51 protein-coding genes, 1 tRNA gene and 1 pseudogene (1 of these 53 running past the window's edge) are annotated in these 56,543 nt (G+C 60.0%); 26 read left to right on the forward strand and 27 right to left on the reverse strand.

From position 1 onward, the window contains the following. Positions 1-122: 122 nt before the first annotated feature. Positions 123-2,195 carry a TonB-dependent receptor family protein gene (locus tag ACIQUI_RS06610; RefSeq protein ID WP_403196209.1) on the reverse strand — a complete coding sequence of 691 codons (2,073 nt, stop codon included), beginning with the start codon at positions 2,193-2,195 and terminating at the stop codon, positions 123-125. A 220-nt stretch (positions 2,196-2,415) separates the two neighbouring features. Between ACIQUI_RS06610 and ACIQUI_RS06615 the strand changes: the two genes are divergently transcribed. The 3 genes from ACIQUI_RS06615 to ACIQUI_RS06625 are packed head-to-tail and all read left to right on the forward strand — an operon-like array spanning position 2,416 to position 3,377. Next, positions 2,416-2,664 carry a helix-turn-helix transcriptional regulator gene (locus ACIQUI_RS06615; RefSeq protein WP_403196212.1) on the forward strand — a complete coding sequence of 83 codons (249 nt, stop codon included), beginning with the start codon at positions 2,416-2,418 and terminating at the stop codon, positions 2,662-2,664. A 10-nt stretch (positions 2,665-2,674) separates the two neighbouring features. Beyond that, positions 2,675-3,022, forward strand: coding sequence for a head completion/stabilization protein (locus tag ACIQUI_RS06620; protein WP_403196215.1), 348 nt, complete (start codon positions 2,675-2,677; stop codon positions 3,020-3,022). Continuing rightward, the gene (locus ACIQUI_RS06625) at positions 3,015-3,377 is read left to right on the forward strand and encodes a hypothetical protein (protein ID WP_403196217.1); all 363 of its coding nucleotides are present in this window, start codon (positions 3,015-3,017) and stop codon (positions 3,375-3,377) included. The genes ACIQUI_RS06620 and ACIQUI_RS06625 overlap by 8 nt, the downstream gene beginning before the upstream one ends. Here ACIQUI_RS06625 and ACIQUI_RS06630 read toward each other — a convergent pair. Beyond that, positions 3,374-3,766, reverse strand: a complete 393-nt coding sequence (locus ACIQUI_RS06630; RefSeq protein ID WP_403196220.1) for a helix-turn-helix domain-containing protein — start codon at positions 3,764-3,766, stop codon at positions 3,374-3,376. The two genes, ACIQUI_RS06625 and ACIQUI_RS06630, sit on opposite strands and share 4 nt — an antisense overlap. 179 nt (positions 3,767-3,945) lie before the next feature. On the opposite strand from ACIQUI_RS06630, the gene ACIQUI_RS06635 reads away from it, so the two are divergent. Further along, the gene (locus ACIQUI_RS06635) at positions 3,946-4,209 is read left to right on the forward strand and encodes an ogr/Delta-like zinc finger family protein (RefSeq protein ID WP_403196223.1); all 264 of its coding nucleotides are present in this window, start codon (positions 3,946-3,948) and stop codon (positions 4,207-4,209) included. Positions 4,210-4,297: 88 nt separating this feature from the next. Here the strand turns inward: ACIQUI_RS06635 and nuoN are convergent, their stop codons facing one another. The 17 genes from nuoN to ACIQUI_RS06720 form a co-directional block, all read right to left on the reverse strand. Further along, positions 4,298-5,767 carry an NADH-quinone oxidoreductase subunit NuoN gene (nuoN, locus tag ACIQUI_RS06640; RefSeq protein WP_403196225.1) on the reverse strand — a complete coding sequence of 490 codons (1,470 nt, stop codon included), beginning with the start codon at positions 5,765-5,767 and terminating at the stop codon, positions 4,298-4,300. 7 nt (positions 5,768-5,774) lie between these two features. Beyond that, the gene (nuoM, locus tag ACIQUI_RS06645) at positions 5,775-7,307 is read right to left on the reverse strand and encodes an NADH-quinone oxidoreductase subunit M (protein ID WP_403196230.1); all 1,533 of its coding nucleotides are present in this window, start codon (positions 7,305-7,307) and stop codon (positions 5,775-5,777) included. 40 nt (positions 7,308-7,347) lie between these two features. After that, entirely contained in the window at positions 7,348-9,201 is a 1,854-nt protein-coding gene (gene nuoL, locus ACIQUI_RS06650) for an NADH-quinone oxidoreductase subunit L (protein WP_403196232.1), read from the reverse strand. Then, the gene (nuoK, locus tag ACIQUI_RS06655; RefSeq protein WP_003251446.1) at positions 9,198-9,506 is read right to left on the reverse strand and encodes an NADH-quinone oxidoreductase subunit NuoK; all 309 of its coding nucleotides are present in this window, start codon (positions 9,504-9,506) and stop codon (positions 9,198-9,200) included. The genes nuoL and nuoK overlap by 4 nt, the downstream gene beginning before the upstream one ends. A 3-nt stretch (positions 9,507-9,509) precedes the next feature. Further along, positions 9,510-10,010 carry an NADH-quinone oxidoreductase subunit J gene (nuoJ, locus tag ACIQUI_RS06660; protein WP_012273298.1) on the reverse strand — a complete coding sequence of 167 codons (501 nt, stop codon included), beginning with the start codon at positions 10,008-10,010 and terminating at the stop codon, positions 9,510-9,512. Positions 10,011-10,020: 10 nt separating this feature from the next. Next, positions 10,021-10,569 carry an NADH-quinone oxidoreductase subunit NuoI gene (gene nuoI, locus ACIQUI_RS06665; RefSeq protein ID WP_003251442.1) on the reverse strand — a complete coding sequence of 183 codons (549 nt, stop codon included), beginning with the start codon at positions 10,567-10,569 and terminating at the stop codon, positions 10,021-10,023. A gap of 11 nt (positions 10,570-10,580) precedes the next feature. Beyond that, on the reverse strand, positions 10,581-11,588 hold the full coding sequence (nuoH, locus tag ACIQUI_RS06670; RefSeq protein WP_016488222.1) for an NADH-quinone oxidoreductase subunit NuoH: 1,008 nt from the start codon (positions 11,586-11,588) through the stop codon (positions 10,581-10,583). Beyond that, on the reverse strand, positions 11,585-14,299 hold the full coding sequence (gene nuoG, locus ACIQUI_RS06675) for an NADH-quinone oxidoreductase subunit NuoG (RefSeq protein ID WP_403196236.1): 2,715 nt from the start codon (positions 14,297-14,299) through the stop codon (positions 11,585-11,587). The genes nuoH and nuoG overlap by 4 nt, the downstream gene beginning before the upstream one ends. A gap of 132 nt (positions 14,300-14,431) precedes the next feature. After that, positions 14,432-15,793, reverse strand: a complete 1,362-nt coding sequence (gene nuoF / locus ACIQUI_RS06680; protein WP_403196239.1) for an NADH-quinone oxidoreductase subunit NuoF — start codon at positions 15,791-15,793, stop codon at positions 14,432-14,434. Next, positions 15,790-16,287 carry an NADH-quinone oxidoreductase subunit NuoE gene (nuoE, locus tag ACIQUI_RS06685; RefSeq protein ID WP_003251433.1) on the reverse strand — a complete coding sequence of 166 codons (498 nt, stop codon included), beginning with the start codon at positions 16,285-16,287 and terminating at the stop codon, positions 15,790-15,792. Before nuoE ends, nuoF begins: the two co-directional genes overlap by 4 nt. 2 nt (positions 16,288-16,289) lie before the next feature. Next, positions 16,290-18,071 (reverse strand): NADH-quinone oxidoreductase subunit C/D, encoded by a 1,782-nt coding sequence (gene nuoC / locus ACIQUI_RS06690; RefSeq protein ID WP_201199662.1) that lies wholly within the window; start codon positions 18,069-18,071, stop codon positions 16,290-16,292. A gap of 79 nt (positions 18,072-18,150) precedes the next feature. Beyond that, on the reverse strand, positions 18,151-18,828 hold the full coding sequence (locus tag ACIQUI_RS06695) for an NADH-quinone oxidoreductase subunit B family protein (RefSeq protein ID WP_008096180.1): 678 nt from the start codon (positions 18,826-18,828) through the stop codon (positions 18,151-18,153). Positions 18,829-18,838: 10 nt separating this feature from the next. Then, positions 18,839-19,252: an NADH-quinone oxidoreductase subunit A gene (locus ACIQUI_RS06700; RefSeq protein WP_003251427.1), complete on the reverse strand. Its 414-nt coding sequence runs from the start codon at positions 19,250-19,252 to the stop codon at positions 18,839-18,841. A gap of 381 nt (positions 19,253-19,633) precedes the next feature. Then, positions 19,634-20,296, reverse strand: coding sequence for a lysoplasmalogenase (locus tag ACIQUI_RS06705; protein WP_403196244.1), 663 nt, complete (start codon positions 20,294-20,296; stop codon positions 19,634-19,636). Between the two features lie 138 nt (positions 20,297-20,434). Continuing rightward, positions 20,435-21,703: a hypothetical protein gene (locus ACIQUI_RS06710; protein WP_403196247.1), complete on the reverse strand. Its 1,269-nt coding sequence runs from the start codon at positions 21,701-21,703 to the stop codon at positions 20,435-20,437. Positions 21,704-21,982: 279 nt separating this feature from the next. Further along, positions 21,983-23,308, reverse strand: coding sequence for an isocitrate lyase (gene aceA / locus ACIQUI_RS06715; RefSeq protein WP_201199656.1), 1,326 nt, complete (start codon positions 23,306-23,308; stop codon positions 21,983-21,985). A 490-nt stretch (positions 23,309-23,798) separates the two neighbouring features. Beyond that, positions 23,799-24,533: a secretin N-terminal domain-containing protein gene (locus ACIQUI_RS06720; protein ID WP_403196250.1), complete on the reverse strand. Its 735-nt coding sequence runs from the start codon at positions 24,531-24,533 to the stop codon at positions 23,799-23,801. Between the two features lie 158 nt (positions 24,534-24,691). Here ACIQUI_RS06720 and ACIQUI_RS06725 point away from each other — a divergent pair, with 158 nt between their 5' ends. Next, complete coding sequence (locus tag ACIQUI_RS06725; protein WP_403196252.1) at positions 24,692-25,852, forward strand: hypothetical protein; 1,161 nt, start codon at positions 24,692-24,694, stop codon at positions 25,850-25,852. A 92-nt stretch (positions 25,853-25,944) separates the two neighbouring features. Then, positions 25,945-27,387, forward strand: a complete 1,443-nt coding sequence (locus ACIQUI_RS06730; RefSeq protein ID WP_403196255.1) for a SulP family inorganic anion transporter — start codon at positions 25,945-25,947, stop codon at positions 27,385-27,387. Positions 27,388-27,516: 129 nt separating this feature from the next. Here ACIQUI_RS06730 and fusA read toward each other — a convergent pair whose 3' ends face one another. Together fusA and ACIQUI_RS06740 are read right to left on the reverse strand one after the other, a co-directional pair. Continuing rightward, the gene (gene fusA / locus ACIQUI_RS06735; RefSeq protein ID WP_403196257.1) at positions 27,517-29,628 is read right to left on the reverse strand and encodes an elongation factor G; all 2,112 of its coding nucleotides are present in this window, start codon (positions 29,626-29,628) and stop codon (positions 27,517-27,519) included. A gap of 73 nt (positions 29,629-29,701) precedes the next feature. After that, entirely contained in the window at positions 29,702-30,127 is a 426-nt protein-coding gene (locus tag ACIQUI_RS06740; RefSeq protein WP_403196260.1) for a hypothetical protein, read from the reverse strand. A gap of 227 nt (positions 30,128-30,354) precedes the next feature. Between ACIQUI_RS06740 and ACIQUI_RS06745 the strand changes: the two genes are divergently transcribed. Beyond that, positions 30,355-30,657, forward strand: a complete 303-nt coding sequence (locus ACIQUI_RS06745; protein WP_201199645.1) for a hypothetical protein — start codon at positions 30,355-30,357, stop codon at positions 30,655-30,657. 3 nt (positions 30,658-30,660) lie between these two features. Here the strand turns inward: ACIQUI_RS06745 and ACIQUI_RS06750 are convergent, their stop codons facing one another. Next, positions 30,661-31,911, reverse strand: a complete 1,251-nt coding sequence (locus ACIQUI_RS06750; protein ID WP_403196262.1) for an aspartate aminotransferase family protein — start codon at positions 31,909-31,911, stop codon at positions 30,661-30,663. A gap of 234 nt (positions 31,912-32,145) precedes the next feature. Continuing rightward, positions 32,146-33,042: a LysR substrate-binding domain-containing protein gene (locus tag ACIQUI_RS06755; RefSeq protein ID WP_012273282.1), complete on the reverse strand. Its 897-nt coding sequence runs from the start codon at positions 33,040-33,042 to the stop codon at positions 32,146-32,148. Positions 33,043-33,297: 255 nt separating this feature from the next. Between ACIQUI_RS06755 and ACIQUI_RS06760 the strand changes: the two genes are divergently transcribed. The 3 genes from ACIQUI_RS06760 to ACIQUI_RS06770 all read left to right on the forward strand — a co-directional run bounded on the left by ACIQUI_RS06760 (position 33,298) and on the right by ACIQUI_RS06770 (position 36,018). Then, positions 33,298-34,680 carry an amino acid permease gene (locus ACIQUI_RS06760; protein ID WP_403196266.1) on the forward strand — a complete coding sequence of 461 codons (1,383 nt, stop codon included), beginning with the start codon at positions 33,298-33,300 and terminating at the stop codon, positions 34,678-34,680. A 57-nt stretch (positions 34,681-34,737) separates the two neighbouring features. Further along, complete coding sequence (locus tag ACIQUI_RS06765; RefSeq protein ID WP_403196269.1) at positions 34,738-35,235, forward strand: PaaI family thioesterase; 498 nt, start codon at positions 34,738-34,740, stop codon at positions 35,233-35,235. 87 nt (positions 35,236-35,322) lie between these two features. After that, positions 35,323-36,018, forward strand: coding sequence for a glutathione S-transferase N-terminal domain-containing protein (locus ACIQUI_RS06770; RefSeq protein ID WP_403196272.1), 696 nt, complete (start codon positions 35,323-35,325; stop codon positions 36,016-36,018). 158 nt (positions 36,019-36,176) lie between these two features. Here ACIQUI_RS06770 and ACIQUI_RS06775 read toward each other — a convergent pair. Continuing rightward, positions 36,177-36,821, reverse strand: a pseudogene (locus ACIQUI_RS06775) (inorganic phosphate transporter); the annotation flags it as partial. Positions 36,822-36,942: 121 nt separating this feature from the next. Here ACIQUI_RS06775 and ACIQUI_RS06780 point away from each other — a divergent pair. The 16 genes from ACIQUI_RS06780 (at position 36,943) to ACIQUI_RS06855 (ending at position 53,082) form a co-directional block, all read left to right on the forward strand. Then, positions 36,943-37,329, forward strand: a complete 387-nt coding sequence (locus ACIQUI_RS06780; RefSeq protein ID WP_403196275.1) for a DUF488 domain-containing protein — start codon at positions 36,943-36,945, stop codon at positions 37,327-37,329. 139 nt (positions 37,330-37,468) lie between these two features. Next, complete coding sequence (locus ACIQUI_RS06785) at positions 37,469-37,900, forward strand: GNAT family N-acetyltransferase (protein ID WP_403196278.1); 432 nt, start codon at positions 37,469-37,471, stop codon at positions 37,898-37,900. A 120-nt stretch (positions 37,901-38,020) separates the two neighbouring features. After that, positions 38,021-38,410 (forward strand): helix-turn-helix domain-containing protein, encoded by a 390-nt coding sequence (locus tag ACIQUI_RS06790; protein WP_403196281.1) that lies wholly within the window; start codon positions 38,021-38,023, stop codon positions 38,408-38,410. A 63-nt stretch (positions 38,411-38,473) separates the two neighbouring features. Further along, a complete protein-coding gene (gene uvrY / locus ACIQUI_RS06795; RefSeq protein ID WP_003251380.1) occupies positions 38,474-39,112 on the forward strand; it encodes a UvrY/SirA/GacA family response regulator transcription factor in 639 nt (212 codons plus the stop codon). 6 nt (positions 39,113-39,118) lie between these two features. Beyond that, positions 39,119-40,942, forward strand: coding sequence for an excinuclease ABC subunit UvrC (gene uvrC, locus ACIQUI_RS06800; RefSeq protein ID WP_403196284.1), 1,824 nt, complete (start codon positions 39,119-39,121; stop codon positions 40,940-40,942). Positions 40,943-40,975: 33 nt separating this feature from the next. Then, on the forward strand, positions 40,976-41,536 hold the full coding sequence (gene pgsA, locus ACIQUI_RS06805; protein ID WP_403196287.1) for a CDP-diacylglycerol--glycerol-3-phosphate 3-phosphatidyltransferase: 561 nt from the start codon (positions 40,976-40,978) through the stop codon (positions 41,534-41,536). 63 nt (positions 41,537-41,599) lie between these two features. After that, positions 41,600-41,675: transfer RNA gene (locus tag ACIQUI_RS06810), tRNA-Gly, on the forward strand. A 445-nt stretch (positions 41,676-42,120) separates the two neighbouring features. Continuing rightward, the gene (locus ACIQUI_RS06815) at positions 42,121-43,338 is read left to right on the forward strand and encodes an ROK family transcriptional regulator (RefSeq protein ID WP_403196289.1); all 1,218 of its coding nucleotides are present in this window, start codon (positions 42,121-42,123) and stop codon (positions 43,336-43,338) included. A 310-nt stretch (positions 43,339-43,648) separates the two neighbouring features. Next, the gene (locus ACIQUI_RS06820) at positions 43,649-45,331 is read left to right on the forward strand and encodes a GMC oxidoreductase (RefSeq protein WP_403196291.1); all 1,683 of its coding nucleotides are present in this window, start codon (positions 43,649-43,651) and stop codon (positions 45,329-45,331) included. 54 nt (positions 45,332-45,385) lie between these two features. Then, positions 45,386-46,651, forward strand: coding sequence for an MFS transporter (locus ACIQUI_RS06825; RefSeq protein ID WP_403196294.1), 1,266 nt, complete (start codon positions 45,386-45,388; stop codon positions 46,649-46,651). Between the two features lie 34 nt (positions 46,652-46,685). Beyond that, on the forward strand, positions 46,686-47,153 hold the full coding sequence (locus ACIQUI_RS06830; RefSeq protein ID WP_403196297.1) for a DUF6379 domain-containing protein: 468 nt from the start codon (positions 46,686-46,688) through the stop codon (positions 47,151-47,153). Beyond that, entirely contained in the window at positions 47,153-48,277 is a 1,125-nt protein-coding gene (locus ACIQUI_RS06835) for a sugar phosphate isomerase/epimerase family protein (protein ID WP_403196299.1), read from the forward strand. Before ACIQUI_RS06830 ends, ACIQUI_RS06835 begins: the two co-directional genes overlap by 1 nt. Beyond that, positions 48,274-49,488, forward strand: a complete 1,215-nt coding sequence (locus ACIQUI_RS06840) for a lactonase family protein (protein ID WP_403196301.1) — start codon at positions 48,274-48,276, stop codon at positions 49,486-49,488. The genes ACIQUI_RS06835 and ACIQUI_RS06840 overlap by 4 nt, the downstream gene beginning before the upstream one ends. A 4-nt stretch (positions 49,489-49,492) precedes the next feature. Next, entirely contained in the window at positions 49,493-50,629 is a 1,137-nt protein-coding gene (locus ACIQUI_RS06845; protein WP_403196304.1) for a Gfo/Idh/MocA family protein, read from the forward strand. Further along, positions 50,626-51,648: a sugar phosphate isomerase/epimerase family protein gene (locus ACIQUI_RS06850; RefSeq protein WP_403196306.1), complete on the forward strand. Its 1,023-nt coding sequence runs from the start codon at positions 50,626-50,628 to the stop codon at positions 51,646-51,648. Before ACIQUI_RS06845 ends, ACIQUI_RS06850 begins: the two co-directional genes overlap by 4 nt. A 153-nt stretch (positions 51,649-51,801) precedes the next feature. Then, positions 51,802-53,082 carry a carbohydrate porin gene (locus ACIQUI_RS06855; RefSeq protein WP_403196308.1) on the forward strand — a complete coding sequence of 427 codons (1,281 nt, stop codon included), beginning with the start codon at positions 51,802-51,804 and terminating at the stop codon, positions 53,080-53,082. A gap of 360 nt (positions 53,083-53,442) precedes the next feature. On the opposite strand, the gene ACIQUI_RS06860 is transcribed toward ACIQUI_RS06855, so the two are convergent. The 3 genes from ACIQUI_RS06860 to ACIQUI_RS06870 all read right to left on the reverse strand — a co-directional run. Continuing rightward, the gene (locus ACIQUI_RS06860; RefSeq protein WP_403196311.1) at positions 53,443-53,973 is read right to left on the reverse strand and encodes an L-dopachrome tautomerase-related protein; all 531 of its coding nucleotides are present in this window, start codon (positions 53,971-53,973) and stop codon (positions 53,443-53,445) included. A gap of 20 nt (positions 53,974-53,993) precedes the next feature. Beyond that, positions 53,994-55,355 carry an OprD family outer membrane porin gene (locus ACIQUI_RS06865; RefSeq protein WP_403196314.1) on the reverse strand — a complete coding sequence of 454 codons (1,362 nt, stop codon included), beginning with the start codon at positions 55,353-55,355 and terminating at the stop codon, positions 53,994-53,996. Positions 55,356-55,486: 131 nt separating this feature from the next. Then, positions 55,487-56,543: the 3' portion of a lactonase family protein gene (locus ACIQUI_RS06870; protein ID WP_403196316.1), read on the reverse strand. Its footprint extends 158 nt past the window's final position; 1,057 of the gene's 1,215 nt are visible here — the last part of the coding sequence; its start codon lies off the right edge, out of view; it ends in the stop codon at positions 55,487-55,489.

A 56,543-nucleotide genomic window follows, 5' to 3' on the forward strand; every position in this document is an offset into this window, starting at 1 on the left:
TGCTTTTTCATGGTCTCGCCCTCGCTGCCGTTGGCTTCTTTGAACGCCACCGTGGCACTGTGATGCCTCGGCGGGGGCGAGTCCATCGATTACAAAAAACGCGCCCGGCGGCCAGCCGCGTCTTAGCGGAAGCTGTAGGATACCCCGGCATACACGGCAAAGCCTTCGCCCGGCGTAGACCGGGCATTGTCGTTGCCTGCATCGTTGTAGGCCGGCGTCACCGTTGCCGCATAGCGCTTGTTGGTCAGGTTGCGCAGGTCCAGCCAGGTCTGCCAGTCCTGTTTCGGTGAATCCCAGCCAAGGCGCGCACCCAGCAAGGCATATTCGTCGGCGTGGTAGCTGTTGGCATAGTCCACCTGCACCTTGGACGCCATTTGCGTGTTGACCCCGGCGTAGAAGCCGCTCGGCCAGTCATAGCGCAGCTCGGCCTGGTAGTAGTGCATGGGGATGCCGGGCAGGCGGTTGTCGCCAAATTTATCGTCATCACGGTAGTGGAAGTCGCTGAAGGTGTAGGCCTGGCGCAAGCTGAGCTTGCCGGTACCTGCGCGCTCCCACAGGGTGCTGTCGAGGCCCGCCTCGACGCCTTGGTGTACGGTGGCGCTGGCGTTGAATTCCGAGGTGAAGTTCGGCACCACTTCCACGGCCAGCAGTTCGTGGCGGACCTGCGAGTAATACCAGGCCAGGTCCCAACGGCCTAGCACCGAGTCGCCACGCGCACCCAGTTCAAGGGTAGTGGCGGTCTGGTTCTGCATTTCGATCGGCTGAATCTGCTTGCCGCCGGTGCTGGGCGCGCTCCAGATCAGCGACCATGGGTGTGGCGGCTCGACCGAGCGGCTGAGGTTGCCGTACACCTGCAGGTCCGGGCGGATGTCGTAGCGCAGCCCCAGGCGTGGCGCGTAGTCCCAGTCATGCATGCTCACCTTGCCGCCTTCGGCAGGGTAGGTCACGTCACTCTCGCGGCGGGTGTAGATCGCTGCCAGGCCAGTGGTCAGCCACAGGTTGGGGACCAGTTCCAGGTCGTTGCCGACATGCAGCACGGTGTCTGAACCCTGGTAGGTGAAATCGCGAGTACGTGCACCGAACACGTCGCCATTGCGCGCGAACTGCGAAGCACCGCTGTTGGGCAGGTGCTTGGTGGTGCGCCAGCCGACAGTGGTTTTACTTTCGTGGCCGAACAGGGTGTCGCGGCGCAAATAGTTGAGCGTACCGCTGACATCGGTGTAGGCCACCTTCAGGCGCATCGGGCCTTCGCGCAGGTCCATCGGGTAGTCGTGGTAGACCAGGCCGGCTTCCAGGCGCGCATCATCGTCGAGGAAGAACGTGGTCTTGTTGCCAACCCAGGTGCTGCCCGGCTGCGGGCGGCTGTCGTCCCGGGCCAGGTAGGCCGGGTTGGCCGCGCGCGGGTGGTGCTTGATCTGGTCTTTGGTCAGGCGCCCGGCCAGTTCGTTTTCAGTTTCCCGGTAACGCAGGTAGAAGCGGGTTTGCAGGTTGGGGTTGAAGCGGTAGCCAACGTTGGCGGCAATGCCTTTGGCACTACCGCTGCTATGCGCCTGGTAGCCATCGTATTCCGAGTCGGTCAGGGCCACGTAGTAGTCGAGGTTGCCCAGTACTTGCCCAGAACTGACATGTCGGTGCTGGTAACCGCGGCTGCCCACCTCGTAGCGCACCTGCAACGGCGCGGCGTCGTAGCCTGTGTGAGTGACGTAGTTGATGGCACCGCCCAGGGCCAGTGCGCCCTGGTCGAAGCCATTGGCACCGCGCAGCACTTCGGCGCGGCTCAGCCACAGCGGCTCGAACAGCTCATAAGGCGTGCCGCCCGGGCCGGTCAGCGGCAGGCCGTCGAACATCGTGTACACCCCGGAGCCATGGGCGCCTGGCGCGCGGTTGAGGCCTGAACCGCGGATCGACAACTTGATGCCGTCGTTGCCTGCCGACTGGGCAAATACACCTGGCTGGTAGGCCAGCACGTCCTGGTTGCTGGCCACTCGGCCTTGCCCCACGCGCTGCATGTCCACCAGGTTGCTGGCACCGGGTATTTCACGCAGGCGTTCGCCGGCTGCCGTCAAGTCGTTCTGCTCCTCATCGGTGATCAGCACCTGGCCCAGTTCGACCGAGGATGCCCCTACGGCGGGCTGGGCGGCAGCCAGGGCAGCCAGCAGACCGAGGCAGGATGAGAGGGGTAAATCGGAACGCATTGTACGACTCCAGGCGAAAGGCGAATGGACAACGGCGTTGAGACGAGCGAAATGCTGCCCGGAGCACGAAGAAATTCAGCAAATCTTGCGTAACTTTCGTCAGACGGTTTTGTACGAAAGTTCTTTACAAGCCACAGCGGTGGAGAGAAGCGGCATGCGCTTCGTAAGGTGACTGCAGATCGGCAGCGATGCCTCGCTCAATCACCCGTGGAGTAAAAGCATGACTGACAACGCACGACACCCGCAGCAACCCTTGGCGCAGGCCCCGGTTCGCCTGACGCCTCGTGAACAACAAGTGCTGTTGTGGTGTGCCTACGGCAAGAGTTCGTGGGAGATTGGCCAGATCCTTGACTGCAAGGAGTCGACGGTGAACTTCCATATGTCCAACATCCTGCGCAAGTTCGATGTTTCTACCCGAGTGGCAGCGGTGATCAAGGCCATTCGCTACGGCATGCTGGCCGAGCAGTGAGGAGTCAGGCATGAGCAACAACGCTTTACTGCCACGTTATGCCGACAGCCATGACCCCTTCTGGCCACGGGTAGACCTGGGCAACTTGCGCGAACGGTTGAATTTTCAGCGACCGGTCAGTGAAGCCGCGCTGGAGGTAGCCGCACGTTGCGCTGCGATTGATGCTGCACGCGAGTTCGCGGATTGGCGCGCGGTACTGCGAGAGCGGGGCTACAAGCGCCTTGAAGATGTGGCCGGGCATGACCAGGGGCGTGCACTGCGGGTGTGCTACATCCGCTTCGTCGAGGCTGCGGTCATGTACAGCCTGGGGTCCAGGGCATACCTGGCGACTTCCCGTCGGAGTGCTGCCCATGCCTGAGCAATCCTTCATCGACCGTATGGCCCCGGCGCTGATCGAGCTGTGGGGCATGGATGGCAGTGTGTTGTTCGCGGCCTTGCTGGGGGCTTTGTTGGTAAGTGCTGCGCGTGACCGGTTGATCACCAATGCGACCCGGCGCCTGACGCTTGGCAAGAAGTTGCTGCTGGTGTTCGTGACTGTGGGGGTGGGGCACCTTTTCGAGCCGCTGGTTTCTTCGCTGGCACCCTTGCTGACCCGGGGCATGGCGGCATTCGTGGCCGCCGTGGTGGTGATCCCCATCAGCCTCAAGGTCATGGTCTGGCTGGATACGCTCGACCCGCGCGAACTCATTCAGCGCTGGCGCCGCCGGGGTTAGCCGCTGGCGGTGCTGGGCAGGCGATTGTTCAGCTCGCTCAACTGCTGTTCCAGTTGCTGGAGGCGTTGTTTGTCCTTGATCAACAGCAGGATGGCCTGGCGATCGCTTGGTGATAACGAGCGTAGCCGTTCGAGCATGTCGCTCTCCCAGCCAGTTTCACCTTGGCCGGGCGGGCATTGTTGCGGGTCACCCAGCAGTAACCAGTCCAGTGAGCAGGCATGCTGTCTGGCTATATCTACGCAAAGTGAGTAAGGAATGCTGTCGCGAGTCTTCCAACTGCTCAGCGTTTGCGGGCTGATGGACAGTGCGCGGGACAGGTCGGCATCAGACTGGGCGCCGGTTAGATGCTTCAGGCGCGTCAGCACCGCAGTAAGTACGTGAGTACTCATAACAAATATCCATGACTGGTTTAATGATATTCCATGGGCTTAAACTACTCGTTATGAATACAGCCCTGCGTTTTAAGGAGCACTTCTGCAATGAGAACCACCCAATTGAAGAATACACCTACAGTTGTAGCCAATACCTACACACAGGCAAGCCTGGGCAATGCTAGCAGGTACTTGCCGTGAGTACTTACAAGTTGGTTTGCCCCCATTGCCACAGCCGCATGCGCATACGTACCAGCGAGGGGCGCCATATTTTCCTGCGGATCGCTTATTTGCAATGCACTACCGAGGCATGTGGCTGGTCTGTTCGCGCCGAGTTCGAAATGACCCACGAACTTTCCCCCAGCGGTATGCCCAACCCGGAAGTTTACCTGCCTAAAGCCAATGGTGATTTGCGCAAGGCCGCTATGCCAGATGCAAGCCAAGGTAGCCTTGTTGAGTGAGGCGTTATCAACGGCAGGCAATAAAACGTGCAGATAAAAAAACACCCCGCTAGGCGGGGTGTTTTGTTTTACTGAAGCGTTGCCGCGATCAGCCGATCAGTTGCAGGCCCGCTTGCTGAACCAGTTCGAGCAGCGGCTGCGGGTAAACACCAAGCACGAAGGCCAGGATGGCGATGGCCAGCAGCATGACGCCGCCGGTGCGCTGTTCCCACTTCAGCGGGGCATCGTGGCGGCGCAGGTTCGGCTCGACCAGGTACAGGGTGACCATGACGCGCAGGTAGTAGTACACACCGATGGCGCTACCGATCACCAGCGCACCGACCAGCCACCACAGGTGCGACTCGACGCCGGTGGCGATGATGTAGAACTTGCCGATGAAGCCAGCGGTCAGCGGGATACCCGCCAGCGACAGCATCATCACGGTCAGTACTGCGGTCAGGTACGGGCGACGCCAGAACAGGCCGCGGTACTCGTACAGGGCATCGGCGTCACGGCCGCCGTAAGGCGAGGACATCAGGGTGATGACGCCGAACGCGCCCAGGCTGGTGATCACGTAGGTGACCAGGTAAACGCCCATTGCCTCCAGGGCCAGGCCCTTGCTGGCGACCAGGGCAATGACCAGGTAGCCGAAGTGGGCGATGGACGAGTAACCCAGCAGGCGCTTGAGGTTGCTCTGGGTCAGCGCCAGCAGGTTACCGACCAGGATCGAGGCGACGGCGATGACGGCCAGTACGGTGCTCAGCACGCCACTGCTGGCAGCAGGGGAGAGCATGAACAGGCGCACAACCACGGCGAAGACTGCAACCTTGCTGGCGGTGGCCAGGAATGCGGCGACCGGCGCCGGGGCGCCTTCGTACACATCCGGGGTCCACAAGTGGAACGGTACCAGCGACAGCTTGAAGGCCAGGCCGACCAGCATCATGCCCAGGCCCAGCTGGGCCACCAGGCTTGGCATGTTGGTGGCAGCCAGCGCCTTGCCGATCTGGTCGAAGCTCAGGCTGCCGGCGTCGGCGTACAGCAGGGCCATGCCGAACAGCAGGAAAGCGGAGCCTGCTGCCGACAGCACCATGTACTTGATGCCGGCTTCCAGTGACCGCTTGTTGAAGAAGGCATACGCCACCAGGCCGTAGACCGGTACCGACAGCAGCTCCAGGCCAATGAACAGGCCGGCCAGGTGGTTGGCGCTGACCAGCACCAGGCCACCGAGGGCCGACATCAGCAGCAGCAGGTACAGTTCTTCACGGTTGCCCGGGAAGCCCTTGGAGCCTTCGCCAAGGTAGGCGTGGGCCAAGGTGACGCAGGCCAGCGTCGCCACCAGGATGATCGCCATGTACAGGCAGGCGAACTTGTCGATGGTGATCAGCGGGGTGACCGCCAGCGGCGCAACTTTCAGCGCCGGCAGGATCGACAGCAGGGCCAGGTTAAGGCCCACGGTGGACAGCAGGAAGGTCTGCGAGTGGTTGCGCTTCCAGGCGATCGCCAGCATCACCACCACCGTGGTGATGGTGGTGATCAGCATCGGCGCCAATGCGATGAAGTGTTGAGTGGTGAATTCCATAGCGCTCTTACCGGGCCGAAGCGAGTTGAGTGAAAGCGGAACCGAGCCACTGCTGCACACCACTCATGGTGGCGGCAGAGGTGTCGAGGAACGGCTGCGGATACACGCCCAGCAGGATCAGCAGTACCGCCAGGCCCAGCACCATGACCAGTTCGCGACCGTCCATGCCGGCCAGCACGGTGTCGGACTTGGCCGGGCCGAAGTAGGCGCGGTGGATCATGATCAGCGAGTACACCGAACCGAAGACCAGGCCGGTGGTGGCAATCACGGTGATCCACGGTACATGCACGAAGCTGCCGAGCAGGATCAGGAACTCGCCGACGAAGTTGCCGGTGCCTGGCAGGCCCAGCGACGCTGCCGCGAAGAACAGGCTGATGGCCGGCAGGTAGGCGATGCGGTGCCACAGGCCACCCATCTGACGCATGTCGCGGGTGTGCAGGCGCTCGTACAGCTGGCCGGACAGGATGAACAGCGCGGCAGCCGACAGGCCGTGCGCCAGCATCTGGATCACCGCGCCTTGCAGGGCCTGCTGGCTACCGGAGTAGATACCGATCAGCACGAAGCCCATGTGCGAGACGCTGGAGAAGGCGATCAGGCGCTTGATGTCGGTTTGTGCGAAGGCCAGGAAGGCACCGTAGAAGATACCGATCAGGCCCAGGGTCATGGCGATCGGCGCGAACTCGGCCGAGGCGTTCGGGAACAGCGGCAGGGCGAAGCGCAGCAGGCCGTAGGCCGCAGTCTTCAGCAGGATACCGGCCAGGTCCACGGAACCTGCGGTCGGTGCCTGGGCGTGGGCATCAGGCAGCCAGGAGTGGAACGGTACCACTGGCAGCTTCACCGCGAAGGCGATGAAGAAGCCCAGCATCAGCAGGTATTCGACACCGGCTGGCAGCTCGGCCTTGAGCAGGTCGCTGTAGTTGAAGGTGAGCACACCGGTGGTGTTGTAGTTGACCAGCACCAGGCCCAGGATCGCCACCAGCATGATCAGGCCGCTGGCCTGGGTGAAGATGAAGAACTTGGTCGCCGCGTAGATCCGGGTCTTCTTGCCGTCTGCCGAGCTGTGACCCCAGAGCGCGATGAGGAAGTACATCGGCACCAGCATCATTTCCCAGAAGAAGAAGAACAGGAACAGGTCCAGGGCCAGGAACACACCGACCACGCCGCCGAGGATCCACATCAGGTTGAGGTGGAAGAAGCCGACGTGGCGCTGGATCTCTTTCCAGGAACACAGTACCGACAGCACACCGAGCAGGCCGGTGAGCAGGATCATCAGCAGCGACAGGCCGTCGAGGGCCAGGTGGATGCTGATGCCGAAGCGCTGGATCCACTGGATTTTGTATTCCACGGCCCAGGCAGGCTCGGCACCCGGAGCGGGGGCCAGGGTGTAGTCGCCGGTGCCCCACAGCCACAGGCCGATGCCAAGCAGCAGGGACATTGTCAGCAGCGCGATCCAGCGCGGCAAGGTGGCGCCGAAGCGCTCACCCAGCCAGCACAGGAAGCCGCCGATGAAGGGGATCAGGATCAGCCAAGGCAAAATCATGACGGGTTGGTTTCCTTTGGCAAAGTCGCAAGATTCATAGTCATACCGCAGCCACTACCACGGCACCGAGCACCAGCACGGCACCCACGGCGATAGAGGCGGTGTACCAGCGCAGTTGGCCCGTCTCGGTCTTGCTCATGGCGACGTGGCCGCCACGCGCCATCCGAGGGATCAGGCCGATGCTGCGGTCAACCGGGTCCTTGCGCAGGATATGGCTGATCAGCAGGTACGGTTTGACGAAAAGCTTGTCGTAGATCCAGTCGAAGCCCCAGGCGGCGAACCACCAGGCCGACAGGACACGGCCGATGCTGCTGTTGGCGACGGCGCTGACGAAGCTGCGCTTGCCCAGGAACAGCAGGGCCGACAACAGGATACCGGCGATGGCAATGGCACCCGAGGTGATTTCCAGCGCGTGCTTGGCTTCGCCACCAGCGTGGCCGGTGCTTTCAGGCAGTACGCCTGCCAGCGGCGGGTGAATCCAGGCACCCACGAAGGTCGACAGCACGATCAGCACGCCCAGCGGCAGCCAGTGGCTGATGCCGTGGCCGGCGTGGGCTTCGGTCTTGGCTTCGCCGTGGAAGGCGATGAAGATCAGGCGGAAGGTGTACAGCGAGGTCATGAACGCACCCACCAGGCCAGCATACAGCAGGCCGGTGTTGCCGCTGGCGAAGGCTTCCCAGAGGATCTCGTCCTTGGAGTAGAAGCCAACGGTCACGATCGGCAGTGCAGCCAGGGCAGCGCCACCGACCACGAAGCTGGCGTAGGCCAGTGGCAGCTTCTTCCACAGGCCGCCCATCTTGAAGATGTTCTGCTCGTGGTGGCAGGCAACGATCACCGCACCGGAAGCAAGGAACAGCAGGGCCTTGAAGAAGGCGTGGGTCATCAGGTGGAAGATCGCCGCGTCCCAGGCGCCAACGCCCAGGGCCAGGAACATGTAGCCGATCTGGCTCATGGTCGAGTAGGCGAGGATACGCTTGATGTCGGTTTGTACCAGCGCGGCGAAGCCGGCCAGTACCAGGGTCACGCCACCGACTACGCCTACCAGGTGCAGGATGTCCGGCGCCAGCAGGAAGAGGCCGTTGGTACGGGCGATCAGGTACACGCCCGCGGTCACCATGGTAGCGGCGTGGATCAGTGCCGAAACCGGGGTCGGGCCCGCCATCGCGTCGGCCAGCCAGGTCTGCAGTGGCAGCTGGGCCGATTTACCGACCGCACCGCCCAGCAGCATCAGGGTTGCCAGCACCATCCAGGTGTCGCCCGCCTGGAACTTCTGCGGTGCCAGCACCAGCAGTTCCTGCACGTTCAGGGTACCCAGCTGGGCGAACAGGATGAACAGGCCGATGGCCATGAACACGTCGCCGATACGGGTGACGATGAACGCCTTGAGCGCTGCGTTACCGTTGTTGCGGTTGCTGTAGTAGAAACCGATCAACAGGTACGAGCACAGGCCCACGCCTTCCCAGCCAAAGTAGATGAACAGCAGGTTATCGCCCAGGATCAGGAACAGCATGCTGGCGATGAACAGGTTGGTGTACGAGAAGAAGCGCGAGTAGCCGGCTTCGCCACGCATGTACCAGGAGGCGAACAGGTGGATCAGGAAGCCGACGCCGGTGACCACGCCGAGCATGGTGACGGACAGGCCGTCGACATACAGGGTGAAGTTGGGCGCAAAGCCATCTACCGACATCCACTGCCACAGCAGCTGGCTGTACGCGCCGCCCTCAGGCGGGGCGACGTTGAATTGCCAGATGACGTAGGCGGCAACGGCGGCCGAAAGGCCTACCGAACCGACGCCGATCAGCGCGGACAGGTTCTCCGAGAACCGCCCACGCGAGAACGACAGCAGCAGGAAGCCGATGAGGGGGAAGACGAAAGTCAGGAAGATAAGGTTCATCCGCGCATCTCACTGGCAGCATCGATGTCGAGAGTGTGGAAGCGGCGATACAGCTGCAGCAGGATGGCCAGGCCAATGCTGGCCTCGGCGGCTGCCAGGCTGATCACCAGAATGAACATCACCTGGCCGTCGGGCTGGACCCAACGGGCACCGGCGACGACGAACGCCAGGGCAGAGGCGTTCATCATGACTTCCAGGCTCATGAGCACGAAGAGGATGTTGCGGCGGACCATCAGGCCAACCAGACCTAAGCAGAACAGGATGCCGGCAACTGCCAGACCATGCTCGAGAGGGATAGCACCCATGATTTACTCCTTCGCCTCGTTGCGGCCCAGGTGGAAGGCGGTGACGGCTGCAGCCAGCAGCAGCATCGACGCCAGTTCGACCACCAGCAGGTACGGGCCGAACAGGCTGATACCTACCTCTTTCGGGCCCACGGTGGTACCGCTGATGCCAGCGCCGCTCGGGGTGACGAACAGCACGTACAGCAGCTCTGCCAGCAGCAGGGTGCCGAGGATTACCGGCCCGGCCCAGATGCCGGGCTTGAGCCAGCCGCGTTCCTGGGCGACCGAGGCCGGCCCCAGGTTGAGCATCATCACCACGAACACGAACAGCACCATGATGGCGCCGGCGTAGGCGATCACTTCCAGGGCACCGGCGAACGGCGCACCCAGGGAGAAAAAGATCATGGCCACGGAAATCAGCGAAATGATCAGGTAAAGCAAGGCGTGCACGGGGTTGGTACCGGTCACCACCCGAAGGGTGGAGACCACGGCGATCCCGGATGCGAAGTAGAAAGCGAATTCCATCTTTCTGTCCTTATGGGAGCAAGCTCTTCACGTTGATCGGTTCGGCTTCGTTCTGCGCAGAGCCTTTCGGCTTGCCAGCGATGGCCATACCCGCAACACGGTAGAAGTTGTAGTCAGGGTTCTTGCCGGGGCCGGAGATCAGCAGATCTTCTTTCTCGTATACCAGGTCCTGACGCTTGAACTCGGCCATTTCGAAATCCGGAGTCAGCTGGATCGCGGTGGTCGGGCACGCTTCTTCACACAGGCCGCAGAAAATGCAACGCGAGAAGTTGATGCGGAAGAATTCCGGGTACCAGCGGCCGTCCTCGGTCTCGGCCTTCTGCAGCGAGATGCAGCCAACCGGGCAGGCCACCGCGCAGAGGTTGCACGCTACGCAGCGTTCCTCGCCGTCGGGGTCGCGGGTAAGGACGATGCGGCCGCGGTAGCGCGGCGGCAGGTACACGGGTTCTTCGGGGTACTGCAGGGTGTCGCGCTTGCGGAACCCGTGGGAGAACACCATGGCCAGGCTGCGCAGCTGGGTGCCGGTGCCCTTAACGATGTCGCCGATATACTTGAACATGGGTCAAATCCTCACTGGGCCGCGACGGCTGGCGTGTTGTAGAGCACGATCGCAGCGGTCACCAGCAAATTGATCAGGGTCAGCGGCAGGCAGAACTTCCAGCTGAAGTCCATCACCTGGTCATAGCGCGGGCGCGGGATCGAGGCGCGCAGCAGGATGAACAGCATGATGAAGAACGCGGTCTTCAATGCGAACCACAGGAACGGCAGTTGCGGCAGGATGCCGAACGGGCCGTGCCAGCCGCCGAAGAACAGGGTTACCAGCAGCGCCGAGATGAGGATGATGCCGATGTACTCACCGACGAAGAACATGCCCCACTTCATGCCGGCATACTCGATGTGGTAGCCGTCGGCCAGTTCCTGTTCCGCTTCTGGCTGGTCGAACGGGTGACGGTGAGTCACGGCGACGCCAGCGATGAAGAAGGTGCAGAAGCCGAAGAACTGCGGAATGATGAACCACAGGTTCTGTGCCTGGTATTCAACGATGTCGCGCATGTTGAACGAGCCCACCTGTACCACCACGCCCATCAGCGCCAGGCCCAGGAACACTTCGTACGACACGGTCTGCGCCGAGGCCCGCAAGCTGCCCAGCAGGGCGTACTTGTTGTTCGACGACCAGCCGGCGAACAGCACCGCGTAGACCGACAGGCCGGCCATGGCGAAGAAGAACAGCAGGCCGATGTTCAGGTCGGCAACGCCCCAGCCCGGTGTGATCGGGATGATCGAGAAGCCGATCAGCAGGGCGCTCATGGCCACGACTGGCGCCAGGGTGAAGATCATCTTGTCGACGAAGGGCGGGTTCCAGTCTTCCTTGAAGAACATCTTCAGCATGTCGGCGGCGATCTGGAACATGCCGAACGGGCCGACACGGTTCGGACCGTAGCGGTCCTGCCACCAGCCCAGCAGGCGGCGCTCGACGAAGCTGAGCAGGGCGCCGCAGACCACCACGGCTAGCAGCACCACGATAGCCTTGACGACCTGGATGATCACATCGATCACTTCGGGGGTGAACCAGCTCATTGTGCTGCCTCCTGCAGACCTTCGACGGATGCACCGAAGATGGCAGGCGGGATACCGGCCAGGCCTTTCGGCAACGCGACCAGGCCAGCGCCCAGCTCTTCATTGATACGCAGCGGCAGGCGCAGGGCCACACCGGCGACGTTCAGGCTCAGCAGGGCACCGTCGTTGACACCCAGGCGGTCGGCTTCGGACTTGGCCAGGGCCACGTAGGCAGCCGGGATGCGCTGCTGCACCGGGGCGGCGCGCGAGGAGCTTTCTTCGCTGCCGAACAGGTGGAAGAACGGCACGGCAGTCCAGGTGCCACGGGCCGGGTTGAAGGCACCCGGAATGGCGTTGAACCAGTTCAGGCGGTCGCCTTGCGATTCGATCAGGCGCACGCCCGGGTCACCGGCACGCAGGTGGCCACCGACCTCGTCCTGGAACTTGTTCCAGGCTTGCGGCGAGTTCCAGCCCGGCGACCAGGCGAACGGCACCTGCTGGCGCGGTTCGGCCGAACCCGAGTAGCCTTCCATGGAGAAGGCGAACGCGGTGTCCTTGTCTTGCGGGGTGCGCGGTTCGTGCACGCTGATGTTGGCGCGCATGGCAGTGCGGCCGGAGTAGCGCAGCGGCTCACGGGCCAGCTTCATGCCCTTGATGCGGAACGCGGCGCTTGGTGCGGCGTTGACGATGCCGGCCAGTTGCGGGGCGGCTGCGGCGCAGGCGCTGGTGACGTGGTCCAGCTGGGTCCAGTCGACCGGCTTGTTCAGCAGGGTGGCACGCAGGGCGTGCATCCAGCGCCAGCCTTCGTGGACCTGGATGCTGCTGTCCAGGTACTGCGGGTCGAACACCTGGAAGAAGCGCTGGGCGCGGCCTTCCTGGCTGACCAGGGTACCGTCGCCTTCGGCGAACGAGGCAGCCGGCAGTACCAGGTGGGCGCGGTCGACAGTCGGCGTTTTCGAGTGGTCGGCAACGATCACCACCTTGGCCGCAGCCAGGGCTGCGTCGACCTTGGCGGCCGGTACGCGAGCGTACAGGTCGTTTTCCAGCACGACAATGGCGTCGGCCTTGCCGCTGATGACCGCGTCCAGCGCGGCATCGACGGATTCGCCACCGAGCATGGCCAGGCCGATGCTGTTGGCTTCAGGTACCACCAGGCTCAGCGAGCCGTTCTTCTCGCGCAGCTTCAGGGCCTTGGCGATGTTGGCGGCGGCTTCGATCAGCGCCGGGTCGGCCAGCGAGGTACCGGCAACCACCAGTGGCCGCTTGGCGGCGACCAGGGCGTCGGCGATGCGCTGGGCCAGGGCCTTGGCTTCATCGTCCAGGCCGGCGACTGCTGGTGCGCTCGGGTCGATGGCGTGGGCCACGGCGAAACCGATGCGGGCCAGGTCGGCAGGCGCGGCGTGTACACATTCTTCGGCAACGTCGTCCAGCTTGGTTTCAGCCAGCGAGGCGATGAACAGCGGGTACAGCGCGTGCTGGCCGATGTTTTTCACCGCGGCGTCGAGCCACGGCTGCACTTTCATCGCTTCGGCCATGGCCTCGGCCTTGCCCTTGGTGGCCTGGCGCACGGCCAGGGCAACGCGGGCAGCGGTCTGGGTCAGGTCTTCGCCGAGTACGAACACGGCGTCGTGGTCTTCGATGTCGCGCAGGGTTGGCACTGGCAGCGGGCTGTTGTTCAGCACGTCCAGGGCCAGGCGCACGCGGGCCAGTTCGCCAGCTTCCATACCGGAGTAGAAGTACTCGGCACCGACCAGCTCACGCAGGCCGTAGTTGCTTTCGAGGCTGGCGCGTGGCGAGCCGATACCGACGATGGTACGGCCACGCAGCAGGTCGGCGGCCTTGTCCAGGGCGGCGTCCAGGCCCAGCTTGGTGCCGTCGGCCAGGTGTGGCTGGCGTGGGCGGTCCTTGCGGTTGACGTAGCCGTAGCCGAAGCGGCCGCGGTCGCACAGGAAGTACTGGTTGACCGAACCGTTGAAGCGGTTCTCGATGCGACGCAGCTCGCCGTAGCGCTCACCCGGGCTGATGTTGCAGCCGCTGGAGCAGCCATGGCAGATGCTTGGGGCGAACTGCATGTCCCACTTGCGGTTGTAGCGCTCGGAGTGGGTCTTGTCGGTGAACACGCCGGTCGGGCAGACCTCGGTCAGGTTGCCGGAGAATTCGCTTTCCAGCACGCCGTCTTCGACGCGGCCGAAGTACACGTTGTCGTGGGCGCCGTACACGCCCAGGTCGGTACCACCGGCGTAGTCCTTGTAGTAGCGCACGCAGCGGTAGCAGGCGATGCAGCGGTTCATCTCATGGGCGATGAACGGGCCGAGGTCCTGGTTCTGGTGGGTACGCTTGGTGAAACGGTAGCGGCGCTCGTTGTGGCCGGTCATTACCGTCATGTCTTGCAGGTGGCAGTGACCGCCTTCCTCGCACACCGGGCAGTCGTGCGGGTGGTTGGTCATCAGCCATTCGACGACGCTGGCGCGGAACGCCTTGGACTCTTCGTCTTCGATGGAGATCCAGGTGCCGTCGGAGGCAGGGGTCATGCAGGACATGACGATACGACCACGGGTGTCGTTCTCGTCGGTGTACTGCTTGACCGCGCACTGCCGGCAGGCGCCAACGCTACCAAGCGCCGGGTGCCAGCAGAAATAAGGGATGTCGAGGCCGAGTGACAGACACGCCTGTAACAGGTTGTCTGCACCGTTGACTTCGAGCGCTTTGCCGTCTACGTGGATAGTGGCCATTGTTCAAAGTTCTTCGTTGGCCCGCGTGAGCGGGCGTGGCTAATGGAAATCGGTGGGCTTGCGACACGCCTCGATCGCTCGGGCCTGGCGGCAAGCTGGCGAGTGGCACGGACCACCCGCCTAATCATCTTGTTATGCGCCGACCACGATCGGCTTCGCCAGATTCGGGCCCAGCGTGCCAGCGCTTTCAGGCGCCACACCGGCCTCGAACTCCGAGCGGAAGTATTTGATGGCACTGCCCAATGGCTCGACGGCACCCGGTGCGTGAGCACAGAAGGTACGGCCTGGGCCGAGGAAGTTGACCAGCCCCAGCAGCGTCTCGATGTCTTCGGCGCGGCCCTGGCCTTTTTCCAGTGCGCGCAGCATCTTCACGCTCCATGGCAGGCCGTCACGGCATGGGGTGCACCAGCCGCACGACTCGCGGGCAAAGAACTCTTCCATGTTGCGCAGCAGCGAAACCATGCTGATGCTGTCGTCGACCGCCATGGCCAGGCCGGTACCCATACGGGTGCCAACCTTGGCGATGCCACCGGCGTACATCTGTGCGTCGAGGTGCTCGGGCAGCAGGAAGCCGGTACCGGCGCCGCCTGGCTGCCAGCACTTGAGCTTGAAGCCGTCGCGCATGCCACCGGCGTAGTCTTCGAACAGCTCGCGGGCGGTAACGCCGAACGGCAGTTCCCACAGGCCCGGGTTCTTCACCTTGCCGGAGAAGCCCATCAGCTTGGTGCCGTGGTCTTCGCTGCCTTCACGGGCCAGCGACTTGTACCAGTCGTTGCCGTTGGCGACGATGGCAGGCACGTTGCACAGCGTTTCGACGTTGTTTACGCATGTCGGCTTGCCCCACACGCCAACCGCGGCAGGGAAGGGCGGCTTGGAGCGCGGGTTGGCGCGGCGGCCTTCCAGCGAGTTGATCAGTGCGGTTTCTTCACCGCAGATGTAGCGGCCGGCACCGGTGTGCACGAACAGCTCGAAATCGAAACCGCTGCCCAGGATGTTCTTGCCCAACAGGCCTGCGGCCTTGGCTTCGTCGATGGCGCGGTTGAGGTTTTTCGCTGCGGTGGTGTATTCGCCACGCAGGAAGATGTAGCCACGGTAGGCCTTCAGGGCGCGGGCGCTGATCAGCATGCCCTCGACCAGCAGATGGGGCTGTTGCTCCATCAGCATGCGGTCCTTCCAGGTGTTCGGCTCCATTTCGTCCGCGTTGCACAGCAGGTAGCGGATGTTCATGGATTCGTCTTTGGGCATCAGGCCCCACTTCACGCCAGTGGGGAAGCCTGCGCCGCCCCGGCCCTTGAGGCCGGAATCCTTGACCGCTTGCACGATATCGTCCTGCGACATCTGCGCCAGCGCCTTGCGGGCGGCGGCGTAGCCGTTTTTCGATTCGTACTCGGCCAGCCATACCGGCTCGCCATCGTCACGCAGGCGCCAGGTCAGCGGGTGGGTTTCGGCCGTGCGCGCGATGCGGTTGGCCGGGCCGAAGGAAGTAATGGTCATACGTAACCCTCCAGCAGTTTGGAGACGCCAGCCGGTTGCACGTCGCCAAAGGTGTCGTCGTCGATCATCAGCGCCGGGGCCTTGTCGCAGTTGCCCAGGCAGCAGACGGGCAGCAGGGTGAAACGGCCGTCGGCGGTGGTCTGGCCAAGGCCGATGCCCAACTCGCTCTGGATCTGGCTGACGACCGATTCGTGGCCGCCGATGTAGCAGACCATGCTGTCGCACACGCGGATGATGTGGCGGCCGACCGGCTGACGGAAGATCTGGCTGTAGAAGGTGGCGACACCCTCGACGTCGCTGGCCGGGATGCCCAGCACTTCGCCGATGGCGTGGATGGCGCCATCCGGCACCCAGCCACGTTCCTTCTGGACGATCTTCAGGGCTTCGATGGACGCCGCGCGCGGGTCCTCGTAGTGATGCATTTCGTGCTCGATGGCCGAGCGCTCGGTTTCGCTCAGGGCGAAACGGTCTGTCTGGATAAGCGTGCTGTTCATGCTTAGCGGTCCACGTCAGCCATAACGAAGTCGATACTGCCCAGGTACGCAATGAGGTCGGCGACCATGCTGCCTTTGATCACCGAAGGGATCTGCTGCAGGTGCGGGTAGCTCGGGGTACGGATCCGGGTGCGGTAGCTCATGGTGCCGCCATCGCTCGTCAGGTAGTAACTGTTGATGCCCTTGGTCGCCTCGATCATCTGGAACGACTCGTTGGCCGGCATGACCGGGCCCCACGAGACTTGCAGGAAGTGCGTGATGAGGGTTTCGATGTGCTGCAGGGTGCGCTCTTTCGGCGGCGGCGTGGTCAGCGGGTGATCCGCCTTGTACGGGCCTTCCGGCATGTTGCGCAGGCACTGGTCGATGATGCGGATACTCTGGCGCATCTCCTCGACACGGACCATGCAGCGATCGTAGGCATCGCCGTTGTGGGCCAGCGGTACTTCGAACTCGAAGTTCTCGTAGCCGGAGTAAGGGCGGGCTTTACGCAGGTCGAAGTCGCAACCGGTGGAGCGCAGGCCGGCACCGGTGGTACCCCACTCCAGCGCTTCCTTGGTGTTGTAGGCGGCAACGCCGATGGTACGGCCCTTGAGGATGCTGTTCTGCAGGGCAGCCTTGGTGTATTCGTCGAGGCGCTTGGGCAGCCATTCGACGAAGTCCTTGACCAGCTTGTCCCAGCCACGCGGCAGGTCGTGGGCAACGCCACCGATGCGGTACCAGGCCGGGTGCAGGCGGAAACCGGTGATCGCTTCGATCACGGTGTAGGCGCGCTGGCGGTCGGTGAAGGTGAAGAACACCGGGGTCATGGCGCCGACGTCCTGGATGTAGGTACCCAGGAACAGCAAGTGGCTGGTGATGCGGAAGAACTCGGCCAGCATGATGCGGATCACGTCGACCTTCTGCGGCACCTGAATACCGGCCAGCTTCTCGACCGCGAGCACGTACGGCAGGTTGTTCATCACCCCGCCGAGGTAGTCGATACGGTCGGTGTAGGGGATGAAGCTGTGCCAGGATTGGCGCTCGGCCATTTTTTCGGCACCACGGTGGTGGTAGCCGATGTCCGGTACGCAGTCGACGATCTCTTCACCGTCCAGTTGCAGGACGATACGGAACGCACCGTGCGCCGAAGGGTGGTTGGGGCCGAGGTTGAGGAACATGTAGTCCTCGTTGGCGCCCTGGCGCTTCATGCCCCAGGCTTCCGGGTTGAAGCGCGCCGATTCCTCTTCAAGCTGTTGCTTGGCCAGGGTCAGGCTGTACGGGTCGAACTCGGTGGCGCGGGCAGGGTAGTCCTTGCGCAGCGGGTGGCCTTCCCAGGTGGGTGGCATCATGATGCGGCTGAGGTGCGGGTGGCCGGCAAAGTCGATGCCGAACATGTCCCAGACTTCACGCTCGTACCAGTTGGCGTTTGGCCAGATACCGGTCACGGTCGGCAGGTTCAGGTCGCCTTCGCTGAGCGACACCTTGATCATCACGTCGCTGTTACGCTCGACCGACAGCAGGTGGTAGAACACGCTGAAGTCGGCGGCAGGCAGGCCGCGGCGCTGGGTGCGCAGGCGTTCGTCTACGCCGTGCAGGTCGTACAGCATGCTGTATGGCTTGGCCACGCCGCGCAGGAAGCTGAGCACCTCTTTGAGCTGGGCGCGCTTGACCCACAGCACGGGCATGCCGGTGCGGGTTTCCTGGGCGACGAATGCTTCGGCGCCAAAACGGTTGTGCAGTTCGACGACCACATCCTGGTCGTCAGCCTTGTAGGGCGGAATGAAAATAGCGTTGTCCGCTGTCATGGTCTCGGTCGCTTTGGGTCAACGTTAAGAATGAAGCCAGGCCGCCGGCTCCTTCGAGAGCGGGCGGCAGGTCGCTGGATCAGACTTCGTCGGGGCTGCGCAGGTTGGTCACTGCAATGCGCTGCTCACGACGCAGGTCTTTCTGGGCTGGCATCTCGGCACGGTAAATACCTTGATCACCAACAACCCAGGAAAGCGGGCGTCGTTCTTGGCCGATCGACTCCTGCAACAGCATCAAGCCTTGCAGGAAAGCCTCAGGGCGTGGCGGGCAGCCAGGCACATAGACGTCCACGGGGAGGAACTTGTCGACCCCCTGAACGACCGAGTAAATGTCGTACATGCCGCCGGAGTTGGCGCACGACCCCATGGAGATGACCCATTTGGGCTCGAGCATCTGCTCGTACAGGCGCTGGATGATCGGCGCCATTTTCACGAAGCAGGTACCGGCGATGACCATGAAGTCGGCCTGACGCGGCGAGGCCCGGATGACTTCGGCGCCGAAGCGGGCGATGTCGTGGGGTGCCGTGAAGGCCGTGGTCATTTCCACGTAGCAGCAGGACAGGCCGAAGTTGTACGGCCAGAGGGAGTTCTTGCGACCCCAGTTGACCGCGCCACGCAGCACATCTTCGAGTTTCCCCATGTAGATGTTCTTGTGGACCTGGTCCTCCAGCAGCTGGTCGGTGACGGTTTCCCGTTCACCTACCGGGTACTGCTCGTTGGGCGCATCCGGATCGATTCTGGTGAGATTGTATTGCATTGCCAAAGCCTCATTGTTTCAGCTTCGCTTGCCGCTTGCGGCGACCTTCGGGAGCCCAATCAAGAGCACCGACGCGCCATAGGTAGACAAGACCTGCCAACAGAATTGCTATGAAAACGAGAGCTTCGACGAACCCGGTCCAGCCGCTTTCGCGGACGGACACAGACCATGCAAAGAGAAAGAGGGCTTCGATATCGAAGATCACGAACAGCATCGCGACCAGATAGAATTTGGCGGACAGGCGCAGGCGGGCGCTACCGACGGGCAGCATGCCGGATTCGAAGGGTTCGTTCTTGGCGCGGCCCCAGGCCTTGCTACCAAGCAGGCTGGACAGGCCGAGCATGAAGGCACACAGGCCGACGACACCCAGGAGGAAGATGGCAAAGCCCCAGTTGTGGGCGATGAGTCCTGCCGAATCGGACATGCTAAAGATCCTTATACAGAGACCCAGCTCTGCAGTCTGAAATAAGTAAAGCGGCGACGTGGTGTCGCAGGTGCAGTGACCAAATGTCGCAGCTGAGTCAATCGCGCTGATTTTATGGGTAAACCCGGTGCAAGTAAAATTTCTGTAGCAAATTTATTCGTAGCATTAAGTACAAAAACCACTCCTAACTGGCTGAAAGCCTTGAAATTCGGGCATTGCGTGCGCTTTTGTTAATTATGTTTCTTGCGAGTGGTAACGAATTACAAGTTGCGGAATGATAATTAATATCATTTGACCTGATGCCATGTAATTGGGCTGTTCTGCACCTTGTAAAGTTCATCTGGCGATTCCCCCTACTTGCAAATGCGAAAGGCTCGTGTTCTAGCAGCTTCCAGCGCCGCTTGCACCGCTCTGGGTCAATACTTTATCGGTTGAGCGATGACCGACTGATGAAGCGATGGCCCACTGGCCGAGCCAGTAGGCGAGGATGATCAGGTAGGGGGCGGCGGCAAACGGGCTGACGAAACGGTCGATGCCGATCAGGCTGTCGGAGAATACGAACAGGCCGGCGCCGAGTGCAGCGAGGCCGCCACAGGCCAGGGCGCGCCAGAGCATGGCGCTGATGGCCAGGGCGTAGAGTGCGACCGGGATCAGCAGCGGGCCTAGGCCGTGGCTGGCGAGTACGCTGAACAGGGTGATGCCGGTGAGGGCGCTGAACGCCAGCGCGGGCAGGGCAGGGCGAAGGGTTTGGCCGCAATAGGCGCGCAGGTAGGCCAGGTGGGCACAAAGGAATGCGACCAGGCCGAACACGAACAGGTCGGCAGGGATGGCCAGCAGGATGTCGCCGAGTACCGAGAAGGCCAGGCCGATCGAGATCCACATGCGGTAGGTCGAGGCGGCGGCGCTGCGCAGCCAGGCGATCAGGGCCAGCACCGGGATGGGTTTGGCCAGCAGGGCGAGCAGGGTGTTGTCGCTGGCCAGTGCATATAGAAAGAGGGCAGCGGCGGCCAGGGCGATTGTGGTCAGGTGGCTTGGACGGGGCATGGGCGGTCCTTGCTACTGCTGTGCTGCCTCAAGCATAGACCTGATCCTGGATTTTGCTGTGGTCGGTCTCGACCCGTTCGCGGGCAGGCAAAACCCCTGGATCACGTACGGGCCCCGACCGAGCAGGTCACGCCTGTTTCAGGTGAGCAGGCGTGCCAGGTAGATCCTGGTTCTAGGATCGGCTGGAAGCTTGAGGCTGCAGGCCACTAGCGGTTGGCCATTGGGTTGGCAAGTGATGCTCGAGGCAAGTCCGGTTTCCTCTATAAAGGCCCAGCCATCGGCACCATAGGTGGTGTCCAGTTTGCCGTCGCTGTTGAAGCGCAGGGTCGTAAAAGGAGAGTGACCGTTATCATCTTCATAAAGCACGGTAAGGTAGATCTTTTCCGCTTCGCCATGGCTCGCGTCGAAGGTCAGGTCATTTGGGGTGGCAATGATCCACGGGTTCTTTTCGATGATCACCGGCTCCCCGTTGTTGAAGCTGTAGTTCAAGGTGCCGTCGCGGTTGAAACCCATCAATGCAGTTCCCTCGTCATAGGTATTGATGTCGATGGCGCAGGCCAGAACAAAGTGCTGGTTGGAGGTGGATTGCTTGAGTAGCGCCGGAAGCACTGTGTGGTCAGGGGTGGTCAGCTTCAGATAACCATCGTCGGCAAATCCTTTATCGACCTTGCCTTGCTTATCAAGGCGGGTGACGAAGACATGGTCCTGGAAGACGTCTGTAGGCAGGGGGGCGAACGCTGCATAAATACTGCCCTCACTCTCGGTCATTGCCTTCAGTAATACGGGGTTGTTGTCGTGCGTGGCTCGCCAATAGCCTGTTCCATTGAACTCAGTTGCCAGGTCGCCTTGCAGCGTTACTGCCACGATATGGTCGCGCGAGTGGAAGTAGAGGATGCCCTTGTCTATGCCGACGGAGCCCGTTGTGTTCGTGGATTGGATTTTGCTCCTGGCCTTCGATGGCGCGCTGATAGCCTTATCCTTCGATGTGGAACTGATCGATCGGTAGACGCGATAAGCTTTGTTGTCTTCTCCAAAGCCGGTGTCGGGCTCTCCATTGGCCAGCAAGCGAACGATCATGGGGTGATACGAATCAGGGGCGTAGTTGTAATCGGCGACCACGAAAATTCGCCCGGTTTCGTCCGTAACGATCCCAGTCAGGAACACACGCGAAGCACCGTCATACGCCACCGTTGTGACACCTTGCACACCGAATCCGGTATCAAGCGCACCGTCAGGCTCTAGGCGCAGCAGCTTGAGGGTGGATAGGGCCCTTGGTGCCGAAGAAATAAGGGTTTTTTGGGTTGAATCGAGGATGATCGGGCCAGCGTGGTCGTAAGCGCTGTGCGAAAAGCGACCCTTTGAAGCGAATTCAGGGTCTAGCTGTCCTGCATTGATGGTGTCCGACATGATGTAACTCCTTTTAGGGGGAGTCACAATGCTCAGCGAAACGGTGAGCTGGAGAAACTGGCAGAAATGCTAGGCTTCGAATGCAAAATGTGCACGGCTTTGGCCGCTGCTCGCGTTTGTTTATCGAGGGCGTTCAGCGGGCATGCGAAGTCACCGGCCCGATGGATGACGCCGAGCTGGGCATGCTGCAGGTCCCGCGCAATTCTGTAAGGTTCGGTGCAGGCAAAAATAAAGGCCCGGGGCTTGCGCAAGCCCCGGGCCTCTGTCAGCCAACCACTATCAGTGGAACTGCTCTTCCTCGGTCGAACCGGTCAGTGCAGTCACCGACGAAGCCCCGCCCTGAATCACGGTAGTCATGTCGTCGAAGTAGCCAGTGCCCACTTCCTGCTGGTGCGCCACGAAGGTGTAGCCTTTGCTGGCGTCCGCGAATTCCTGCTCTTGCAGCTTGACGTAGGCGGTCATGTCGTTGCGGGCGTAGTCGTGCGCCAGGTTGAACATGCCGTGCCACATGTTGTGGATGCCGGCCAGGGTGATGAACTGGTGCTTGTAGCCCATGGCCGACAGTTCGCGCTGGAACTTGGCGATGGTGGCGTCATCCAGGTTCTTCTTCCAGTTGAAGGACGGCGAGCAGTTGTACGACAGGATCTGGTCCGGGTACTCCTTCTTGATCGCTTCGGCGAAGCGGCGGGCTTCGTCCAGGTCCGGCTTGGCAGTTTCACACCAGATCAGGTCGGCGTACGGGGCGTAGGCCAGGCCACGGGCGATGGCCTGGTCGAGGCCGGCACGTACCTTGTAGAAGCCTTCACGGGTACGCTCGCCAATCACGAACGGCTGGTCGTACGGGTCGCAGTCGCTGGTCAGCAGGTCGGCGGCGTTGGCGTCGGTACGGGCCAGGATGATGGTCGGTACGCCCGATACGTCAGCAGCCAGGCGGGCAGCCACCAGCTTCTGTACGGCTTCCTGGGTCGGTACCAGTACCTTGCCACCCATGTGGCCGCATTTTTTCACCGAGGCCAGCTGGTCTTCGAAGTGCACGCCGGCGGCGCCTGCCTCGATCATGTTCTTCATCAGCTCGTAGGCGTTCAGCACGCCGCCGAAACCGGCTTCGGCGTCGGCCACGATCGGTGCGAAGTAGTCGATGTAGCCTTCGTCGCCCGGGTTCTTGCCAGCTTTCCACTGGATCTGGTCGGCACGGCGGAACGAGTTATTGATGCGCTTGACCACGGTCGGTACCGAGTCGACCGGGTACAGCGACTGGTCGGGGTACATGGACTCGGCCGAGTTGTTGTCGGCGGCAACCTGCCAGCCGGACAGGTAGATGGCCTGGATGCCGGCTTTTACCTGCTGCACTGCCTGGCCGCCGGTCAGGGCACCCATGCAGTTGACGAAATCTTTTTCTGGGCGGAAGGACGGGTGGGCACCTTCGGTGACCAGCTTCCACAGTTTTTCTGCACCCTGGCGGGCAAAGGTGTGCTCGGGTTGCACGGAGCCACGCAGGCGAACGACATCAGCGGCGGTGTAGGTACGGGTCACGCCTTTCCAGCGCGGGTTCTCGGCCCAGTCTTTCTCGAGGGCTGCAATTTGCTGTTCGCGTGTCAGTGCCATGGAAATAAACCTCGTCGCATCGATCTTGGGTTAATTGTGCTGATGCTCGGAGCAGATCAGGTGCCTGGCGGCTGTCCTGTTCGCAGGAGTGCGGCGGCGAACGCGAAGGCTCGAAGGGGAAGGGTGGGCAGGCCAGGCGAAGGTGTGCTCCGGCAGGTCGGCTCGTGGTTGCCTTGCTGCGGTGCGACGCGATTGCCAGTACTGCGGTGATGCGCTTCCGTCCCTCGGGACAACTTCTTCGTTGCAGTCACAATCCCGTCGAACCGCCTTGTGGGCCGTATAGACACGAGGCGCCTCCAGAGGTGGGAGGAGCACGCCTCGAAGGCCCTTGCCAGGGCCCCTGATTAGCGGGAGCGAGGCCATCATGCCCTTGGGAAAAAGACCCTGTCAAATGTTTTGTAGTGAGTTTTTTCACTTACTACATCTTTGGTCTAATGCGACTTGGCAGTCAGTTTCAAGGCCTTTGGTCGAGGCCTTGAATTGCCTGGGATCAGTCGAGAAGGTCGACTTTGACACGTAAAGTCATGTTTTCACCCCGCTGGGTGCTGTAACTGCGGCTTGACGTGCTGCGGTCGGCTTGGCTCTGCTGGTTGTAGCCTGCCAGGGTGATCCATTCGCCGAGCTTGCCGGTGACTGTCGTGTCGGTGCTTTGAACTTTCACTACATCTGCACGTTCCTGGCTGATGCGGTCATTATTGCTGCTGATTTGCAGACGAACCGTTTCACCGCTCAGGCTTGGGGTGACGTAGAAACCCTGGGTCACGTTGCGGTATTCGGTGTTGCTCTGGATACGCCCGTAGCCGTCGGTGCTGGTGCTGGTAATCGGGATGCTCTGGCCCACCTGAATGAGCGCTGGCTGGCCTTCGCTGGCCTGGATCTGCTGCATGCCACCGTCCCGGTTGCTGGTGCCATAGTGAATCACGTGTGCATTGCCGCGGTTGTCCTGGAAGTTGCTGTCGTTGTTGTCGACGCTGATCAGCAGGCGCTTGGGGGCGGTGTCCAGCTGTTGCAGCAAGGCGCGCAGATCGTCGATGCGCTCTGGGCTGGCGTTGACGATCAGCTTGTTCTCGAAGGCGCTGACCGTGCCGTCCTTGCCGATGAAGGCCTGCGCCGCAGGCAGCAGTTCGGCGCTGGCGCGGTGCTGCAGCGGCACGACCTCGGTGGCGGCCTGGGCGCCCAGGCAGGCGACCAGCAGCAGGGAGGCGAAAAGGGGGCGTAGCGGCATGTCCATGATCTCCGCAGGTTGGAACCAACATGATGGCAAATTTGCGGCCTTTCTGCCGGATTTGGATCATGTCGGCATTGCGCACTGACAGGGTGATTTATCGGATTTTATCTTGTAGGCTATAAATTATAGTTTCTGAGATAATTGAGGATAATTGTATGTCACCCGTTCGCCCGCTGCTGCGTCGTGATCAGTTGGCCAAGGCCTTGGCCCAGGACCTGGCCGGCGAGTCGCTGGTCGACTACAGCTCGGGCATGTTCCTCGCTGCGCCCCGACGTACGGGCAAGAGTACCTTCCTCAATAATGACTTCATTCCGGAATGCGTACGCCGCGGCTGGCTACCGGTTTACGTAGACCTGTGGTCGGACCGTGACGCCGCGCCGGCAGAGCTCATCAGTGGCGCCATCGGTGCTGCGCTGGGCAGCTTCGAAGGGGCGCTGGCCAAGGCGGTGAAAAAGGCCGGTATCGACAAGGTCAACCTGCTGCGTACCCTCAGCTGGGATTTCACTCGACCGCAACTGCCTGAGGGTACGACCTTGGCCCAGGCGCTTGCCGTGCTGCATCAAGTGTCGGGGCAGATGGTGGTACTGATCATCGACGAAGCCCAGCATGCCCTCAACAGTGAAGATGGCCTGAACGCAATGTTCGCGCTAAAAGCTGCGCGTGACCATCTCAACCGTGGTGACCGTCCGGATGGCTTGCGCCTGGTGTTCACCGGTTCCAGTCGCGACAAGCTGGCCAACCTGGTGTTGAAGAGCAAGCAGCCGTTCTTTGGTGCCAGTATCACGCCATTCCCCTTGCTGGGGCGTGAATACGTCGAGTTCATCACGGCCTTGTGGAACCAGCGCCTGGCCGACAGCAACCAGTTCAAGGTCGAGGACCTGACGTACGCGTTCGAACTGGTGGGCCGTCGCCCTGAAATGCTCAACAAGCTGTTGGCCGAGGTCAGCGTCGGCCTGGGTGAGGCGGGCAACCTGGGTGAACTGCTGCGCAACGGGGCACTCAATCATCAGGCCGGCGTGTGGAGTGACTACGAAAGTGCCTGGAACGAGCTCTCGCCCTTGCAACAGGCAGTGCTTGGGGTAATGGCCGAGCGCACGCTGGGCCAGCAGCCGTTTTCGCCGTTTACCGAGCAAACCCTGGCCGATGTCAGCCGCAAGCTGGAACTGGCCCAGGCCGAGGCCAATGCCACTACGCCCAATGTGCAGAAGGCCCTTGATGCTTTGCGCGACAAGGAGCTGGTATGGAAGGCCAACCGTGGCGAGTATGCACTCGAAGACGCCTCCATGGCCGAATGGCTGACCTCTGCCGGGCGATAGGCGCCGTTGCGGTGGCCGCTGCCAGACAAATTACGTAACATCGCGCCCCTTGTTTTTTGTACCGTCCACCCGGACCGCCTCTCAGGATGCCCATGAAACCCGCCCGTCTACGCGCCGACCTGCTCGCAGGCCTGACCACCTCGTTTGCCCTGGTGCCCGAGTGCATCGCCTTTGCCCTGGTGGCTCACCTCAACCCGCTGATGGGCCTGTATGGCGCGTTCATCATCTGTACCCTGACGGCACTGTTTGGCGGCCGGCCGGGGATGATTTCCGGCGCTGCCGGCTCGATGGCGGTGGTGATCGTTGCGCTGGTGGTGCAGCACGGCGCGCAGTACTTGCTGGCCACGGTGCTGTTGGGCGGGGTAGTCATGATCCTGTTCGGCGTGTTGCGCCTTGGCAAGCTGGTGCGGCTGGTGCCTTACCCGGTAATGCTCGGTTTCGTGAACGGTCTGGCCATCGTCATCGCCATGGCCCAGCTGGAGCATTTCAAGGACGGCGAACACTGGCTCAGTGGCACGCCGCTGTACCTGATGATCGGCCTGGTGGTGCTGACCATGGCGGTGGTTTACGTGCTGCCGAAACTCACCCGTGCGGTGCCGCCAGCGCTGGTGGCGATCCTGGGCGTTGGCCTGCTGGTCTACCTGCTCGGGCTGCCTACCCGCACCCTGGGTGACATGGCGCACATCGCCGGTGGCCTGCCGGGGTTGGCGCTGCCGGATGTACCCTGGAACATGCAAACCCTGAAGATCATCGCCCCCTACGCGGTGCTGATGGCCATGGTCGGCCTGCTGGAAACCCTGCTTACCCTCAACCTGACCGACGAAATTACCGAGAGCCGTGGTTTCCCGGACCGCGAGTGCGTGGCACTGGGTGCGGCGAACATGGTTTCGGGCCTGTGCGGGGGCATGGGTGGTTGCGCGATGATCGGGCAGACAGTGATCAACCTCAGCTCCAATGGCCGTGGCCGGTTGTCTGGCGTGGTGGCGGGCGTGATGATTCTGCTGTTCGTGTTGTTCCTGTCGCCGCTGATCGAGCGTATTCCGCTGGCAGCGCTGGTAGGGGTGATGTTCGTGGTGGCCCAGCAGACTTTTGCCTGGGCGTCGTTGCGGGTGCTGCACAAGGTGCCGGTCAATGATGTGCTGGCGATCATTGCGGTCACCGTGGTTACGGTGTTTACCGACCTGGCCATGGCGGTAATGTTCGGCATCATCATCGCGGCGGTGAACTTTGCCTGGCAGCATGCGCGCGAACTGTATGCCGATAGCCATGTGGATGAGGAGGGGGGCAAGCATTATCAGGTGCATGGCACGTTGTTCTTTGCCTCGACTGCGCCGTTCCTCAACCAGTTTGACCCAGCCAATGATCCCGGCAAGGTCACGTTGGATTGCCAGCACCTGAGTTTTGTCGACTACTCGGCGATTGCTGCGTTGAAGACCCTGCGCGAGCGTTATGCCAAGGCGGGCAAGCATTTGCGTGTGGTGCATTTGTCGGAACGGTGCAAGAAGCTGTTGAAGCGGGCGGGTGAGCAGCACTGAAGCCGTTTGCTGCCTGCACCGGCCTCTTCGCGGGCGCGCCCGCTCCCACAGAGGGCACACAATGCTTGGGCCTGCGGTCAGTGTGTGGGAGCGGGCGTGCCCGCGAAGAGGCCAGTGCAGGAAAACCGGCTACTCCCCGCGGTTCTTCTTGACGATGCCATCGGCAATGCTCGCCGGGGCCTCGGCATAGCGGGTGAATTCCATCGAGAAGCTGGCCCGGCCTTGGGTCATCGAGCGCATCGAGGTGGCGTAGCCGAACATCTCGCCAAGCGGCACCTCGGCCCGGATTACCTTGCCGGCCGGCGTTTCGTCACCATCCTGGATCATGCCGCGGCGCCGGCTCAAGTCGCCAAGGATATCGCCCTGGTACTCCTCGGGCGTTACCACCTCCACCTTCATCACCGGCTCCAGCAGCACCGCGCCGCCTTTCTGCGACAGTTGCTTGGTGGCCATGGACGCAGCGATCTTGTAGGCCATCTCGTTTGAGTCGACATCGTGGTACGAGCCGTCGAACACTGCTGCCTTCAGGTTGATCAGCGGGTAGCCCGCCAGTACGCCGTTCTTCATCTGCTCTTCGATGCCCTTCTGGATCGCCGGTATGTACTCGCGGGGTACCACGCCGCCGACAATCTCGTTGATGAACTCCAGGCCTTCCTTGCCTTCATCGCCTGGGGCGAAGCGGATCCAGCAATGGCCATACTGGCCACGGCCGCCAGACTGGCGTACGAAGCGCCCTTCGATCTCGCAGGTATTACGGATTTTTTCGCGGTAAGCCACCTGCGGCTTGCCAATGTTGGCTTCGACGTTGAACTCGCGGCGCATGCGGTCGACGATGATGTCCAGGTGTAACTCGCCCATGCCGGAGATGATGGTCTGGCCGGTTTCTTCGTCGGTGCGCACGCGGAATGACGGGTCTTCCTGGGCCAGTTTGCCCAGGGCGATGCCCATTTTTTCCTGGTCGGCTTTGGTCTTGGGCTCCACCGCCACGGAAATCACCGGGTCGGGGAAGTCCATGCGCTCAAGAATGATCGGCTTGTCCATGTCGCACAGGGTATCGCCGGTGGTCACGTCCTTCATGCCGATCAGCGCGGCGATGTCGCCGGCGCACACGTCCTTGATTTCGGCGCGCTGGTTGGCGTGCATCTGCACCATGCGGCCAATACGTTCCTTCTTGCCCTTGACCGAGTTGAGCACCGCATTGCCAGAGCTGAGTACACCGGAATAGACGCGGGCGAAGGTGAGGGTGCCGACGAACGGGTCGGTGGCGATCTTGAAGGCCAGCGCCGAGAACGGTTCCTTGTCGTCGGCGTGGCGCTCCAGGTGCTTGTCTTCGTCGTCGGGGTCGGTGCCTTTGATGGCCGGGATTTCCGACGGGGCAGGGAGGTAATCGATGACCGCATCGAGCATCAGCGGCACGCCCTTGTTCTTGAACGAGGAACCGAGGATGGTGGGTACAATTTCGTTGTTCAGGGTGCGCTTGCGCAGGCCCGCCTTGATTTCTTCGATGCTCAGTTCTTCGCCATCCAGAAACTTCAGGGTCAGTTCGTCATCGGCCTCGGCTGCGGCCTCCACCATTTTCGCGCGCCATTCATCGGCCAGCGCCTTGAGCTCGGCAGGAATCTCTTCTTCGCGATAGCTGGTGCCGTTATCGGCATCGTTCCAGTAGATGGCCTTCATCTTCACCAAGTCGATCTGGCCGATGAAATGCTCTTCGCTGCCAATGGCCAGCTGGATCGGCACCGGGTGGTGCCCCAGGCGCTGGTCGATCTGTTTGACCACACGCAAAAAGTCGGCGCCCTGGCGGTCCATCTTGTTGATGTAGGCCAGGCGCGGCACGTGGTACTTGTTGGCCTGGCGCCACACCGTCTCGGACTGCGGCTCTACGCCGTCAGCACCGCTGAATACCACTACGGCGCCATCGAGCACGCGCAGTGAGCGCTCTACCTCGATGGTGAAGTCGACGTGGCCGGGGGTGTCGATGATGTTGAAACGGTACCTGTCGGCAAACTGCTTGGTCGAGCCTTGCCAGAACGCCGTGGTCGCCGCCGAGGTGATGGTGATGCCGCGCTCCTGCTCCTGGGCCATCCAGTCCATGGTCGCGGCACCATCGTGCACTTCGCCCATCTTGTGGTTGACCCCGGTGTAGAACAGGATCCGCTCGGTAGTGGTGGTCTTGCCGGCGTCAACGTGGGCGACGATGCCGATATTGCGGTACAGCTCGATGGGCGTTGTGCGGGCCATGGCGGACTACCTGCGGCTGGGCGGATTCCACCACGTTAGCAGACCGGTGGAATCCTGCCGTGCCGCCGGGCCGTCAGTCGGCCTGGGCTTGCAGCATCCACTGGCCATCCACTTCGCGGGCCAGGCCGCTGGCGGGCAGCAGGGCCAGCAGGCGCGCGTGCAGGGTAGCTTCGGTGAAAGTCTTGAGGGTGGTCAGGTCCAGCGCGCCGATCAGGGTCAGGTCGGCCTTGGTGTACGACAGCCAGGCCTTTTTCAGCACCTGGGCGACGTCGCTGCCGGCAGTGCTGGCGAAGCGGCGGTGCCACTGGCGGCCATCGAAGGTGAAGCTGTGGGCGTGGCTGTAGGTGCTCTGGTCGGCACCTTCCACACAGCGATGGCAGCGGCACGGGCCTTCGCCGAAGGCGTTGCGCAGGTAGCTGTTGAAGTCCACGACGGGCTTGAGGGACAGGCGTTTGTCGACATCGAACAGGTCGGCGATCAGGGGTTCTTCGGCGCTCACGTGGGGTCCTCGTGTGGTGTGGCGTGCATCGGCGGGCACCCTAACAGATCGGGGCCTGCAGATCACCTTTTGCAGGGCTGGCCTCTTCGCGGGCGCGCCCGCTCCCACAGGCAATGTGCTATCCCTGTGGGAGCGGGCTTGCCCGCGAAGAGGCCGGTAGAGACAACCGAGACCGCCTGCCGTACTCTACGCCCCCATCCGCCAAACACCCACTGAGGTAACCCCGCTTGAGCACCAAGTACCCGTACATCGCCACCGTCACCATCAGCGCCGAAGACCGCGGGGGCGATACCGAGGCCTCGGAAAACCCCAACATGCGCGTTGGCCTGGAGGCGGTGACCGAAACCCTGAAGAAGGTGCATTTCGTCGGTACGCTCGCGGCACCCGAAAAGAACGCCACGCACATCTGCGTGACCCTGGAGAACGGCCTGACCTACTACGGCCCGATCGTCAACGGCCACGCCGAACTCGAAGGCGGCTGGATTGCCTTCGAATCCGACATGCTCACCCCGGCAGAGCTGGGCCTGTAACGCTCAGTTCAACTCCGCCAGGCATTGCTCGAGGATATCCAGCCCTTCTTCGAGCACCTCGGCCTCGATGGTCAGCGGTGCCAGCAGGCGTATGATGTGCCGCGCCTTGCCGCTTGGCATCAGCAGCAGGCCTTTGGCCCGCGCCGCTTCCATGACCTTGGCCAGTTGCGCCGGGGCCGGGCTGCCATCGGCATTGACGAACTCGATGCCGCGCATGGCGCCCACGCCGGTCAGGCGGCCGATGTAAGGGCACAGGCCCGAAGCTTTCCAGCGCTGGTGGCGGCTGACAATGGCCTGCTCCTGACGCTCACCCCAGGTGGCGACGTTTTCGTCGGTCATCTGCGCCAGGCTGGCCAGCGCCGCCGCACAGGCAATCGGGTTGCCCGAATAGGTACCCCCCAGGCCGCCCTTGGGCAGCGACGCCATCACTTCCTTGCGCCCCACCACTGCACCCAGCGGCATGCCGCCGGCAATGCTCTTGGCCAACAACAGCAGGTCGGGCTCGATGCCCAGGCGCGGGAAGGCGAAGCGCTGGCCGGTGCGGCCGAAGCCCGACTGGATCTCGTCGATGATGATCAGGATGCCGCGCTCGTCGCAGAAACGGCGCAGGGCCTGGGCGAAGGCCGGGTCAAGGGCGAGGAAGCCGCCTTCACCTTGTACCGGCTCGAAAATGAACGCTGCTACGTCTTCCACCGCCAGCTCGACGCTGAACAGGCGGTCCATGGCCTTGAGTGCCTGTTCGCAGGTTACCCCGGTATCGGCGCTGGGGTAGGGTAGGTGGTACACCGGCCCGGGCAGTTCGCCGACCCGTTGCTTGTACGGGGCGACCTTGCCGTTGAGGTTCAGGGTAGCCAGGGTGCGGCCGTGGAAGCCGCCGTCGAAGGCGATGATGGCGCGCTTGCCGGTTGCACCGCGGGCCACTTTCAGAGCGTTTTCCGCCGCTTCCGCGCCGCTGTTGGTGAGCATGCCGGCCAGCGGGTAGCTGACCGGTACGAACTGGCTCAGTTGCTCCATCAGGGCCAGGTACGGGCCGTGGGGTGCTGCGTTGAAGGCGTAGTGGGTGAGGCGGGTGGCCTGGGCCTGGATGGCCTCGACCACGGCCGGGTTGCAGTGGCCCAGGTTGAGTACGCCGATACCGCCGACGAAGTCGATGTAGCGTTTGCCGTCAGTGTCCCAGACTTCGGCATTGCGGCCATGGGAAAGTGTGATCGGGTGAACGATGGCAATGGACTGGCTGATACTTTCCTGGTTCATGGGCACGCGGGACCTTGTTCGAGTTTCTTATTATCCAAGCGTGTTGGCGGGTTATTCCGCAAACGAATTATTCGATTGCGGTCATTCCATGGATTCGTGATCTGGCCATTATTTGTGTTGGCTGTGCCGGCCCCTTCGCGGGCTTGCCCGCTCCCACAGGTACTGCACAGTGTTCGAACTTGCGGTGATCCTGTGGGAGCGGGCAAGCCCGCGAAGAGGCCGGTACAGGCTAACTCAATCCCCCTCCGCCACCCGCTCCCGAATCCACTGCACAAAGGCCCGAATCTTGGGCACTTCGGCGGCATGCTCGGCATGCGCAATGAAGTGCCGGCCATTGCTCGCCACCGGGTGGTCCCAGGCCACCACTAGCTTGCCCTCGCTCAGCTCCTCGGCCACCAGATAGCGCGGAATCAGGGCAATGCCGCAGCCCGCGATGGCCGCGCGAATGCACAGGTAGAACGTGTCGAAGCGCGGCCCGTGGTAGCTGTTCTGGCTATGCAAGCCCAGCCCGAGGAACCATTCATGCCAGGCCTCCGGCCGCGACACGCACTGCAGCAGCCGGTGCTCGGTCAGCGCCTGGGCGCTGTCGAAACGGTGGTTGGCCAGCAATTGCGGACTGCACACCGGCACCACTTCTTCGCTGAACAGTTCGATACAGGTTGCCCCCGGCCAGGTGCCCTGGCCGAAGAAGAATGCGATGTCGGCCTTGGCCTGCACCAGGTCGAATGGCTCCAGTTCGTTGCGTACGTCCAGGTGGATTCGGGGGTATCGGTCGCCGAAACCCTTGAGTTTGGGCACCAGCCAGCGTGCGCCGAAGGTGGGCTGGGTGGCAATGCGCAGCACTTCGGTCTCGTCGCCATAGCTGAGGATGTAGCGGCTGGAAATGTCGATCTGGGTGAGGATCTTGTTCACTTCGGTGAGGTATAGCGCGCCGGCAGGGGTCAGGTGCAGGCGCCGGCGAATGCGCTGGAACAGCGAGTGAGAGAGCATGTCCTCAAGCTGCGCCACCTGCTTGCTGACGGCGCTCTGGGTCAGGTGCAGTTCCTGGGCCGCGCGGGTGAAGCTGAGGTGGCGGGCAGCCGCTTCGAAGCACTGAAGGGCGGTGGTCGAAGGCATCAGGCGTTTGGACATGACGGGCAAATACCGAGCAAAAAAGGAAGAAGTTCATTCCGAAACGGAATCATGTGGTTCGAAAAGGTCGTTTGTTGACCCCGGCCTATAGATTAATACTGACCTGGATCAACGATTACAACCGGTCATGCGAAGAGGAGGTCAGTACCCGCTTCCGGCATCTGCAAAACAACAACAACACGCATCAGAAATTAATAAGAAATCTGCTCCGACCTTCAGCCGCCATGCCGCGGCCGACCCATTCGAGGGTTCTTCATGGCTTCGCAAGACAACAAGAAACAACGTTCCCTGCAGCACGGCCTGACCTCGCGTCAGGTGTCCATGATTTCCATCGCCGGCATCATCGGTGCTGGCTTGTTCATCGGCTCCTCCAACGCCATTGCCACCGCCGGCCCGGCCATCCTCATCTCCTATGCCATGACCGGCCTGCTGGTGCTGCTGGTGATGCGCATGCTCGGTGAAATGGCCATCGCCAACCCCAGCAGCGGCTCGTTCTCCACCTACGCCTCCGAGGCCATCGGCCCTTGGGCGGGCTTTACCATTGGCTGGCTGTACTGGTGGTTCTGGGTGCTGATCATTCCGGTAGAAGCCATTGCTGGTGCCGATATCCTGCATGCCTACTTCCCTGGCGTGCCGTCCTGGCTGTTCGCCTTCCTGATCATGCTGGTGCTGTCGGGTACCAACCTGGTCAGCGTGAAAAACTTTGGTGCCTTCGAGTACTGGTTCGCCCTGGTCAAGGTGGTGGCAATCATCGGTTTCATCGGTGTCTGCACCCTGGCGGTGTTCGGCTTCTGGCCGCTGGCCGAGGTGTCCGGCGTCAGCCGGCTGTGGGACAACGGCGGCTTCATGCCCAACGGCTTTGGTACCGTGCTGGGTGGCGTGCTGATTACCATCTTCTCGTTCTTCGGTGCCGAAATCGTCACCATTGCTGCTGACGAAACCGCCAACCCGAAAGACAAGATCCGCCGTGCCACCAACCTGGTGGTGTACCGCATCGCCATCTTCTACCTGGCGTCGATCTTCCTGGTGGTGTCGCTGGTGGCCTGGAACGACCCCGAGCTGAAAGCGGTTGGTTCGTTCCAGCGGGTACTGGAAGTGCTGAACGTGCCGGGCGCCAAGCTGCTGGTCGACCTGGTGGTGCTGGTGGCCGTGACCAGCTGCATGAACTCGGGCTTGTACACCGCCTCGCGCATGCTCTATTCGCTGGGCGCGCGTGGCCAGGCGCTGAGCGTGACCAAGCGTATTTCCGGTTCCGGCGTGCCGACCGTGGCGGTCATCTTCTCCACCCTGGCAGGCTTTGCCGGTTGCTTTGTCAACTATGTGTTCCCCGGTAAGGTCTTCGGCTTCCTGTTGTCCACTACGGGCGCCATTGCCTTGCTGGTGTACCTGGTCATTGCCGTGTCGCAACTGCGCATGCGTGCCCGCGCCGAACGCGAAGGGCGCCCGCTGGAACTGAAGATGTGGCTGTTCCCGTACCTGACCTGGCTGGTGATCGGCACCATCGCCATGGTGCTTGGCTACATGCTGTTCAGTGATGCCTATCGCTATGAAACGCTGATGACCGCCGGTGTGACCGCGTTCATCCTGCTGGTTTCGCTGACCCAGCGGCGCGCCAAGGTGGTTGCCCAGACCGCCTGATGTTTCTGCTTTAATGGGGGCGTTGCGCGCCCCCATATCAATAAGCACAGGAAGCGTATGAACGACCAACCCCTTTCGCTCCAGGCCCTCGCGGCACCCGACGGCACCTGCTACGGCTGCGGTTGCTCCCACCCCAGCGGCCTGCACCTGCAAAGCCATTGGGATGACGACGGGGTTCACCTGTTGTGCCGCCATGCGCCCGACAGCACCTTCATTGGCTGGCCAGGCCTGGTTTATGGTGGCCTGTTGGCGATGCTGGTCGACTGCCACTCCAACTGGACGGCCATGGCCTACCACTACCGCAACGAAGGCCGCGAGCCGGGCAGCCTGCCGCGCATCGACTGCGTTACCGGCACCCTTAACCTGACCTACCTGAAACCCACGCCGATGGGCATCGAGCTGGTGCTCAAGGCGCGAGTGGAGGGCGAAGTAGGGCGCAAAAGCCGGGTGATCTGCGAAGTATGGGCCGGCGATGTGCTGACCGTGACTGCCGACTCGGTGTTCGTCCGCGTCGACACCGAAAAGCTCAAGCTCAAGGCCCACGGCCAGGCCTGAGTTGCCATCGCTGATGAGTGGTCGGTGATGGTCAGCGGCCGGGGATGTCTCTAGAGTGACAGGTTCATTCCCCAGGCAAGGTTGATCATGACCGATCTCAGTGCTTTCCCCATTACCCGCAAGTGGCCCGCCAAACACCCCGAACTGCTGCAGCTGTATTCGCTGCCAACGCCCAACGGCGTCAAGGTATCGATCATGCTCGAAGAAATCGGCCTGGCCTACGAGCCGCACAAGGTCAGCTTCGACAACGATGACCAGCTAAGCCCCGAGTTCATCTCGCTCAGCGCCAACAACAAGATCCCGGCCATCCTCGACCCCAACGGGCCGGGCGGGCAGCCGCTGCCGCTGTTCGAGTCCGGGGCAATCTTGCAGTACCTGGCAGAGAAGAGCGGGCAACTGCTGAGCCAGGACCCTGCCCAGCGCTACCAGACCATGCAGTGGCTGATGTTCCAGATGGGCGGCATCGGGCCGATGTTCGGCCAGGTCGGGTTCTTCCATTTCTTTGCGGGCAAGGAATACGAGGACAAGCGTCCGCGTGACCGCTATGTGAATGAGTCCAAACGCTTGCTGGGCGTGCTGGACCGGCATTTGCAAGGCCGGGAGTGGATGGTGGACGAGTACAGCATTGCCGACATCGCGATCTTCCCTTGGGTGCGCAACCTGGTGGAGCGCTACAAGGCGCGTGAGCTGGTGGGGTTCGACCAGTTCAAGGAAGTGCAGCGGGTGCTGGCCAGGTTCATTGAGCGGCCGGCGGTGCAGCGAGGCCTGCAAATCCCGGGCTGAGCAGGTAAACCCGCTGTCATGGAACTGCACATAACTCATTGAATTAGCAGGGACACTGTGGGAGCGGCTTTAGCCGCGAACACCGGCGCAGCCGGTGCCATGCACCGCGTTGGGTTATTCGCGGCTAAAGCCGCTCCCACAGGGGATGGTGTACAGGTTCAGAAGATGTGGTTCAGTAGCCAGTACAGGCTCCCGGCCAACAGCATCGCCGCTGGCAGGGTGAGCACCCAGGCCATCAGCAAGTTGAACAACGTGCGCCTCTGAATCCCCGAGCCATTGGCCACCATGGTCCCGGCCACCCCCGAGCTCAGCACGTGGGTGGTCGAGACTGGCAAGCCGACCATGTCCGCTGCGCCAATGGTGCACATGGCAACGACCTCCGCCGGAGCACCTTGTGCATAGCTCAAGTGCGTCTTGCCAATCTTCTCGCCCACCGTCACCACGATGCGCCGCCAGCCGACCATGGTCCCCAATCCCAGTGCGATGGCCACGGCCACCTTCACCCATAGCGGGATGTAGCGCGTGGCGTCATCCAGTTGGGTCTTGAACAGTTGCACATGGCTACGTGTGTCGGCATCGAATGCGACCAGCCGGTTTTTCTCGATCAGGCGGATGGCTTCGCTGGTCAGGTACATGTCATTGCGCACATTGGCCATGGCCTCGGCAGGAATGCGCTTGATCGAGCCGTAACCTTTGACTTCTTCGCCGATGATGCCAGTGAGTGCTGCCAGTGCCGGGACCAGTTGCGGGGTGGCCTTGGGTTCGGCAATGAAAAGGGCCAGCGTCTGTCGCGGGTCGGCTGGCTCCGGTGGCATTGGGCAAGTTGCCGAAGGCCTTGAGCATAGAAACAATTCGTAACCCGACCGTGACCTCGATCAATGAATTATCTAGGCTCAAGACGGACGGTAAGTACAGGAGAACCCCATGATCCGCTGCAAGCGTGTCTACGATGCGGTCACCGGCGACGATGGCCAGCGCGTGCTGGTCGACCGCCTGTGGCCGCGCAACAAGCGCAAGGAAGACTTGCATGGGCAGTGGTTGCGCGAAGTGGCGCCTTCAAATGATTTGCGTAAGGCGTTTCATCAGGGTGAGGTCGACTTTGCCGGTTTTGCCCGGCGCTACCAGCAAGAACTGGCTGCGCACCCCGAGTACTGGTACCCGCTGCTGGACCTGGCCGCAAAGGGCCCGCTTACCCTGCTTTATGCGGGCAAGGACACCGAGCACAACAATGCCCGCGTATTGGCTGACTGGCTGGAAGATGAGCTGGACAGGCGTGGGCCCGGTAGTTCGCCCGTGTGTTATGCCCGATGATTGATACCGGTTCTACCGGCCCTATCGCCGGCAAGCCAGCTCCCACAGGTACTGCACTATTGCTGAGTCTTGCGCGGTCCCTGTAGGAGCTGGCTTGCCGGCGATGAGGCCGGACCTGCCAAACCCAAGAGCCGTCCTGATGCCACCACAACTAACCCCCGCAAACGACAACCACTGCACCTTCGCTCGCAACCTCACCCGCCGCGCCATGCTGCCGTACTACCGCGAATACGACCTGCTGTGGATCGAGGAGGCGTTTGACGAAGCCTGGGGCTGGCGCGAGCAGTGGCTAGTAACTGAAGGCGACACCCTGCTGGGTTTCTGCAGCCTCAGCCAGGACCGCCAGGCATTGTTCATCCGCGAACTGCACCTGCTACCCGAACACCGTGGGCGTGGCGTCGGCAGCTGGGTACTGGAGGAGCTTGCCTTGTGGGCCAGACAACGGCGCCTGCCGCTGCTGCGGCTGATGGTGTTTCGCAGCAACCCGGCACGGCTGCTGTACCAGCGCCACGGCTTTGTCGAAATGGGTGAGGACGCGTGCTTTGTGCGAATGCAACGCACAATTGGCTAGTAGCGTAATGATGGCTTGTCGCGATCGAAGCGCAGGGGCATAGTGAGCCTATGTGTTCACGGTGGCCCGCAAGCGGGTCGGCAGAGGATGAACGTGATTCGGGATAAGGAGAAGCCCACGATGAACGGATTTGGTCCGCGGCTACGGGAAGAGCGTGAGCGCCTGGGCATGACCCAGCGCGTGTTTGGCGATATCGGTGGGGTAGAACCCAACGCCCAGGGCAAGTACGAAAGCGGCGAGCGTACGCCACGGGTCGATTACCTGGCGGCACTGGCAGCCAGGGGGGTAGACGCACTGTACGTGCTTAGCGGCATTCGCATGCCGGTCCCGCTAGAGGGGCTCAGCCAGGACGAGTCGGATTTGCTGGGCGCCTTCCGGCAGTTGCCAGTGGACGACCAGTTGGCACTCTGGCACCTGTTGGGCCGCTTGAGCAGCGATAGAAAGCCTAGGCAAACAGTGAGACCTGTCACCGTTGAACGTCAGGCGTTTCTTACAGAAGCAATGCGTTAGGCCCACCGTGAAAAATTTTGTTAAGGTGGCGGGATCCAATCGCCCTGTTAACGAGGTGTGTGCTTGATTAGGGTCTTAGTGGTCGACGATCACGATCTGGTACGAACCGGTATTACCCGCATGCTGGCCGACATCGATGGCCTGCAGGTGGTGGGTGAGGGTGATTCGGGCGAGTCCGCGCTCAAGCTGGCCCGCGAGCTGAAGCCGGACGTGGTGCTGATGGACGTGAAGATGCCCGGCATCGGTGGCCTGGAGGCCACCCGCAAGTTGCTGCGCAGCCACCCGGACATCAAGGTCGTAGCCGTGACCGTGTGCGAAGAGGACCCGTTCCCCACGCGCTTGCTGCAGGCCGGCGCGGCCGGCTACCTGACCAAGGGCGCAGGCCTGGACGAAATGGTCCAGGCCATCCGCCTGGCGTTTGCCGGCCAGCGCTACATCAGCCCGCAAATCGCCCAGCAGCTGGCGCTGAAACCGTTCCAGCCGCAGGGCTCGCCGTTCGATGCGTTGTCGGAGCGGGAAATCCAGATTGCCCTGATGATTGTCGGCTGCCAGAAAGTGCAGATCATCTCCGACAAGTTGTGCCTCTCGCCCAAGACCGTCAATACTTACCGTTATCGGATCTTTGAAAAACTCTCGGTCACCAGCGATGTCGAACTGACCTTGCTGGCCGTTCGCCACGGCATGGTTGACGCAAGCCTGTAAAACCTCATGTCCCAAGTGTTTGATGCCAGCGCATTCCTGGCGACCTGCAGCGGTCGCCCGGGCGTTTACCGGATGTTCGACGGCGAAGCCCGCCTGCTTTATGTGGGCAAGGCCAAGAACCTGAAGAAGCGCCTGGCCAGCTATTTCCGCAAGACCGGCCTGGCGCCCAAGACCGCCGCGCTGGTAGCCCGTATCGCCCAGGTCGAAACCACCATCACCGCCAACGAAACCGAGGCGTTGCTGCTGGAGCAGAACCTGATCAAGGAATGGCGCCCGCCGTACAACATCCTGTTGCGCGACGACAAGTCCTACCCCTACGTGTTCCTGTCCGACGGCGAGTTCCCGCGGCTGGGCATTCACCGTGGAGCGAAAAAGGCCAAGGGCCGTTACTTTGGCCCATACCCCAGCGCGGGCGCCATCCGCGAAAGCCTCAGCCTGCTGCAAAAAGCGTTTTCGGTGCGCCAGTGCGAAGACAGCTACTACGCCAACCGCACCCGGCCGTGCCTGCAATACCAGATCAAGCGCTGCAAGGCGCCCTGCACCGACCTGGTAACCGCTGAGGAATACGCTGAAGATGTGCGCCATTCGGTGATGTTCCTTGAAGGCCGCAGCCAGCAACTGGGCAACGAGCTGAATGCCGAGATGGAAACGGCCGCCATGGCACTCAATTTCGAGAAGGCCGCCGAGTTGCGCGACCAGATCGCCTTGTTGCGCCGTGTGCAGGACCAGCAATACATCGAGGGTGGCAGCGGCGACGTCGACGTCATCGCCGCCTTCGTCAACCCCGGTGGTGCTTGTGTGCACCTGATCAGCGTGCGCGGCGGTCGGGTGCTGGGCAGCAAGAACTTCTTCCCGCAGGTTGGTATTGAAGAGGAGGTGGCCGAGGTGATGGCGGCGTTCCTGTCCCAGTACTACCTGGGCAACGCCGAACGCGAATTGCCTGGCGAACTGATCGTCAACGTGGTGCACGAAGACTTCGACGCCATCACCGAGGCCCTGCACACACTGCGTGGCCGCGAGCTGACCATCAGCCACCGGGTGCGTGGCACCCGCGCCCGCTGGCAGCAACTGGCGGTAACCAATGCCGAGCAGGCGCTTAACGCCCGCCTGGCCAACCGCCAGCACATGGCCGCGCGCTTCGAGGCCCTGGCTGAAGTGCTGGGCCTGGACGAAGTGCCGCAGCGCCTGGAATGCTACGACATCAGCCATTCCAGCGGTGAAGCCACGGTGGCCAGTTGCGTGGTGTTTGGCCCCGAAGGCCCATTGAAGTCCGACTACCGCCGCTTCAACATCGAAGGCGTCACCGGCGGTGACGACTACGCCGCCATGCACCAGGCCCTGACCCGCCGTTATGGGCGTATCAAGGACGGTGAGGGCAAGCTGCCCGACGTGCTGCTGGTAGACGGCGGCAAGGGCCAGTTGAACATGGCCCGCGACGTGATGCAGGAACTGGGCTTCACCGATCTGACCCTGCTCGGCGTGGCCAAGGGCGTTACCCGCAAGGCCGGCTTTGAAACCCTGTACCTGAACGATGTGCACCACGAGTTCACCCTTAAAGGCGACTCACCAGCCCTGCACCTGATCCAGCAGATCCGCGACGAGGCCCACCGGTTTGCCATTACCGGCCACCGTGCCCGTCGTGGCAAGGCCCGCCGGGTGTCCAGCCTGGAGGACGTGGCCGGGGTAGGGCCGAAGCGTCGACGCGACCTGCTGAAACACTTCGGCGGGCTGCAGGAGCTCAACCGCGCCAGTATCGATGAAATCGCCAAAGCCCCCGGCATCAGTAAAAAGCTTGCCGAGTCGATTTATGCCAGCCTGCATAGCGAGTAGAATGCCGGGCTCAACTTGCAGCCAGTCGTACCGATGAATATTCCAAACCTGCTCACCGTTCTACGCGTCCTGCTCATCCCGATCTTCATCCTGCTGTTCTATATGCCCTATCACTGGAGCTATATGGCCGCCAGCAGTGTGTTTGCCGTAGCTGCCGCCACCGACTGGCTGGACGGCTACCTGGCGCGTCGCCTGCAGCAGAGCACGCCGTTCGGCGCCTTCCTGGACCCAGTGGCCGACAAGCTGATGGTGGCAGTGGCGCTGGTGCTGCTGGTGCAGACCCACGCCAACTTCTGGCTGACGCTGCCGGCGGCCGTCATCATTGGCCGTGAGATCGTGGTGTCGGCACTGCGCGAGTGGATGGCCGAGCTGGGCGCGCGGGCGCATGTGGCGGTGTCCAACCTGGGCAAGTGGAAGACTGCCGCACAGATGCTGGCGCTGGTGATCCTGCTGGCCAACCCGCCGGCGATGACCTTCTGGGTGATTCTGGGTTATGCATTGTTGCTGGTGGCGGCGGGGCTGACGTTGTGGTCGATGGCGCACTACCTGCTGGCTGCCTGGCCGCACCTGCGCGAAGGCTCGGAACAAAAATAAAAGTTTTTTGAATCAAGGGGTTGACGCTGTTTTAGAAATCGCTAGAATGGCACCCATCACGACGCGGGAATAGCTCAGTTGGTAGAGCACGACCTTGCCAAGGTCGGGGTCGCGAGTTCGAGTCTCGTTTCCCGCTCCAAAATTCGATCCGCAGTGCGTCGCTGGGATCACAAAGAAGAGGCCGAAAGGCCTCTTTTTTTGTGCCTGGAAATCACTGAAAACCGGCAGTGTCCGGCATTTAAGTTAAGGATTGAGCTCAGGATTGGACATGCCCAACTCGCTCCCTGATGGCTTGTTTCTCAATGTCACGATGTAGGGCGGGAAGATCGGGCATTTCCGCTACTACCAGGCCGGTCGGCAGAAGCGTATGTCGTTTGGCTGCTACCCGCAGGTCGCCTTTCGCTGCATGAGTATCAGCGAGAGGCGCAGAGCGCGCCGTCGCAAATCTTGCGCATCTTCGCCAAGGATATTTGCCCTACATTGGTGAGCGCTCTATCTACGACAAGTTCAGGCGCTCGGGTGGTGTTCTGGCAATCCGCGCCGTGTACCATACATGACCCTCTTGCCCGACCGGTGTCTCTTCTATGCTCAATGATTCATCGCCTTCCGCCCAGCAAAGCCGCACAGGCAGCGTCGAGGAAGTACTGTCGGTGTTACGTTCGAAAGGCCCGCAATCACAAGCTGAGCTTGTGCGGATGACGGGGCTCTCGAAGGGTACGGTTAATAACGTTGTCAAACGTTTATTGAGCGAAGGGGTGGTCAGCCTTCAGCAAAAGAACAGAAAAGAAGCTTGGGTCACTCTAGGCGTTGGGGTGGATGCCATCGCTACCGTAGAGGTTCAGGCGCAGGCCCTGAGAGGTGTTCTTTTTGACTTTGATCGTGGATTGCGTTTCGAACATGTTCTGGAAACCGATCAAAATCGCGATGTCTTGAACTGCCCTGATGGCGTGGTTCAATTGCTGCGATACCTAGGCGAGATCTCTGGCGTGAATCAAGCGAAACTGGCCTGCGTTTCGGTGGCCATCCAGGCTTCCATTGATCGGAGCACGGGAGCGATTGTGGAATGGGCCGCCGGCCGGCTCCCCGGTTGGCGTGGCCTTAAGCTCAGCCACCATTTGGAAGCGCTCTTGGGTGTCCCTGTGCTTGTCGATAACGACGCCAACCAAGCGGCTTACGGGGAGTGGACTTGGGGCTGTGGGCGTGGCTGCGAGGATTTCTTCTACTTGTATTGTGCCCAGGGCGTTGGCGGTGGCCTGATCCTCAACGGCAAGATCTACCGAGGTGGTACCGGTGTCGCTGGAGAGGTCGGGCATATGGCTCTGGTTGATGGTGGCCCCGTGTGCTTCTGCGGCGGGCGTGGCTGCTTGCACTCGCTCGTTTCCGAGCGTGCAATTCTAACCGCGCTGTATACCTCGGAAAGTCCCCAAACTTCCTTGAGGGCTGTCATCGACTCGGCCCGTCAAGGTGACGCGGCCTGCCGAAGGGTGCTGTTTGAGGCTGGGCTCAATCTCGGACGCGCGGTCGCCAATACGGCTCGCGTCATCGCGCCAAGCACTATCGCTCTCGGTGGACTGCTGAGTACTGCAGGTGACATGGTGATCGATAGCATGCGGTCTTCTCCGGAAATGCAAAATATGCTCACTATTTCTCTGACGACTCGCTTGGTGTTGGCAGAAATTGGCGACGCAGTGGCACTGGGCAGCGTCGCTTGCGCATTGGCTCATCTGGGGCGCGGTATCGCCCAGTTGCCAGATTGGATGATGGGTTCCCCGGTCTCCTCGGACCTCGTACAAGCCCTCTAAGACGTAATGAACGATCATTGATTGTTCAATCCTGTTCCCGCCAAGACTAAACCCTATCTGCCCCCTCCAGATTTTTACTTCAGGGCCAAAATGGCCGTTTTGTGCGCGAAAAATTCTATAAAGCCATGATATTGATCAGATTAAACGATTAAGTAAGATTTCTTTTTCCTTCTGGACGCACGTCTGCGTCCTGCAGGGTCGGATAAAAGGGTGTTGAACCATTCTGGTTTAGATGATAAAAAATCGTATAAAAATCAGGTTATGGTTCATTTCATCCGTTTCTAAAGGGTTGTGATGATCCAATTCGGCCATGAAGCGGGAAAAAATGAACAAAAATAAGTATGACGTGGTGGTGGTGGGGTCTGGCGCTGCCGGTGGATTTGCTGTGAAGGAACTCACGGAGCGTGGGTTTGAGGTACTGTTGCTCGAGGCCGGCCGTGCTATCACTGCAGAAGATTTCAAAACGGATTTCGCAGGCCCTCGCGAGAAGGGAATGCAGCTGTGGGCCCGCGCAAAAGCTGCTCTCGCCGGGCAGCCTGTACAGTCGAAGGTGGCAATGTATGCCAAGCAGTTGAGCCACCTGTTCGTCAATGATCGTGAGCACCCCTACAGCACTCCCAGCGGGCATCCGTTCCTGTGGATCCGCGGCAAGCAATTGGGAGGGCGTCTGCATACCTACGGGCGCATGCTGTTGCGCTGGTCCGACTACGATTTCAAAGCGGCCAGCCGAGATGGGCAAGGAGAAGATTGGCCAATCGGTTATGAAGATCTGGCTCCCTACTACGATCAGGTCGAAGGGTTCCTTGGCATTCGCGGTTGCCCTGATCATGTCAAGAATGTCCCGGATGGGAACTTCGCAGGTCTGTCGAAACTTTCTCTTGCCGAAAGCGAATTCAAGCGGAAAACCATGCAGCACTGGCCAGACCGCCAGCCAATTGCTTGGAGATACATGCCGCCGAACATCAAGCGTGTTCCTCAACCGATCTTGGCCGCAACCGCCACTGGTCTTCTGACCGTACGAACCGATGCCATTGCGCAGCAGGTAATCACCTGCCCAGCTTCCGGCAAGGCAACTGGTGTCAGCTTTGTTGATCGCAATACCCGAGAGCGCCGTGAGGTTGAGGCAAACATCGTGGTCCTGTGCGCGTCTCCTATCGAAACCGTACGGTTGATGTTGAATTCCGCTGGTACCAAGCATCCCGGGGGTCTTGGTAATGGAAGTGGGGTTCTGGGGCGCTATTTCATGGATCAGGTGCCAAGCCTCATTATGGGAACTGTGCCTGGGCATAAAGGCGCGGAGCTTGATGACTCTGTGCCAGCTGACCCCTTCTATGGCGTGTCGGGGGGGATATACATACCCCGCTTCGAGAATCTGGATCGGCCTACCCACGGTGATTTTGTCCGTGGGTATGCGTACCAGGGCACCATTGGCCGTCTCTACACCCCGGCAGAGCGCGATGCAAAGTTCGGCATCATGGGGTTTGGTGAAATGCTGCCTTACGCTGACAACACCATCACGTTGAATCCAAAGCGCAGCGACCGTTGGGGAATGCCTATCCCCCACATCGACTGCAGGATGCATCGAAATGAGCTGGCGATGTTGGCCCAGCAGGTTTGCAGCATCGAGGAAATGGCCAGTAACGCTGGGCTGAAGATGGAGTTCAACGGCTCGGCATTGGGTTTGAAGGAGGGGGGTGGTGGTGCTTTCCCTGATGCTGATCCCATTAGCCGTTTTCTCTTTCGCAGTAACTTCCGCAAAAGCATGGCCATGGGAGCGGCCATTCATGAAAGTGGCGGGGCGAGGATGGGCAATGATCCTGCTACGTCCATCCTCAACCCCCACAACCAATGTTGGGAAGCGCCAAATGTGTTCGTAACGGATGCCAGCAGTTTTGTGACCGGCGGTTGCGCCGGTACCACGCTTACGCTTATGGCGCTGACCGTTCGTGCCTGTGAATACATTGCTGCGGAGCGTTCGCGCGGCCAGCTCTAAACTGAAAACTGGGTTAACCCCGTCGACAACAATAACAAACGAAAAGTTGGGCTTATGACTATCAAACGATTGTCGGTGAATCTGCTCGCAGACTCGCCTTGCGAAAAGGGTTTTGGCCAGCGAGCGGTGTTTATCCAGCTGAGCATCATGATGCTGCTTGAGTTTGTAGTGTTCGGTGCCTGGTTCGCTACGTTGGGACTGGTACTCCATAGTCAAGGGTGGGCTGCTTACATCGGTCCGACCTACTTGCTATGCGCGCTGGCAGCGATGGTTTCGCCACTGTGCCTGGGTGCAATCGCCGACCGCTTCATGGAGTCACAGCGAGTGCTGGCACTGGCTCACCTACTTGGAGCCGTAGCGCTGGTCGTCCTGCCAAGGATCATCGAATTGCACTCAATTGGCGTTTTCCTGGCGCTGATTTTCTTCTACATGCTGCTGTTCATGCCAACGTTGGGCCTAGTGAACTCAATCTCTCTGCGGCATCTGGGCGAAAGCCGTATGAGCTTTGCCTATATCCGCATATTCGCCCCCCTTGGCTGGGTGTTGTCCGGGCTCTGTATTGGCTGGGCTGGATTGTCGGCCTCTACTTCGATCTTCACCGTTGCGGCGGCTGGCAGCTTTCTACTGGGTATTTACGCTCTGTTCCTGCCAGCTACGCCGCCGCCCTTGCGTGGTGGTCCAATGACACTGGGGGACTTGGTCGGGGCCAAGGCATTTTCCCTGTTTCGTAACCGCAATTTTACAGTTCTGTTGATCTGCTCGCTGCTGACTGCGGTGTCACTAGGTATCTACAACGCTTTTAGTGCCGCGTACCTTTCAGCGTTGGGGATTACCAACGTGGCCGGCACGCTCGGGCTCGGCCAGCTATCTGAAGTGGTATTCATTGCAACCATCCCCTTCGTGCTTTCGAAAATTGGTATGAAGTGGACGTTGCTGGTCGGGATCGCGATGTGGGCAGTGCGGTTTTTGCTTTTTTGCCTGGCGCCCGAGCATGGAAACGGACTCGCAGTGATAGGCGTGGCACTGCACGGTATCTGCAACGACTTTTGCGTAGTGATTGCGGCCATGTACATCGATCGTCTGGCCCCTGCACATCTGGCAGCTCAGGCGCAGAGCTGGGTGATTCTGGTGTTCTCCGGGGTGGGGGCGGCAATCGGTTCGATCATTTCCGGCACTGTCTATGGGCATTACGTGGCGCCCAACATCGCATCAGGACCTGAGGCGTGGACTGTGATGTGGGCCGTTCCTATCGCAGTCGTGATCGCCAATATGCTTATCTGGATCTTCATGTTCAATGACAAAGATGTCGTTCAAGGCTGAGCCTGGGACCCATCTTTTGCTGAGAGGAATACCTATGTTTGACAATTATCTGGTAAGGGCAGACAGCCTGAAAAACCAGACGCGCAACGGTGAGGTGGTGGGTTTTTCCATTGCCGTTCGAAATGCCAATTATCGTGGCGTATATCTGTCTTTGCACAACGGTTATTACATCGAAGTGGACGGGGTTGAATATCCTGTCTGTCAGCAAACATTCGAAATAAATGGCGCTCCCCCCAGAGACTTCGGGGAAACACGTTTGGCGGTGCACGAACATTGGGATTATGACGACGAAGCCATACTGCATATTTCCTCCCCCGGTGGTTTGACACCGGGTGTTCATACCCTGCGCTTCCAGCAGTCCGTATTGGCTTCATATGGCTATATGCCCACTGATGAGGAGTGGGTTAAAAACCCGCCTAAGCCTGGCACTGGTGCCGGCTCCGACAAAACCCCACACATTGTTACCTATCTGCTGGAACTGAATGAGCGAGGAGAGCACTGATGGCGATCAAACTGGGTGTCTCTCTCTACAGCTACCAGCAGTCGCAGTTCTTCAAAGAGCTGGATCTCGAAGCTCAGATACGGGAGGTCGGTGAGAACCTTCCTGGCGCAAATGGCATTGAGATAGTCGACGAAATGTCGTTGCGCTATCCAGATCCTGGCGCTGAATTCGTTGAACGGTGGTTCGGCTGGATGGATCGTTACCAGACTGTTCCTGTGACAATGGATGTGTCGTTCGACGTGCTGCAGTTTCGAGACCATGTGATGGACCACGAGGAGTGCGCCGAACGTCTCCGTCATGACCTCCGATTGGCCAAGCGGCTGGGTTTCCGCAATGTCCGAGTGCTCTCGACTTGCCCCCTGGACGTGATGATTCGCGCGCTGCCATTGGCGGAACAACTGGACATCCGGTTAGGTAAGGAAATTCATCAGCCGATGCCCTTGGAAGGTTCGCAGGTTACCGAGATCCTCGAATTCGTGGCTCGTACTGGAACACGACATCTGGGTATCGTCCCGGACTTTGGAATTTTCCAGACCCGTCCACCCCAAGTCATTTTGGATCAGTTCGAGCGTCGGGGCGCCAGCCCAAAGGCTTGTGCCGCCTCGGTTGAGCTGGCTGAGCAACTCACGGCTGGCCAGGCACCGTTTGCAGCCATCGATATGTCCTACCACACCGCTGGCAACCTGCGATCGGGCTTTAAACGCTATCTCAACAGTGGCGAGTGCGAAGCCGAATTCCGGGCAGCTTTCAGTGGCATCAGCGCGATCACCCAAGAGTGTGTGGCTCAGCCTTGCGAGCTGGATTACACCGTCGTGGTCGAAGCGCTCATGCTTTCTCGCACCAACCCTGATTTGCTCCGGCAGATGGCGCCCCAGGTTGTAAGTATACATGGCAAGTTTAATTACATGTCTGAGGTACCTGGCTCCCCTGGTACTTATGAAGACGCCGCCATGGATTACTGCTCGCCGCTCCAGGCGCTACAAGCGGGCGGGTTTGACGGCTACATCAACTCCGAATATGAAGGTCAACGCTATTTTCAGGATCGCACGCGGGCCGAAATGATGGACGAGGTTGAGCAGGTTCGTCGCCATCATGAAATGCTCCGCAGGTTGCTGGGTGTATGACGATGTATTCGAAGAGCGCTGTCCAACTGATGGCCTATATCGGATCCTACGGCGCTCATCCCGGTGCCGAGGGCGGTGGAGTTTATCAGCTTCGTATCTGTGCACACGGAACCGAGCTTAAAGTTGTCAATCGTCAACCCTCCCCGGTTGAAGCGGGCTATCTGGTTTATGCCGCTGAAACCTCGACACTGTATGTCGTTGATGAGCGCAAAACCGATGGTCGTGGGCCTGTAAACCCTCCAGCTGCGGTCCATGCACTACGGGTTGACCGTAGAGACGGTACGCTCACGCCTTTGAACTGGCTAAAAGCGCCGGGGCCGCGACCCACCTTTCTCGCTTATAGTCCGAAGCGACATTTGTTGTTTAGCGCAAACCATGGTGATTTTCAGCATGTTGAGAAGGTGGTACGCAACCCGGATGGCGGCTGGAGCAGCCACTACGAGTACGATGATTCTACTGTCGTGGTGTACGGTGTTGAGAATGATGGTCAGCTGGCAACTATCGAAGATGTATTGGTCATGGACGGTCACGGGACCGACCCGAACAACTCCCCACAAAACGGCGGCCATGCGCAGGCCAGCCCCCACGCCCATAGCGCGGTAGTCGACCCAAGCGAGCAATACTTGCTGGTGTGCGACAAAGGAACCGATCGTATCTATGTGTACTCGGTTGAACCGCAGCCCAGGCTGGTATCTACCTGTCAGTTCGAAGCCGAGACCGCGCCTAGGCACATCGCATTTACCTCACCAACAAGGGCGTATTTGACCCTCGAGTTGTCATCGGAGATTGTCGCCTTGGCTTTTGATGTTGACAGTGCACAGCTTCGCGTACTGGGCCGCTGTTCAACGGTGAGTGATCAGTTTACTGGCCTGAACGAACCTGCAGAAGTCCGTGTTCATCCGAACGGCCGGTTTGTTTATGTCAATAATCGCGGTGAAGATACCCTGGCTTGGTTCGAAGTTATTGCTGATGGCCAACTACGTCGAGCTGGATCCATTCGCTTGGCGCGTTCCATTCATCCAGGTTTGGCTGCCCGGAGTTTTTCCTTTGCGCCCTGTGGGGAATTCATGCTGGTGGCTGATCGTCCAGGCCATCAAGTTCGATCCTATGCGGTAAGTCCGGAAAGTGGCGGTTTGGCACTGCTAGCAGAAATGCATATACCTGATCCGGTCTACATCGAGTTCGTACACGTGACAGTTGCAGAGGAGTGAACGTATGGCTGGATTGAAGGCCGTAATATTAGGGGCCGGCATGATTGCCGACATTCACCGGCGTTCAGCATTGCTGGGCGGCGCGCAATTGGTAGGCGTAATGGCGTCAACTCCCGCGCGTTCTAGAGCAGTCGCCCACGACTGGAACACTCTGGCACTGGAGTCGCTGGACGAGTTGTTGGCGCTGCAACCGGATGTAGTGCATGTCTGTAGCCCGAATGGGCTGCATCAGCAGCAGGTGACCGCAGCTCTAGCAGCCGGCGCCCATGTGATTTGCGAAAAACCGATGGCAATCGATGCCCGTGGCGCTGAACAGATGCTGGTTCAGGCGCGCGAAGCGGGGCGTATTGCCACTGTTCCATTTGTCTACCGCTTTCACCCTTTGGTGCGGGAGTTGCGGGCCCGCGCACAAGCCGGCGACTTTGGCCCTTGGCAGTTGCTCCATGGCAGCTATCTACAAGACTGGATGCTGTCGCCGCTGGCGTCCAATTGGCGGGTGGATGCGAAGGCTGGCGGGCCATCGAGGGCATTTGCAGATATCGGATCGCACTGGTGCGACCTCATGGAGTTCATCACGGGTGAGCGGATCACCAGTGTATGTGCGGCCACCACAATCACCGTTGCGCAACGTCCGGTCAGTGGTGCAGGGAGCTTCGCAGGAGTCGGTAGTGGGCATCTTCAGAAGGTTGAGACCGAAGATGCCGCGTGTGTGATGTTCCGAACGCAATCAGGAGTGCTTGGTTCTGTGAATGTCTCGCAGGTGTCGGCAGGGCGCAAGAATCGCCTGTGGTTTGAGTTCGATGGGCAGCTACGCAGTGCCGTTTTTGATCAGGAACAACCTGAAACCGCCTGGCTTGGAGGGGTAACAAGTAGCGAAACCCTTCATCGAGACCCATCAGTAGGCGCGGCTGACGCGCGCAGATTGTCAACATTGCCGGCAGGGCATGCGCAGGGGTATGCGCACTGTTTCGAACATTTCGTTGCCGACACTTATCGGGCGATTGCTGGCGAAGAAGTCGACGGCTTACCTACGTTCGTTGATGGGTTGCGCTCCGCCCATATTGTGTCCGCTGTTGTCGAGTCTGCTCGTAGTGGGGCTTGGGTCGAGGTCGCGGACACTTTTCAGGAAACTTATGTATGAGCACTGTATTACCTGAGGTAACACTGTTTACGGGTCAATGGGTTGATCTTCCCCTCGAAGAAGTCGCGCGTCTTGCTGCACAGTGGGGCTACGACGGATTGGAAATCGCTTGTTCAGGTGAGCACCTGGATGTGTGGCGTGCGGCTGAAGACGCGGACTATCTGGCCGGCCGTAAGGCCATCCTGGACCGCCACGGTTTATCGTTGCACGCGATTTCCAACCACTTGGCTGGCCAAGCGGTTTGCGATGCACCGATCGATTTCCGGCATAAAGCTATTGTGCGTCCTCGCACATGGGGGGATGGGGATGCGGAAGGCGTCCGCAGCCGTGCGGCAGAAGAAATGAAACTCACCGCACAAGTGGCCCGCAAGCTGGGTGTGGATACTGTGGTTGGCTTCACCGGTTCAGCAATCTGGCCATATGTAGCCATGTTCCCGCCGGTCCCAGAGTCTGTGATCGATCAGGGTTATGATGATTTTGCGGAGCGTTGGAATCCAATTCTGGATGTCTTTGATGACCATGGCGTCCGATTCGCTCACGAAGTCCATCCTGGTGAAATCGCATACGACTACTGGTCTAGCAAGCGCGCACTGGAGGCGCTGGATCATCGTCAAGCCTTCGGTTTCAATTGGGACCCATCACACATGATGTGGCAGAACATAGATCCGGTAGGCTTCATTGTCGATTTTGCAGAGCGTATTTATCACGTTGACTGCAAAGATACCCGTTTGCGTCCTCAAAATGGTCGTGCGGGTGTTCTGGGTTCGCACCTTGCCTGGGGCGATCCACGCCGTGGCTGGGATTTTGTATCCACCGGGCATGGTGACGTGCCATGGGAGGATGCTTTCCGTGCGCTACGGGCCATCCACTATGACGGCCCGATTTCGATTGAGTGGGAAGATGCCGGAATGGACCGCATGCACGGCGCCGAAGAAGCGCTTAAGTTTGTTCGATCGAAGTTGTGGAAACTACCTCACGCTCGATTTGATGCCGCGTTTGACCAGAATTCATCCAAGTAGTTAGATTCAATGACGGAGGTGTGAGGGCGCGCTATCTGTGGTGCTCCTTGGGTATTACTTGCACTGCTTGATAATATGTAAACAACGAGTTTCTCCAATAACAAGAACTGGAGGCGGGTGTCGCCTGCATTCCAGAAAAACTCAAGGTGTCATATGAAAATAGCTGTTGCTTGTGTGGCCGCTTTGTCGCTGTCTGCGAGTGTTGCATGGGCTGAAGATTTTTCCAATACATTGACCGGTGAATGGTCGGGTCTTAGAAGTCAGTGGGCAGATAACGGCTATTTGATTGAGGGAAACTATCAGAGTCAGGCGGCTCACAACTTCACAGGCGGCGATAGGAAGCTTACCCGTTATACGGACCAATTCTCCCTCATCGGAACATTTGACTTCGAAAAGATATTTGATTGGCAAGGTGCGACGTTTCAGGCAATTATGACTGAGCGCAGCGGCAGGAACTTGAATATTGATGCCAATATTGGCGCCTATGACCAACTGCAGGCCATTTGGGGGCGCGGGCAAACCTGGTGGTTGACGATGTTCGCCCTGAAGCAGAAGCTTCTTGATGATCGTCTTGAAGTGCGCCTGGGTAGACTTACAGTAGAAGCTGATTTTGATAGCCAGCCGTGCGACTTTCAAAACATCACATTCTGCGGTGGGCCACCAGGTAACCTGGTAGGCGACTACTGGATTAACTGGCCAGCTAGCCAATGGGCCGGTGTAGTGACTTGGCATACCACTGACAGCAGCTATATCAAAGCTGGCGCTTATCAGTTGAACGAAACCTATCTGGACAGCAGTTGGGCGCGATCGCATGCCTGGCAACCCAACTTTCCATCGGGCACAGTTGGCGCACTTATACCGGTTGAGTACGGCTGGGCGTCAAGCTTGTTTGGACAACCTAGCCGCTATATGGTGGGTGCTTGGTACAGTACGGCGGGTGGCAGTGATCGTTATTTGAATGAAGAGCATGAATCACTCGGTAAGGAGGGTGGGGAGCCGTTGGAGCATTCCGGTCGATATGGTGCCTATTTTACTGCTCAGCAACAGTTGACCGGTGATGCGAATAAAGGCTGGAGTGCCACATTCAATTTTGCCGCTTCTGATAAGGCAACCTCATACATCGACCATCAAGCAACTGCAATGGTCAAGTACAAAGGCGTCTTTGATCGCCCGGCAGATTTCGTGGGCCTTGGTATCGGTGCCACCCACGGCAATCCACGTTATGCAGCTTATCAGCGCGACTGGAACGAAGCTAATCCGAGCCAGCAGATGGGGGTGTACGACGGATACGAATATGAAAGCGAGGTATTTTATAATTGGTCGCCTGTGCCAGGCGTGAATTTCAGGCCCAATGTGCAATGGATCATCCATCCTGGGGGTTCTGACAATGGCACTGCATTGATACTGGGGCTCAATACCATTGTCGTATTCTGATATTGCGGTAGGCTAAGTCATTGAATCGCCGCAGTACTCGTAGGCGTTTCCGGACCCTGAACAAGGCTGGACGTGCTTAGAAGTACTCGGCGATTCAATTATTTATTATAGGCCGCGCTTGTGTGGAGTCGAGAGCTCCGATTTCCGTATAGCCCTCGCGTGACAGATGCACGCTTCGGCTGCACTGGCTCCTAAACTACATTTAGAAATCAGCTTGTCATCCAAACTATTTTGCCGCCGAGGCCGATACCCTGCGAATTTGAAACGGGGCTAAGTTTTTTCGTCGCAGTGTGCTGATAGCAAGATAGGCTGCCGGGCTGTGGGCCCTGAATGCCTCGTATTATTCTCTGTAAACATAAATTAAGAAAGTGTGTTGTGTGCCCTGCTACTGAACGGTGCAAAGGCGTTAAAAATATTATGCTTTTCAGCTAGCTGAAAATGTTGCAGAAGGCGCCCCGTATTCGTGTCAAATTGCAATACCCTCGCCTCAGAGTTACTGGCTTTGCTGGTGATGCTCATACCTTTGTCAAGGACCCACAGACTGTCATCGGAGGCTATTTTTATTCGCTGCACATTGATCAGCGCATCAGTAGCATCGTGACCCGGTTGCCACCGGTTCCAGCTTCCTCCTGGGAAAGGTATCAGGCTGCCTTCGGAGGTGATCTCTATAATTGAAGGGGTTCCCTCATATCCTGGGAGTCGCGGAAGCGCAGCGAATAGCCGTCCCGAGGACGTTTCTGTAAAACCCGTGCATAACCAGGGCAGTCTCAGTATCCGATTCCACTTGAGCGTTAGCGAATCGGCTTGATTCATCCCCCAGGCCAGCTGTCCTGTGCCGATACTCACCAATCCCAAGCTTGACGCAAGGCAAAAGCTTCTCCTGCTGATCATACGATTTCCTTTTCCGTTATTTACAGTAGTTTGAATGGCATGCGTAGCATGAACCGAAGCTCATTAAAATTTCCTGCTGGATGATTGCCTGTGGAGCGGTGGACGAGGAAGTTGGCCAGCCCCATCGAATTTGCAAAGCGACCGCTTTGAACAACATAGGTCAGAAGGACCCCAGATTCGGCCTGACGGGCGTCCTTGACATTGAGGTAACTGGTGTAGCCTTCGCCTTGGTAATGAGTTCCGTCGACTCCCCAGCCACGCGTTACATACAATGTTGTTTTCAAGCCCGGTAGGCCGTGCATCGCGGAGTCTAAAGTGTAGGCAAGCTTCAATGAGGTTTCGTTCGGGCCGTTGAAGTCTGCTTTTGACGTGCTGGTTAACAGAGAACCGTTGGTTTCACGGATGTAGTCGAAGGGCTCATTCCCGTCAATATGCTGCCAGCTGCCCAGCAAGCTATGCCCTAGATAGTTTAACGTGATAGCCAGGCTGTAGGCATTGTTGTCGATGCTCGCAAGTTTCGCGTCTCCTTGTTCTCGAGTTCGATAGAAGTTCAGCGAAGTGTTAATGCCAAGCGCGTCGGAAAATTGGCTTCGATGAATGATGTTAAGATAGTCTTGCCTCCAGAAATCCTCCAGGGTTGTTGAGTAGAGTTTCAGCTCCTCACTGTCGTAACCCCATGAAACACCGGCGGTACTCACACGGTCGGAAGAAACTGACTTTATACCGCTGTCAGAAAAAAAGCGTGAGGTGCTCTGTTCCGTTCTCGGCAGGGCTCGGTCAAAGGTTGCGAGATCAATTGCCATTCCCTTGAGTTCGGTGCTGCGCAGGCTGAGCCCGCTGAAGCTTGAAGGTAGTGCACGTGTGGATGAATTTGTCGCCACTTGAGGCGTCGCCATGTTCTGGCGGCCTAATGTAAGAACAGTGTTGCTCGCCCGCAGTTTCAGGTTGGCAAGCCCTAATTTGCTCCATTGTCCAACAGCATCTCCTTCCGAGTCCCTTAGGGTCCGATCGCCACCTCCCGCCAATGTACCGTGCCCACGGGATAAAGCGATTTCGTTGTAACCAGCCACTTCGAATGCAAAGCCCACGTCTCCCTGAGTATAACCTGAGGTGTAATTGATGATGTTGCCCTGCAACCAACCCTGTGTTTTATCTTGGTGTTCGATGTAGCGGCCGCCTTCCTTGGGTACAGGGTAGAACGTATTACGTTTGGCATCGTCTTGTATAAAATATTGAGTGATTGACGCATTGAGTGATTGTCCCTCAATCAATCCCGGCGCTTGGGATTGAGCTGTTTCATTCGGGTTTGGCTTTGAGGGACCTGCCCATGAGCAACTGCTAATCAATAACGTTCCAATGGAAATCATTTGGCTGGTGCGCATCTCTCAACTTCCTTGTTGTTTTTGTAATTGAGTAATGATGGTGTGCAACTTTGCTTTTTACCAAGTACAGGACGCCACTTGGCGCAGGCAGTGCCTGACCTCAATCCGTTTAGTTCTGGTGCCTGGCGTGTCTAGAGAAGGGCGAAGGCTACAAAGGCGGGTTCAGGAATGCTGACCTGACCACACGCACGCAGGCTACCGTCGTCGGGGTCGACTTGATAAGCACGAAGCAGTCCTGCCGGCCGATCTGCCACCAGCATGAAGGTTCCCTGTGGTGCGAAGGTAAAGCTACGTGCCGCGACGCCAGGATGGAGAGATTTGGCCAGCTGTACTGCTCCGAGGCGTTTGAGCGTTCCATCGGCTTTTACTTCAAACCAAGCCAGTGAATCCTCGCCACGGTTATTCACGTAAACGAAGCGCCCGTTAGGGTGTACGCGGATCTCCGCAGGTTCGTTATGACCCTTGAAGGCGTGATCGATAGATGAAGTGCGCGCCAGGATTTGCAATTGGCCGGTGTCGGGATGGAATTCCAGCGTGACTACTTCTGACGATAGTTCCAGCGTCATGTAGGCACGCGTCCTGGTGCTGAAAGCAATGTGCCGTGGTGCTGTCTGTTCGGGAAATTGGCAAGTGGATACGAGTTTCGGGTGCGTTTCCAAGGTATACACGAACACGCGGTCCGTTCCCTTATCGGCAACGAGGAGCCACTTTCCTGTCGGATCAATCACCGCACAATGCGCATGGGGGCTGGCCTGTGCATGGCCATTCATTTGGGGGGAGTTATTGGGGTCAACGCCATGGCCGCTGAGGACGAGAACGTCCTGGATAGAGCTGAGTCTGCCGTCCTTTTCAAGGTCAAACACCACTACGGTGGAGTCGTCATAGGCAAACTCGGACACCCATTTCCCATGCGCGTCTTTGATTACGCGTTCAACATGCTGGAAGTCGCCATGATGAGCGCTCACCAGTAAGTTTTGCTCTGCACTGTGGGCTAGAAATGTCGGCCGGGGGCCTGGTGCGGGCAGCCAATTCAGCGGGATTAGCGAGCCATCTGCAGGATTCACGCGTAGCGCGTGAACGCCGCCTGGGGGATTAACCGGCCCACGGCCGTCGGTTTTACGTTCGTCCACCGCATACAGGGTATGAGTCTCGGGCGCATAGGCTAAATAGCCTGCTTCCACTGGCTGC

It is taken from the genome of Pseudomonas sp. NPDC090592, from assembly GCF_044769185.1.
GTDB lineage: Bacteria > Pseudomonadota > Gammaproteobacteria > Pseudomonadales > Pseudomonadaceae > Aquipseudomonas.

Excerpts from the sequence above, each read along its gene's own strand:
- ACIQUI_RS06750 (WP_403196262.1), bottom strand. The coding sequence starts at position 31,911 with ATGAACCAGGAAAGTATCAGCCAGTCCATTGCCATCGTTCACCCGATC.
- nuoI (WP_003251442.1), bottom strand. The coding sequence starts at position 10,569 with ATGTTCAAGTATATCGGCGACATCGTTAAGGGCACCGGCACCCAGCTG.
- nuoM (WP_403196230.1), bottom strand. The coding sequence starts at position 7,307 with ATGATTTTGCCTTGGCTGATCCTGATCCCCTTCATCGGCGGCTTCCTG.
- nuoG (WP_403196236.1), bottom strand. The coding sequence starts at position 14,299 with ATGGCCACTATCCACGTAGACGGCAAAGCGCTCGAAGTCAACGGTGCA.
- ACIQUI_RS06730 (WP_403196255.1), top strand. The coding sequence starts at position 25,945 with ATGAAACCCGCCCGTCTACGCGCCGACCTGCTCGCAGGCCTGACCACC.
- ACIQUI_RS06840 (WP_403196301.1), top strand. The coding sequence starts at position 48,274 with ATGACGATGTATTCGAAGAGCGCTGTCCAACTGATGGCCTATATCGGA.
- nuoK (WP_003251446.1), bottom strand. The coding sequence starts at position 9,506 with ATGGGTGCTATCCCTCTCGAGCATGGTCTGGCAGTTGCCGGCATCCTG.
- pgsA (WP_403196287.1), top strand. The coding sequence starts at position 40,976 with ATGAATATTCCAAACCTGCTCACCGTTCTACGCGTCCTGCTCATCCCG.
- ACIQUI_RS06700 (WP_003251427.1), bottom strand. The coding sequence starts at position 19,252 with ATGTCCGATTCGGCAGGACTCATCGCCCACAACTGGGGCTTTGCCATC.
- ACIQUI_RS06765 (WP_403196269.1), top strand. The coding sequence starts at position 34,738 with ATGAACGACCAACCCCTTTCGCTCCAGGCCCTCGCGGCACCCGACGGC.
- aceA (WP_201199656.1), bottom strand. The coding sequence starts at position 23,308 with ATGGCACTGACACGCGAACAGCAAATTGCAGCCCTCGAGAAAGACTGG.
- ACIQUI_RS06710 (WP_403196247.1), bottom strand. The coding sequence starts at position 21,703 with ATGTCGGACACCATCAATGCAGGACAGCTAGACCCTGAATTCGCTTCA.
- ACIQUI_RS06725 (WP_403196252.1), top strand. The coding sequence starts at position 24,692 with ATGTCACCCGTTCGCCCGCTGCTGCGTCGTGATCAGTTGGCCAAGGCC.
- ACIQUI_RS06695 (WP_008096180.1), bottom strand. The coding sequence starts at position 18,828 with ATGCAATACAATCTCACCAGAATCGATCCGGATGCGCCCAACGAGCAG.
- ACIQUI_RS06815 (WP_403196289.1), top strand. The coding sequence starts at position 42,121 with ATGCTCAATGATTCATCGCCTTCCGCCCAGCAAAGCCGCACAGGCAGC.
- ACIQUI_RS06850 (WP_403196306.1), top strand. The coding sequence starts at position 50,626 with ATGAGCACTGTATTACCTGAGGTAACACTGTTTACGGGTCAATGGGTT.
- ACIQUI_RS06770 (WP_403196272.1), top strand. The coding sequence starts at position 35,323 with ATGACCGATCTCAGTGCTTTCCCCATTACCCGCAAGTGGCCCGCCAAA.
- ACIQUI_RS06705 (WP_403196244.1), bottom strand. The coding sequence starts at position 20,296 with ATGCCCCGTCCAAGCCACCTGACCACAATCGCCCTGGCCGCCGCTGCC.
- nuoN (WP_403196225.1), bottom strand. The coding sequence starts at position 5,767 with ATGGAATTCACCACTCAACACTTCATCGCATTGGCGCCGATGCTGATC.
- ACIQUI_RS06835 (WP_403196299.1), top strand. The coding sequence starts at position 47,153 with ATGGCGATCAAACTGGGTGTCTCTCTCTACAGCTACCAGCAGTCGCAG.
- ACIQUI_RS06760 (WP_403196266.1), top strand. The coding sequence starts at position 33,298 with ATGGCTTCGCAAGACAACAAGAAACAACGTTCCCTGCAGCACGGCCTG.
- nuoL (WP_403196232.1), bottom strand. The coding sequence starts at position 9,201 with ATGAACCTTATCTTCCTGACTTTCGTCTTCCCCCTCATCGGCTTCCTG.
- fusA (WP_403196257.1), bottom strand. The coding sequence starts at position 29,628 with ATGGCCCGCACAACGCCCATCGAGCTGTACCGCAATATCGGCATCGTC.
- ACIQUI_RS06720 (WP_403196250.1), bottom strand. The coding sequence starts at position 24,533 with ATGCCGCTACGCCCCCTTTTCGCCTCCCTGCTGCTGGTCGCCTGCCTG.
- nuoJ (WP_012273298.1), bottom strand. The coding sequence starts at position 10,010 with ATGGAATTCGCTTTCTACTTCGCATCCGGGATCGCCGTGGTCTCCACC.
- ACIQUI_RS06830 (WP_403196297.1), top strand. The coding sequence starts at position 46,686 with ATGTTTGACAATTATCTGGTAAGGGCAGACAGCCTGAAAAACCAGACG.
- nuoC (WP_201199662.1), bottom strand. The coding sequence starts at position 18,071 with ATGACAGCGGACAACGCTATTTTCATTCCGCCCTACAAGGCTGACGAC.
- ACIQUI_RS06855 (WP_403196308.1), top strand. The coding sequence starts at position 51,802 with ATGAAAATAGCTGTTGCTTGTGTGGCCGCTTTGTCGCTGTCTGCGAGT.
- ACIQUI_RS06625 (WP_403196217.1), top strand. The coding sequence starts at position 3,015 with ATGCCTGAGCAATCCTTCATCGACCGTATGGCCCCGGCGCTGATCGAG.
- ACIQUI_RS06785 (WP_403196278.1), top strand. The coding sequence starts at position 37,469 with ATGCCACCACAACTAACCCCCGCAAACGACAACCACTGCACCTTCGCT.
- ACIQUI_RS06620 (WP_403196215.1), top strand. The coding sequence starts at position 2,675 with ATGAGCAACAACGCTTTACTGCCACGTTATGCCGACAGCCATGACCCC.
- ACIQUI_RS06630 (WP_403196220.1), bottom strand. The coding sequence starts at position 3,766 with ATGAGTACTCACGTACTTACTGCGGTGCTGACGCGCCTGAAGCATCTA.
- ACIQUI_RS06780 (WP_403196275.1), top strand. The coding sequence starts at position 36,943 with ATGATCCGCTGCAAGCGTGTCTACGATGCGGTCACCGGCGACGATGGC.
- ACIQUI_RS06845 (WP_403196304.1), top strand. The coding sequence starts at position 49,493 with ATGGCTGGATTGAAGGCCGTAATATTAGGGGCCGGCATGATTGCCGAC.
- ACIQUI_RS06615 (WP_403196212.1), top strand. The coding sequence starts at position 2,416 with ATGACTGACAACGCACGACACCCGCAGCAACCCTTGGCGCAGGCCCCG.
- nuoF (WP_403196239.1), bottom strand. The coding sequence starts at position 15,793 with ATGACCATTACTTCCTTCGGCCCGGCCAACCGCATCGCGCGCACGGCC.
- nuoE (WP_003251433.1), bottom strand. The coding sequence starts at position 16,287 with ATGAACAGCACGCTTATCCAGACAGACCGTTTCGCCCTGAGCGAAACC.
- ACIQUI_RS06610 (WP_403196209.1), bottom strand. The coding sequence starts at position 2,195 with ATGCGTTCCGATTTACCCCTCTCATCCTGCCTCGGTCTGCTGGCTGCC.
- ACIQUI_RS06860 (WP_403196311.1), bottom strand. The coding sequence starts at position 53,973 with ATGATCAGCAGGAGAAGCTTTTGCCTTGCGTCAAGCTTGGGATTGGTG.
- nuoH (WP_016488222.1), bottom strand. The coding sequence starts at position 11,588 with ATGAGCTGGTTCACCCCCGAAGTGATCGATGTGATCATCCAGGTCGTC.
- uvrC (WP_403196284.1), top strand. The coding sequence starts at position 39,119 with ATGTCCCAAGTGTTTGATGCCAGCGCATTCCTGGCGACCTGCAGCGGT.
- ACIQUI_RS06755 (WP_012273282.1), bottom strand. The coding sequence starts at position 33,042 with ATGTCCAAACGCCTGATGCCTTCGACCACCGCCCTTCAGTGCTTCGAA.
- ACIQUI_RS06790 (WP_403196281.1), top strand. The coding sequence starts at position 38,021 with ATGAACGGATTTGGTCCGCGGCTACGGGAAGAGCGTGAGCGCCTGGGC.
- ACIQUI_RS06820 (WP_403196291.1), top strand. The coding sequence starts at position 43,649 with ATGAAGCGGGAAAAAATGAACAAAAATAAGTATGACGTGGTGGTGGTG.
- ACIQUI_RS06825 (WP_403196294.1), top strand. The coding sequence starts at position 45,386 with ATGACTATCAAACGATTGTCGGTGAATCTGCTCGCAGACTCGCCTTGC.
- ACIQUI_RS06865 (WP_403196314.1), bottom strand. The coding sequence starts at position 55,355 with ATGCGCACCAGCCAAATGATTTCCATTGGAACGTTATTGATTAGCAGT.